This is a genomic window from Amycolatopsis jiangsuensis (genome assembly GCF_014204865.1).
GTDB classification, from domain to species: domain Bacteria; phylum Actinomycetota; class Actinomycetes; order Mycobacteriales; family Pseudonocardiaceae; genus Amycolatopsis; species Amycolatopsis jiangsuensis.
Genome location: NZ_JACHMG010000001.1, coordinates 863,089 through 918,849, shown reverse-complemented (window position 1 = coordinate 918,849; position 55,761 = coordinate 863,089). Strand labels below are relative to the sequence as shown.

The 55,761-nt window shown below is 70.8% G+C and carries 58 protein-coding genes, 1 tRNA gene and 1 pseudogene (2 of these 60 cut by a window edge); 34 read left to right on the top strand and 26 right to left on the bottom strand.

Annotated elements, in window-relative coordinates:
- Positions 1-489: the 3' portion of a sigma factor-like helix-turn-helix DNA-binding protein gene (locus BJY18_RS04020; RefSeq protein ID WP_312873730.1), read on the top strand. Its footprint begins 15 nt before the window's first position; 489 of the gene's 504 nt are visible here — the last part of the coding sequence; its start codon lies beyond the left edge, outside the window; the stop codon is at positions 487-489.
- Here the strand turns inward: BJY18_RS04020 and BJY18_RS04015 are convergent.
- Positions 476-2,113: an ABC-F family ATP-binding cassette domain-containing protein gene (locus BJY18_RS04015; protein WP_184777753.1), complete on the bottom strand. Its 1,638-nt coding sequence runs from the start codon at positions 2,111-2,113 to the stop codon at positions 476-478. The genes BJY18_RS04020 and BJY18_RS04015 overlap by 14 nt on opposite strands.
- A gap of 141 nt (positions 2,114-2,254) precedes the next feature.
- Between BJY18_RS04015 and BJY18_RS04010 the strand changes: the two genes are divergently transcribed.
- The 4 genes from BJY18_RS04010 (at position 2,255) to BJY18_RS03995 (ending at position 4,693) form a co-directional block, all read left to right on the top strand.
- The gene (locus tag BJY18_RS04010; RefSeq protein ID WP_184777751.1) at positions 2,255-3,157 is read left to right on the top strand and encodes a PaaX family transcriptional regulator; all 903 of its coding nucleotides are present in this window, start codon (positions 2,255-2,257) and stop codon (positions 3,155-3,157) included.
- Positions 3,154-3,924: an enoyl-CoA hydratase/isomerase family protein gene (locus BJY18_RS04005; protein ID WP_184777749.1), complete on the top strand. Its 771-nt coding sequence runs from the start codon at positions 3,154-3,156 to the stop codon at positions 3,922-3,924. Before BJY18_RS04010 ends, BJY18_RS04005 begins: the two co-directional genes overlap by 4 nt.
- A gap of 117 nt (positions 3,925-4,041) precedes the next feature.
- Positions 4,042-4,115: transfer RNA gene (locus BJY18_RS04000), tRNA-Pro, on the top strand.
- Positions 4,116-4,417: 302 nt separating this feature from the next.
- Complete coding sequence (locus BJY18_RS03995) at positions 4,418-4,693, top strand: hypothetical protein (RefSeq protein ID WP_184777747.1); 276 nt, start codon at positions 4,418-4,420, stop codon at positions 4,691-4,693.
- A gap of 587 nt (positions 4,694-5,280) precedes the next feature.
- Here the strand turns inward: BJY18_RS03995 and BJY18_RS03990 are convergent.
- The 3 genes from BJY18_RS03990 to BJY18_RS37685 form a co-directional block, all read right to left on the bottom strand.
- Positions 5,281-6,483 carry a cytochrome P450 gene (locus BJY18_RS03990; protein WP_184777745.1) on the bottom strand — a complete coding sequence of 401 codons (1,203 nt, stop codon included), beginning with the start codon at positions 6,481-6,483 and terminating at the stop codon, positions 5,281-5,283.
- Between the two features lie 118 nt (positions 6,484-6,601).
- Positions 6,602-8,353, bottom strand: coding sequence for an AMP-binding protein (locus tag BJY18_RS03985; RefSeq protein WP_184777743.1), 1,752 nt, complete (start codon positions 8,351-8,353; stop codon positions 6,602-6,604).
- Between the two features lie 91 nt (positions 8,354-8,444).
- Positions 8,445-8,618, bottom strand: a complete 174-nt coding sequence (locus BJY18_RS37685) for an AMP-binding protein (RefSeq protein ID WP_184785066.1) — start codon at positions 8,616-8,618, stop codon at positions 8,445-8,447.
- 338 nt (positions 8,619-8,956) lie between these two features.
- Between BJY18_RS37685 and BJY18_RS03975 the strand changes: the two genes are divergently transcribed.
- The 4 genes and pseudogenes from BJY18_RS03975 to BJY18_RS36630 all read left to right on the top strand — a co-directional run bounded on the left by BJY18_RS03975 (position 8,957) and on the right by BJY18_RS36630 (position 12,617).
- Positions 8,957-9,661, top strand: a complete 705-nt coding sequence (locus BJY18_RS03975) for a FadR/GntR family transcriptional regulator (protein ID WP_221457545.1) — start codon at positions 8,957-8,959, stop codon at positions 9,659-9,661.
- 112 nt (positions 9,662-9,773) lie between these two features.
- The gene (locus BJY18_RS03970) at positions 9,774-10,289 is read left to right on the top strand and encodes a class I SAM-dependent methyltransferase (protein ID WP_184777740.1); all 516 of its coding nucleotides are present in this window, start codon (positions 9,774-9,776) and stop codon (positions 10,287-10,289) included.
- Positions 10,286-10,501 (top strand): hypothetical protein, encoded by a 216-nt coding sequence (locus BJY18_RS03965; RefSeq protein ID WP_184777738.1) that lies wholly within the window; start codon positions 10,286-10,288, stop codon positions 10,499-10,501. The genes BJY18_RS03970 and BJY18_RS03965 overlap by 4 nt, the downstream gene beginning before the upstream one ends.
- A 568-nt stretch (positions 10,502-11,069) precedes the next feature.
- Positions 11,070-12,617: pseudogene (locus tag BJY18_RS36630) on the top strand (carboxylesterase/lipase family protein).
- Here BJY18_RS36630 and BJY18_RS37950 read toward each other — a convergent pair.
- Both BJY18_RS37950 and BJY18_RS03945 read right to left on the bottom strand, forming a co-directional pair.
- On the bottom strand, positions 12,520-12,852 hold the full coding sequence (locus BJY18_RS37950; RefSeq protein WP_184777732.1) for a transposase: 333 nt from the start codon (positions 12,850-12,852) through the stop codon (positions 12,520-12,522). The pseudogene BJY18_RS36630 and the gene BJY18_RS37950 overlap by 98 nt on opposite strands.
- 127 nt (positions 12,853-12,979) lie before the next feature.
- The gene (locus tag BJY18_RS03945) at positions 12,980-13,693 is read right to left on the bottom strand and encodes a TetR/AcrR family transcriptional regulator (RefSeq protein WP_184777730.1); all 714 of its coding nucleotides are present in this window, start codon (positions 13,691-13,693) and stop codon (positions 12,980-12,982) included.
- Between the two features lie 208 nt (positions 13,694-13,901).
- Here BJY18_RS03945 and BJY18_RS03940 point away from each other — a divergent pair, with 208 nt between their 5' ends.
- The 3 genes from BJY18_RS03940 (at position 13,902) to BJY18_RS03930 (ending at position 17,322) form a co-directional block, all read left to right on the top strand.
- Positions 13,902-14,939 carry a VOC family protein gene (locus BJY18_RS03940; RefSeq protein ID WP_312873729.1) on the top strand — a complete coding sequence of 346 codons (1,038 nt, stop codon included), beginning with the start codon at positions 13,902-13,904 and terminating at the stop codon, positions 14,937-14,939.
- Positions 14,940-14,991: 52 nt separating this feature from the next.
- Positions 14,992-16,515 (top strand): bifunctional 3-(3-hydroxy-phenyl)propionate/3-hydroxycinnamic acid hydroxylase MhpA, encoded by a 1,524-nt coding sequence (gene mhpA, locus BJY18_RS03935; protein WP_184777726.1) that lies wholly within the window; start codon positions 14,992-14,994, stop codon positions 16,513-16,515.
- Between the two features lie 72 nt (positions 16,516-16,587).
- Positions 16,588-17,322: a DUF1990 family protein gene (locus BJY18_RS03930; RefSeq protein WP_312873728.1), complete on the top strand. Its 735-nt coding sequence runs from the start codon at positions 16,588-16,590 to the stop codon at positions 17,320-17,322.
- Here the strand turns inward: BJY18_RS03930 and BJY18_RS03925 are convergent.
- Positions 17,289-18,029: a DUF1990 family protein gene (locus BJY18_RS03925; protein ID WP_312873727.1), complete on the bottom strand. Its 741-nt coding sequence runs from the start codon at positions 18,027-18,029 to the stop codon at positions 17,289-17,291. The two genes, BJY18_RS03930 and BJY18_RS03925, sit on opposite strands and share 34 nt — an antisense overlap.
- A gap of 54 nt (positions 18,030-18,083) precedes the next feature.
- Here BJY18_RS03925 and BJY18_RS03920 point away from each other — a divergent pair, with 54 nt between their 5' ends.
- From BJY18_RS03920 to BJY18_RS36625, 3 genes are read left to right on the top strand one after another with little or no spacing between them, the layout of a single operon-like run.
- Positions 18,084-18,332, top strand: a complete 249-nt coding sequence (locus BJY18_RS03920) for a hypothetical protein (protein WP_184777724.1) — start codon at positions 18,084-18,086, stop codon at positions 18,330-18,332.
- Positions 18,316-19,413 (top strand): cryptochrome/photolyase family protein, encoded by a 1,098-nt coding sequence (locus tag BJY18_RS03915; protein ID WP_312873726.1) that lies wholly within the window; start codon positions 18,316-18,318, stop codon positions 19,411-19,413. Before BJY18_RS03920 ends, BJY18_RS03915 begins: the two co-directional genes overlap by 17 nt.
- Entirely contained in the window at positions 19,367-19,846 is a 480-nt protein-coding gene (locus BJY18_RS36625) for a cryptochrome/photolyase family protein (protein WP_246458764.1), read from the top strand. The genes BJY18_RS03915 and BJY18_RS36625 overlap by 47 nt, the downstream gene beginning before the upstream one ends.
- An 8-nt stretch (positions 19,847-19,854) precedes the next feature.
- On the opposite strand, the gene BJY18_RS03910 is transcribed toward BJY18_RS36625, so the two are convergent.
- Positions 19,855-20,757: a helix-turn-helix domain-containing protein gene (locus tag BJY18_RS03910; protein WP_184777723.1), complete on the bottom strand. Its 903-nt coding sequence runs from the start codon at positions 20,755-20,757 to the stop codon at positions 19,855-19,857.
- A gap of 157 nt (positions 20,758-20,914) precedes the next feature.
- On the opposite strand from BJY18_RS03910, the gene BJY18_RS03905 reads away from it, so the two are divergent.
- Both BJY18_RS03905 and BJY18_RS03900 read left to right on the top strand, forming a co-directional pair.
- A complete protein-coding gene (locus BJY18_RS03905) occupies positions 20,915-22,786 on the top strand; it encodes a S9 family peptidase (RefSeq protein WP_184777721.1) in 1,872 nt (623 codons plus the stop codon).
- A gap of 47 nt (positions 22,787-22,833) precedes the next feature.
- On the top strand, positions 22,834-23,553 hold the full coding sequence (locus BJY18_RS03900) for a hypothetical protein (RefSeq protein ID WP_184777719.1): 720 nt from the start codon (positions 22,834-22,836) through the stop codon (positions 23,551-23,553).
- Between the two features lie 41 nt (positions 23,554-23,594).
- On the opposite strand, the gene BJY18_RS03895 is transcribed toward BJY18_RS03900, so the two are convergent.
- Positions 23,595-24,485, bottom strand: a complete 891-nt coding sequence (locus BJY18_RS03895) for a LysR family transcriptional regulator (RefSeq protein WP_221458503.1) — start codon at positions 24,483-24,485, stop codon at positions 23,595-23,597.
- Between the two features lie 92 nt (positions 24,486-24,577).
- Here BJY18_RS03895 and BJY18_RS03890 point away from each other — a divergent pair, with 92 nt between their 5' ends.
- A complete protein-coding gene (locus tag BJY18_RS03890; protein ID WP_312873725.1) occupies positions 24,578-25,495 on the top strand; it encodes a DMT family transporter in 918 nt (305 codons plus the stop codon).
- Positions 25,496-25,588: 93 nt separating this feature from the next.
- Here BJY18_RS03890 and BJY18_RS03885 read toward each other — a convergent pair whose 3' ends face one another.
- From BJY18_RS03885 to BJY18_RS03875, 3 genes are all read right to left on the bottom strand, one after another.
- Positions 25,589-26,719 carry a hypothetical protein gene (locus BJY18_RS03885; protein ID WP_184777715.1) on the bottom strand — a complete coding sequence of 377 codons (1,131 nt, stop codon included), beginning with the start codon at positions 26,717-26,719 and terminating at the stop codon, positions 25,589-25,591.
- Positions 26,720-26,779: 60 nt separating this feature from the next.
- On the bottom strand, positions 26,780-27,898 hold the full coding sequence (locus tag BJY18_RS03880; protein WP_184777713.1) for a glycosyltransferase: 1,119 nt from the start codon (positions 27,896-27,898) through the stop codon (positions 26,780-26,782).
- A gap of 81 nt (positions 27,899-27,979) precedes the next feature.
- Entirely contained in the window at positions 27,980-28,876 is an 897-nt protein-coding gene (locus BJY18_RS03875) for an alpha/beta fold hydrolase (protein WP_184777711.1), read from the bottom strand.
- Positions 28,877-28,973: 97 nt separating this feature from the next.
- Between BJY18_RS03875 and BJY18_RS03870 the strand changes: the two genes are divergently transcribed.
- Positions 28,974-29,369, top strand: a complete 396-nt coding sequence (locus BJY18_RS03870) for a winged helix-turn-helix transcriptional regulator (protein ID WP_184777709.1) — start codon at positions 28,974-28,976, stop codon at positions 29,367-29,369.
- Between the two features lie 203 nt (positions 29,370-29,572).
- Positions 29,573-29,959: a hypothetical protein gene (locus BJY18_RS03865; RefSeq protein ID WP_184777707.1), complete on the top strand. Its 387-nt coding sequence runs from the start codon at positions 29,573-29,575 to the stop codon at positions 29,957-29,959.
- Positions 29,960-30,359: 400 nt separating this feature from the next.
- Here the strand turns inward: BJY18_RS03865 and BJY18_RS03860 are convergent, their stop codons facing one another.
- The 5 genes from BJY18_RS03860 to BJY18_RS03840 all read right to left on the bottom strand — a co-directional run bounded on the left by BJY18_RS03860 (position 30,360) and on the right by BJY18_RS03840 (position 33,658).
- Positions 30,360-31,004: a phosphate signaling complex PhoU family protein gene (locus BJY18_RS03860; RefSeq protein ID WP_184777706.1), complete on the bottom strand. Its 645-nt coding sequence runs from the start codon at positions 31,002-31,004 to the stop codon at positions 30,360-30,362.
- A 9-nt stretch (positions 31,005-31,013) separates the two neighbouring features.
- On the bottom strand, positions 31,014-31,331 hold the full coding sequence (locus BJY18_RS03855; RefSeq protein ID WP_184777704.1) for a hypothetical protein: 318 nt from the start codon (positions 31,329-31,331) through the stop codon (positions 31,014-31,016).
- Positions 31,332-31,401: 70 nt separating this feature from the next.
- On the bottom strand, positions 31,402-31,803 hold the full coding sequence (locus BJY18_RS03850; protein ID WP_221457543.1) for a TetR family transcriptional regulator C-terminal domain-containing protein: 402 nt from the start codon (positions 31,801-31,803) through the stop codon (positions 31,402-31,404).
- 355 nt (positions 31,804-32,158) lie between these two features.
- Entirely contained in the window at positions 32,159-32,908 is a 750-nt protein-coding gene (locus BJY18_RS03845; protein ID WP_184777702.1) for a dienelactone hydrolase family protein, read from the bottom strand.
- Between the two features lie 30 nt (positions 32,909-32,938).
- A complete protein-coding gene (locus tag BJY18_RS03840) occupies positions 32,939-33,658 on the bottom strand; it encodes an FMN-dependent NADH-azoreductase (protein ID WP_246458763.1) in 720 nt (239 codons plus the stop codon).
- Between the two features lie 72 nt (positions 33,659-33,730).
- Between BJY18_RS03840 and BJY18_RS03835 the strand changes: the two genes are divergently transcribed.
- The 3 genes from BJY18_RS03835 (at position 33,731) to BJY18_RS03825 (ending at position 36,237) form a co-directional block, all read left to right on the top strand.
- On the top strand, positions 33,731-34,603 hold the full coding sequence (locus BJY18_RS03835; protein ID WP_184777700.1) for a sigma-70 family RNA polymerase sigma factor: 873 nt from the start codon (positions 33,731-33,733) through the stop codon (positions 34,601-34,603).
- A gap of 75 nt (positions 34,604-34,678) precedes the next feature.
- Positions 34,679-35,566, top strand: a complete 888-nt coding sequence (locus BJY18_RS03830) for an XRE family transcriptional regulator (protein WP_184777698.1) — start codon at positions 34,679-34,681, stop codon at positions 35,564-35,566.
- Positions 35,567-35,709: 143 nt separating this feature from the next.
- The gene (locus tag BJY18_RS03825; RefSeq protein ID WP_184777696.1) at positions 35,710-36,237 is read left to right on the top strand and encodes a CHAP domain-containing protein; all 528 of its coding nucleotides are present in this window, start codon (positions 35,710-35,712) and stop codon (positions 36,235-36,237) included.
- Positions 36,238-36,285: 48 nt separating this feature from the next.
- Here BJY18_RS03825 and BJY18_RS03820 read toward each other — a convergent pair whose 3' ends face one another.
- Entirely contained in the window at positions 36,286-37,554 is a 1,269-nt protein-coding gene (locus BJY18_RS03820; RefSeq protein WP_184777694.1) for an MFS transporter, read from the bottom strand.
- A 168-nt stretch (positions 37,555-37,722) separates the two neighbouring features.
- Positions 37,723-38,490, bottom strand: coding sequence for a nucleotidyltransferase domain-containing protein (locus BJY18_RS03815; RefSeq protein WP_184777692.1), 768 nt, complete (start codon positions 38,488-38,490; stop codon positions 37,723-37,725).
- A gap of 73 nt (positions 38,491-38,563) precedes the next feature.
- Between BJY18_RS03815 and BJY18_RS03810 the strand changes: the two genes are divergently transcribed.
- Positions 38,564-39,973: a PI-PLC domain-containing protein gene (locus BJY18_RS03810; protein ID WP_221457542.1), complete on the top strand. Its 1,410-nt coding sequence runs from the start codon at positions 38,564-38,566 to the stop codon at positions 39,971-39,973.
- 151 nt (positions 39,974-40,124) lie between these two features.
- Here BJY18_RS03810 and BJY18_RS03805 read toward each other — a convergent pair whose 3' ends face one another.
- On the bottom strand, positions 40,125-40,295 hold the full coding sequence (locus tag BJY18_RS03805) for a hypothetical protein (RefSeq protein WP_184777690.1): 171 nt from the start codon (positions 40,293-40,295) through the stop codon (positions 40,125-40,127).
- A 96-nt stretch (positions 40,296-40,391) separates the two neighbouring features.
- Here BJY18_RS03805 and BJY18_RS03800 point away from each other — a divergent pair, with 96 nt between their 5' ends.
- From BJY18_RS03800 to BJY18_RS03785, 5 genes are all read left to right on the top strand, one after another.
- Positions 40,392-41,297: an NAD-dependent protein deacetylase gene (locus BJY18_RS03800; protein ID WP_184777688.1), complete on the top strand. Its 906-nt coding sequence runs from the start codon at positions 40,392-40,394 to the stop codon at positions 41,295-41,297.
- A 128-nt stretch (positions 41,298-41,425) separates the two neighbouring features.
- Positions 41,426-42,163, top strand: a complete 738-nt coding sequence (locus tag BJY18_RS03795; protein WP_184777686.1) for an LLM class flavin-dependent oxidoreductase — start codon at positions 41,426-41,428, stop codon at positions 42,161-42,163.
- A 143-nt stretch (positions 42,164-42,306) separates the two neighbouring features.
- Positions 42,307-43,659 (top strand): extracellular solute-binding protein, encoded by a 1,353-nt coding sequence (locus tag BJY18_RS03790; RefSeq protein ID WP_312873724.1) that lies wholly within the window; start codon positions 42,307-42,309, stop codon positions 43,657-43,659.
- Positions 43,660-43,798: 139 nt separating this feature from the next.
- Complete coding sequence (locus BJY18_RS36620; RefSeq protein ID WP_246458762.1) at positions 43,799-44,377, top strand: glycosyl hydrolase 2 galactose-binding domain-containing protein; 579 nt, start codon at positions 43,799-43,801, stop codon at positions 44,375-44,377.
- A complete protein-coding gene (locus tag BJY18_RS03785) occupies positions 44,368-46,179 on the top strand; it encodes a glycoside hydrolase family 2 protein (RefSeq protein WP_312873723.1) in 1,812 nt (603 codons plus the stop codon). Before BJY18_RS36620 ends, BJY18_RS03785 begins: the two co-directional genes overlap by 10 nt.
- Here BJY18_RS03785 and BJY18_RS03780 read toward each other — a convergent pair.
- The 4 genes from BJY18_RS03780 to BJY18_RS03765 form a co-directional block, all read right to left on the bottom strand.
- Entirely contained in the window at positions 46,166-48,331 is a 2,166-nt protein-coding gene (locus tag BJY18_RS03780) for a heavy metal translocating P-type ATPase (RefSeq protein ID WP_312873722.1), read from the bottom strand. The two genes, BJY18_RS03785 and BJY18_RS03780, sit on opposite strands and share 14 nt — an antisense overlap.
- A gap of 2 nt (positions 48,332-48,333) precedes the next feature.
- Entirely contained in the window at positions 48,334-48,612 is a 279-nt protein-coding gene (locus tag BJY18_RS03775; protein ID WP_184777684.1) for a DUF1490 family protein, read from the bottom strand.
- Between the two features lie 174 nt (positions 48,613-48,786).
- Positions 48,787-50,001, bottom strand: a complete 1,215-nt coding sequence (locus BJY18_RS03770; protein ID WP_184777681.1) for a cytochrome P450 — start codon at positions 49,999-50,001, stop codon at positions 48,787-48,789.
- The gene (locus tag BJY18_RS03765) at positions 49,998-50,561 is read right to left on the bottom strand and encodes a PadR family transcriptional regulator (RefSeq protein WP_184777679.1); all 564 of its coding nucleotides are present in this window, start codon (positions 50,559-50,561) and stop codon (positions 49,998-50,000) included. The genes BJY18_RS03770 and BJY18_RS03765 overlap by 4 nt, the downstream gene beginning before the upstream one ends.
- A 117-nt stretch (positions 50,562-50,678) precedes the next feature.
- On the opposite strand from BJY18_RS03765, the gene BJY18_RS03760 reads away from it, so the two are divergent.
- Entirely contained in the window at positions 50,679-51,359 is a 681-nt protein-coding gene (locus tag BJY18_RS03760) for an LLM class flavin-dependent oxidoreductase (protein WP_312873721.1), read from the top strand.
- Here the strand turns inward: BJY18_RS03760 and BJY18_RS03755 are convergent, their stop codons facing one another.
- Together BJY18_RS03755 and BJY18_RS03750 are read right to left on the bottom strand one after the other, a co-directional pair.
- The gene (locus BJY18_RS03755; RefSeq protein WP_184784400.1) at positions 51,360-51,878 is read right to left on the bottom strand and encodes a bifunctional nuclease family protein; all 519 of its coding nucleotides are present in this window, start codon (positions 51,876-51,878) and stop codon (positions 51,360-51,362) included.
- Positions 51,879-51,939: 61 nt separating this feature from the next.
- Complete coding sequence (locus BJY18_RS03750; protein WP_184777677.1) at positions 51,940-52,527, bottom strand: helix-turn-helix domain-containing protein; 588 nt, start codon at positions 52,525-52,527, stop codon at positions 51,940-51,942.
- 80 nt (positions 52,528-52,607) lie between these two features.
- Between BJY18_RS03750 and BJY18_RS03745 the strand changes: the two genes are divergently transcribed.
- The 4 genes in view from BJY18_RS03745 to BJY18_RS03730 are tightly spaced (at most 41 nt apart) and all read left to right on the top strand, a layout consistent with a single transcriptional unit that may run on beyond the window.
- Positions 52,608-53,318, top strand: coding sequence for a class I SAM-dependent methyltransferase (locus BJY18_RS03745; protein WP_184777675.1), 711 nt, complete (start codon positions 52,608-52,610; stop codon positions 53,316-53,318).
- Positions 53,245-55,197, top strand: coding sequence for an aconitate hydratase (locus BJY18_RS03740; RefSeq protein WP_184777673.1), 1,953 nt, complete (start codon positions 53,245-53,247; stop codon positions 55,195-55,197). The genes BJY18_RS03745 and BJY18_RS03740 overlap by 74 nt, the downstream gene beginning before the upstream one ends.
- 41 nt (positions 55,198-55,238) lie before the next feature.
- The gene (locus tag BJY18_RS03735) at positions 55,239-55,688 is read left to right on the top strand and encodes an ATP-binding protein (RefSeq protein WP_184777672.1); all 450 of its coding nucleotides are present in this window, start codon (positions 55,239-55,241) and stop codon (positions 55,686-55,688) included.
- A protein-coding gene (locus tag BJY18_RS03730; protein WP_184777670.1) for a SigB/SigF/SigG family RNA polymerase sigma factor crosses the window boundary here: on the top strand, positions 55,685-55,761 show its 5' portion. 709 nt of this gene lie beyond the right edge of the window; only the first 77 of its 786 coding nucleotides appear in the window; it begins with the start codon at positions 55,685-55,687; its stop codon lies beyond the right edge, outside the window. Before BJY18_RS03735 ends, BJY18_RS03730 begins: the two co-directional genes overlap by 4 nt.

The following is a 55,761-nucleotide window of genomic DNA, read 5'->3' as shown; positions in this document are numbered from 1 at the left end:
TGTCTCGACGCGATCCGCCGCCGTGGCCGCAAGGTGCCGACGCTGACCTCATTCGCCGAAGTGCCGTGGCGGCAGCCGTATCCGGACCGGCTGCTCGACGAGGCGCCAGAAGAAACCGCGGTCGCCCGCGAGACCATCGAACTCGGGTTTCTCGCCGTGCTGCAGTTCTTGCCACCGCAGCAGCGCGCCGTCTTCATCCTGCGTGAGGTGCTGGACTGGCCCGCCGCCGAAACCGCGGCACTGCTGGAAACCATCGTCCCGTCGGTGAACAGCGCCCTGCAGCGAGCACGGGCCACGATGCGGGGCCGGTCTGCCCGCGCGGCGTACCCGCGACCGTGCCGCCGAACCCGGATTGCCACGACGGCATCGCATCGATGGCGCCGTTGTTCGAAGCCGCCTCCGGCCCGGACCGGATGGGCGACTGGCGGCTGGTCGCCACCCACGCGGTCAGTGCTTGCGCGTCAGTGCTTACGGTTCAGCGTTCGGTGACCCGCCCGCCAGCCACGTCGAGGCGGCGGGTCACCGAGATCGCGTCCAGCATCCGGCGGTCATGGGTGACCAGCAGCAACGTGCCCGGGTAACTGTCCACAGCGGACTCGAGCTGTTCGATCGCGGGCAGGTCCAGATGGTTCGTCGGCTCGTCCAGCACGAGCAGGTTCACTCCGCGGGCCTGCAGCAGCGCGAGCGCCGCCCGGGTGCGTTCGCCGGGCGAAAGCGTGCCGGCCGGACGCAGCACGTGCGCCGCCTTGAGACCGAACTTCGCCAGCAGGGTGCGTACTTCCGCGTCGGCGAGCGAAGGCACCTCGCGGGCGAACGCCTCGGCGAGCGGCACGTCTCCCAGGAACAGCCGGCGAGCCTGGTCGACCTCGCCCACCACGACGCCCGGGCCGAGCGCGGCACTGCCCTCGTCCAGGGCCAGCCGGCCGAGCAACGCGGCCAGCAGCGTGGTCTTGCCCGCGCCGTTCGCGCCCGTGATGGCGACCTTGTCCGCCCAGTCCACCTGCAGGTCGACCGGTCCGAGCGTGAATCCGCCACGGCGTACCACGGCGCCGCGCAGGGTGGCGACCACCGCGCCCGCCCGCGGGGCCGCGGCGATCTCCATCCGCAGTTCCCACTCCTTGCGTGGCTCCTCGACGACCTCCAGCCGTTCGATCATCCGGTCGGTCTGACGGGCCTTCGACGCCTGCTTTTCGGTGGCCTCACTGCGGAACTTGCGGCCCACCTTGTCGTTGTCGGTGGCCTTGCGGCGGGCGTTCTTCACGCCCTTCTCCATCCACGCGCGCTGCGTGTTCGCCCGAGCCTCCAGTGCCGCACGGGTGTTCGCGTACTCCTCGAAGTCCTCCCGCGCGTGCCGCCGGGCCACCGCGCGTTCCTCCAAATAGGACTCGTACCCGCCGCCGTAGGCGCGCACCTGGCGCTGGGCCAGGTCCAGCTCCACGACGCGGTCCACGGTGCGGGCCAGGAACTCCCGGTCGTGGCTGACCAGCACGGTCCCGGACCGCAGCCCGGTGACGAACCGTTCGAGACGGGCCAGCCCGTCCAGATCGAGGTCGTTGGTGGGCTCGTCGAGCAGGAAGACGTCGTACCGGCTCAGCAGCAGCGAAGCGAGCCCGGCGCGGGCGGCCTGCCCGCCCGACAGCGCCGTCATGGGCTGGTCCAGGTCCACGGTCAGGCCGAGGTCCGCGGCCACCTCCGCGGCCCGGTCGTCGAGGTCGGCGCCGCCGAGCCCGAGCCAGCGGTCGAGCGCGGTGGCGTACGCGTCGTCGGCACCGTCCGCGCCCTCGGTGAGCGCCTCGGTGGCGGCGTCCAGCGCGGCCTGCGCGGCGGCCACCCCGGTACGCCGGGCGAGGAACGCGCGGACCGCTTCGCCCGGACGCCGCTCCGGTTCCTGCGGGAGGTGTCCGACCGTCGCGGTCGGCGGGTTCAGCCGGATCTCCCCGGTTTCCGGACGGGCCAGCCCGGCAAGAGTGCGCAGCAGGGTGGACTTGCCCGCCCCGTTGACCCCGACCAGCCCGATCACCTCGCCGGGAGGGACGACCAGGTCGAGACCGGTGAACAGGACGCGGTCACCGTGGCCCGCGGCCAGGTCCTTCGCGACGAGTGTGGCGCTCATGTCGGGAACGAGTCTACGGGCACCGCCCGGTTCGCCCTCCTCGCGTGCCGCGTGTCGTCTCGGTCACTCCGAGTGGGTACTCTGGGCGGGTTGTCGGGGTAGGACGAACAGTCGCAGGCAGCAGTGAGGTCGGTGAAAGTGATGGCGGAACCCGCCACTCCGGTCACCCTCGGCCACCGGGACGAGCCACACGGCACGGCACCCCGGCCGAAGGTCAGCAGACGCCGCGAGGTGAGCCACGCGAGCGCACGGTCGTTGCTGATGACCGTGCTGGGCGAGTACGTCCTGCCCCGTGACCGTCCGGTATGGACTTCGATCCTGGTCGAGACGCTGGGCATGCTGGACATCGAGGAGAAGTCGGCACGGCAGGCGCTGGCCCGGTCCTCGGCCGAGGGCTGGCTGGTCTCGGAGCGGGTGGGCCGCAGGGTGCGCTGGTCGCTGACCGAGCCGGGGCGCCGGCTGCTCACCGAGGGTGCCGAGCGGATCTACGCCTTCGGCCGCGACGCGCGGGGCTGGCAGGGCCGGTGGCTGATGCTGATCGTGTCGGTACCGGAGGCCAAACGGGATCTGCGGCACCGGCTGCGCACGCGGCTGACCTGGGCCGGTTTCGGCTCGCCGGTGGCCGGTGTGTGGGTCAGCCCGGATCCGCGCCGGGAGCCCGAGGCGCAGCAGATCGTCGCGGAACTGGGCCTGGACGCGCAGGCGATGTCGTTCACCGCCGCCTACGGCGAGGTCGGTGACCAGGAGAGCATGGTCGAGCGGTCGTGGGACCTGTCGGAGCTGACCGACCGGTACGAGGACTTCATCGACCAGTTCACCGGTGTGCGCCCGTCCGGCGGTCAGGCCGTGCTGCGCGCGCAGACCGAGCTGGTGCACGAATGGCGCCGCTTCCCGTTCCTCGATCCCCAGCTGCCCGGCGAACTGCTGCCGGCGGGCTGGAGCGGAACGAAGGCCGCCGAGTTGTTCCACCGCAAGCACGTCGAATGGCGCCCGCACGCCCAGTCGTACTGGGACGAGCTCACCGAGAACGAGGACCGCGCATGACCCGCCTTGACCGTGAGGACGGCCTCGCCGTGCTCACCATCGACTCCCCGCCGCTCAACCTGTACACGGCTGCGCTGCAGTCGGAACTGCACGTCTGCCTCGACGAGCTGGAGTCCACGCCCGCCAGGGCCCTGCTGATCCGCGCGGAGGGCCGGGTGGTCAGCGGCGGCGTGGACGTGGCCCTGTTCGATGCCCAGGATTCGGTGCCCGCGGCGAAAAACCTGTTCGACGACCTGCTCCGGCTGCCCGACCGGATCGCCGCGCTCCCCTACCCGACCGTGTTCGCGGCCCATGGCCTGTGTCTGACCTGGGCGTTCGAGGTGGCGCTGGCGTGCGACCTGCTGCTGGCAGCCCCGCGCGCGAAGTTCGGTCTGGTGGAGAAGGTCGTCGGCCTGACCCCGACCATGGGCGGAACCCAGCGCCTGGCCGCCCGCGCAGGCGTGGCCCGGGCGAAAGAGTTCGTCTACACCGGAGAGACCTACGACGCCGCGACCCTGGAACGCTGGAACGTCGTCAACCGAGTCCTCCCGGACGCCGATTTCGACACCGCCGCCCGCGAGTTCGCCGCGTCCCTGGCCGACGGCCCGACCCAGGCCCACGCCGCCACGAAACAGGTCGTGGCCCACTTCGAACACGGCGGCGTCCCGGAAGCCAACGCCCACGTGACCACCATCGCCGCCGCCCTCTTCGCCACGACCGATCTACGCAACGCCGTACGCTCATTCCTGACCGACGGCCCCGGCAAGGCCACCTTCGAAGGCCGTTGAGTTTCCGCAGCCCAGCCCGGAGAGGCCCCTGCCTGCAACCGGGCGGAAGCGACCCGCTAGAGTACTCCGTACGCACTCCACAGGAGCCTGGCAAGGGCGCCGCAGGAGTCTTGAGTCCGGGCTGTGGCGCAGTTTGGTAGCGCACTTGACTGGGGGTCAAGGGGTCGCAGGTTCAAATCCTGTCAGCCCGACCGGACGACGGGTTTCCGCAGCTCAACGGCTGCGGAGGCCCGTTTTTTCAAGTGGTCGCGGGTGTCCTTCCGGTCTAGCAACCCACAGCGCTCGGTGACACCTTGACTGGAGACTCTCCCCATGCCGACCAATGTGACCAAACAGGGTCTACCCCACCCGATCGACGACGTATGGCGCTCCTACGTAGAAGCGTGGGGCCGCAGCCTCCGCGCCGACAACAAAACCCACACCACCCGCTACAACTACGAGCTCGCCGTCACCCGGTTCGCCGACTTCCTCAACGGCATGGTTCATCGCCTGGATGATCCGCAGCCGCCCCGCCTCAACGGCCCTCAACACTTGCAAAGCACTCCAGCGGTTCTACAACCACCCGGTCGAGCCCACGGCGATGGACCGAGACCCGATGCGCAAGCAGAGCGAACCGGTCGCCACCGAAAAGCTGATCCCCAACGTTAGCGACGACCAACTCACCCGCCTGCACGACACCTGCCGCGACCGTCGATACACCGCCTATTTTCAGCTCTTCGTCGACACCGGCGCACGCCGCACAGAGGTCGCAAATCTCACGACCGCCTAGACCTCCCCCGGGACGGCATCATCGTCCCAGGCAAGGGCGGCCGCATCCGCTTCATCCCCTTCGACATACGGACCGGACAGGCCCTCAGCCGGTAGTTTGCCTGCGCGAACCCGCCACGCGGCCGCCGACGTCCCGTATCTCTTTCTCCGCTCGAGGCGGAAAGCGCCGCAAGCCGAACGGCATCAAGATCACCCTCCGCCGCCGCGGCAACATGGCCGGTGTTCCCCACACACACGCCCACCGCCTGCGCCGCTGCCGAAAACAGCGTGCAGCCCTGCGACACCGCCGGTCATCGACGAGTGATACGGCAATGATCCTGCGGGTTCGCCAACCCCTATGCGATAGCACAGAAACACAGTGTGCGACCAGCCCGTATCGCCAAGTCACTATGAGTCGGCAAAATTGCTCGGCCATCGCCATGGCAAACCGATTCCAGTCGCCTACTACAATCAGCTCCGGAACCGAATCGATCCGCTCAATCGGTCCGGCTGGTTCGACGGAATTGCTTCAGCGCGAGGTCCGAGGGCGCAGCATGCTACCGAGATGGCGGGGACGCCGCCGGCAGCGACGGCCTGGTGGTTGACACGTCAGGCGTTGGCCACAACGGTCTGGCGAGTGGGGTGAACGGTTACGGGCAGGCTGTCCCAGGCGCTGATCACGTTGTTCAGGGCACGTACCGGACGTCCGGGTTCGATGGCCTCGACCTGGTCGACCAAGGCCTGCAACACGGCATGTCCCTCAAGGCGAGCCAGTCCCTGCCCGGCGCAACCATGCGCGCCATAACCGAAACCGAGATGGGCAGCCGCGTTGTTCCGGGAAACGTCGAAGTCGTCGGGTCGATCGAAGACTTGCTCGTCCCGGTTGGCCGAGGCGTAGAGGACGATCAGGCGAGCTTCGGCCGGGACGCCGTAACCGTCCAGTTCCGTGTCAGTGGTCGCGACGCGGCTGAAAGCTCGAATCGGTGATTCGAGCCGAACGGTTTCGTTGAACGCGTTGGGGATCAGCGTGGGGTCGGTCTTCAGGGCGGCCCATTGATCGGGATTGGTGGCGAGCAGCCAGAGTGCGCTGCCGATCGCGCTGATCGTGGTGTCGAGGGAGGGCGCGAGATAGTCGATGATCAAGGGCGGAACCTGAGATGGCGGCAGCTCGCCGCGACGCGCCGCGTCCAGGATGGCGTCACCAAGACCGCCGGACTGGATATTGCCCTCGGCCGCGGTCCGTGCCGCGAATTCCATCATCTCCTGCGCCTGCGGGATGGCATGCTCGGCGCGCGAATTCAACGGGCCGAGCAAGTCGAAGGTGGCGCCAGCCCAGGCCAGCAGGTGCTCGCGACCGCCCGCAGGCCAGCCGACCAGGTCGGGCACCACCGTCAGCGGCAGCACCCGTGCCAGATCGGCCACGGCGTCGAAGCTGCCCTGCGCCACCAGCCGTCCGACGAGTTCGGTTGCCAGCTGCCGGACGCTGGTACGTATCGAGCGCAGGGCGCGCGGAGTCAGACCCGGGCCGATCACCGAACGGAGGTGGTCGTGCAACTTGCCGTCGCTCATCAGCGTGGTGCCGGCCCCGATACCGTTGATGACATCGTTGAGGCCAACGCCCTGCCCCGAGCAGAACGTGTCGCCGGCCCTCAGGACGGCGCGTGCTTCGGCATAACGCGGAACGGCGTACATCTGGTGTGCCTCGAGCCAGACTACCGGTCCGAGCTCACGCAGAGCGCGGTAGTGCGGATGCGGATCGAGCAGCACATCGTCGGTCCAGATGTCATGGGGGTACGCAGGAATCGCGGGCATCGTTGGCCTCCCGGCCGGTCAAGGCAGAACTGTCAACCATTCGCGGGCGAGACACGCAAGGTCAGCGCGGCAGCAGGAATTGCTCCACCGGCACGACGGTGTCTTCTGCTGCCGCCTTTCAGACGACAAGATCGCGGTGTATTTCGAGTAGTGGACGGATCGCTTCGGGTTCGATTCGTCCCATTCCGCAGTCCGTCGACACACCGAAACCCGTCAGGTGCCTCTTCGCCGTATCAACGCGTCGTTGACTTCCCGCCAGGCCGTCTTCGTCGTGCACGACGCCCAGATAGATCTCCGTGGCTGAGCCAACTCGCAAGTCCGCCAGCGGCGCGAAGTACGTATCTGTTCCCTGCCCGACGGGGACCGGCATACTGAACCAGTTCACATTCCGGCCGGCTTGCATACAGATGTCGTTGGCCATCGCCACGAGCATTTCCAGATCTTCTGGGAGCGTGAAGTGCCTGCCCCGTGAGGCGATATCCGTATCCGGTCGGGGGTCACCGTAGCAAAGGTGGTAGCCGAGCTCGATATTCGTAGGGACGAGCGACGCAAGCTCGGCAAGCTGCGTGTGGACCATCTCGGCCGGAAAGGTCGGCATCCCGGCAAGTGAGCGGAAAATCAAGGCCGGCTCGATGGCGACGTCCCACTGGAGCGCAAGGTTCTGCGGAGGAATGATGCGCGTCATCGCGGTAATCTCATGCGCCAGATGCCGTGTGAACGCGGGAACGAGACTCTCCAGCTGGTCAAGCTGAAAGAATACGCCCATCACTGCCGTAGGAGTCGGAAGAGCGACCATAAACCTCGTATCGGACGCCATCCTCTCTCGCATGGAAAGAAACGCGCTGTGACTCTGGATCGCGATAGAAGCGAAATCGACTGGTGAGAAATCCAGATCATCAGCAGCGACCCCGTCGGCGATGCTTAAAACGGGGTACTCTTGCTGCACCTCGGGGATGAAGCGGGTTCCACGGTTTTCCACCCCATCGACATTCAATAGTGCCGACCCCAGGTTCCGCACCCACTCCGGACGCGAGGTTTCGCCGTCTGGTACACGATGCACCTGTTTTCCCAGTATTTCAGCGACAACACTGAACACTTCGGACGCGGAACTCAGGCTCACGCTCCCATTCAAATGTGCACGTGCCATAATCATCCCTTCAACCAACCTGCATACTGCCACCCGAGCAATAGACGCGTTCAACATCCACTGCTGGACAGGGAACCTCCGGAATGCTCGTCGACGACGGGGCGTCCTCCCGAATCCCGGACCCGCAGGTCGACGCCGAGTAGCGGCGAGGTCTCCGCCGGCCCATACCGGCGTGGCAGGAGCACTGCCAGCGAATCCGCTCACGACGTCCGCGCCACCGGTTACAGAAACGACATGCACAGAAACTCCGACATGGTCGCGAACCCATACGCGATATCGGGCTGACAGCGGAGCACCCGTGAAATCGAGCACGCGCAGGTCGCCGAGGTCGAAGACCCGGTCGGGCTCGACGCCGGCTTTGGCGCAGGTGCGCAAATAGCCGTGAACGACGCCAAGTACCGCAACCGCCTGCTCGGAAGCGACTTCGAACAACCGCTTCGGATCGGGAAACGCAGGACTTCCGTCATAAGGCATACTCGTTGCCCCGATCAGCAGGCCGGAGACAAACAGGTTCCACACCATCCAGTCAGTCGTGGTGCACCGGAGGAACCGGTCCCCGTGCCTCAGAGCGAAGTACAGTCCCGACAGCTTGTAGCTGTCCGGCAGAAAACCACCGTGTTCGTGGACGAATCCTTTGAGTGCACCCGTTGCGCCCGACGAAAACGACACCCACAGCGGAGCCTCGAAGTCCACCCACGCGAACACCGGATCGTGCTCGCCCACGACCGCCTTCTCCCCATCGGTTCCGTCGTGCTTCCCGTCGGCAGGCAGCCCACCGGCAGGGACTTGCAATACCTCCCGTACGGTGAGTAGTTCACGACCGAGCGGCTCCGCCGGGCCCGTAGTCCTGGCCACAGACCGACCAGACCGCGCCGATCGACGCCGCGGCGAGGAAGGCCACGACGGCATGCCCACTGTCGGGCAGATAGCCCACGACGCGGTCACCCGCACCGACGCCTCGCTCCCGCAGCCAGTGCGAGTTCGACACGGCATGCCCGACCTCTTTCGCGTGATCCCGGTAGTCGAGCCCGATTCCGAAGACCTGCCTGGGTCGCGGAGCCGGAGGCCCGAGTTTCTCGAGGTCGAACGGACTCGCTGTGTCGGCATCGACAGCACCTGTCCCGGCCCGGAGCACAAGCTGACCTGCGAGATTGGCGACACGCATGCCCCTCCTTCGTGCCCGTTTAAACGAGCATGATGAATATGGTAGTGTCCTACCTCGAAGGCATCGCAGTGTCAAGAAACCATCATGACTGTTATATCCGTGGAGGGCTCCTGATGTCCGCTGGTGGCCGATCCGGTACCAGGGCGGCGCAGGCCGCTTCCTTGATCGAAGGCCTCGCTCGCAACACCGAACCCGGCACGCGCCTCGGCACCAAGACGGAACTACGCGAGACCTGCCAGGTTTCCGTCGGCACCTTCAACGAAGCGCTACGCCTGCTCCAGTCCCGCGGTCTCATCGAGGTACGCCCGGGCCCCGGCGGTGGACTCTTCGTCGCCGAACAGGCTCCCCTGGTCAGGCTCGGGCACTCCGTTCTGGCACTCGACTCCGACGAGACCTCCGTCGCCGACGCCATCCGAATCCGCGACGCCCTCGACCCGCTGCTGTTCCATGACGCGGCCTGGCACTCTTCGCCTGCACACATCGCCGGCTACAACAACGAGATCAACGCCATGGCCTCCGCGATGAGCACCGGAAGCGTGCCCGGCTTCATGGCGGCCAACTGGCGCCTCCACGAACTCCTCGCGCAAGTCAACCCCAGCCCGATGCTGCGTTCCCTCTACCTCGCCTTGCTGGCCCTCATCCGTGACCACACCCGCGAAATCCAGCTCATCGAGGGCGAATCCGCCTCCCAGGCCATGCAGGTGCGCTATCAGGTACACGCCGACCTCGTCGAGGCCATCACCAGGCAGGACGCCAACGCAATCACCGAAGCAGCACGAGCCCACAGCGTGACGCGCGACGTACCCGGAGCGCGACCTGGACCAGGCAACACGGCGCAACATGTCTCCCCGGACCCACGAACCTGAACTATCGGCGAGAAGGCCAATGACGATTCGCGGCCAGTGCTTGGACAACCGCACCATGGCATCGGCCACATTGTTCATCACGCATTCGGTTTTCGTCGCAAGAGGAGTGGCCATGCCACAACCGGAGTTCCGCACCGAGGAAGTCGACTTCGAGGCTTCCTACCAGGGCAAACCGCCCGTCGAGGGGATGGAATTCGCCCTCGAGGTACCGCCGTGGGACATAGGCGAGGCACAACCCGAGATAGCACGGCTGATCGAGAGCGGCGAGCTGCAAGACGAGGTCCTCGATGTCGGCTGCGGACTCGGTGACAACGCGATCCTGCTTGCCCAGCACGGCCATTGCGTCACCGCTGTCGATAGAGCGCCGACCGCACTCGCGACGGCACGCGAGCGAGCGCAGCAACACGGGGTCGACATCGAGTTCGTCCACGCCGACGTGACCGCCCTCGACGGCATCGAGCAGCGGTACCGCACCGTCCTCGACAGCGCGCTGTATCACTGCCTAGACGACCAGCAGCGGCACGACTACGCCGCGGCGTTGCACCGCGTCACACTGCCGGATGCCCACCTGCACGTGTATTGCTTGACGGACGCGGACCAGGGCGCCCCCCCCCGCCGATCAGCGTGAGCCAGGCGGATCTGCGCGAACACCTCAGCACGTACTGGGACATCCTCGGGATCGAACAAGCGGACTACATCACGGCGATAACACCCGAACAACTGCACCGCCTCAGCGGTCAGTTCGCCGGCACACGCACCCTCGACCCGACAGACATCCGCACCGACGAGCGCGGCCGCGTGCTCAGCCAGATGTGGTACCTGCATGCACAGCGCAAGTAGCGGAGCGTGGGCCACGACACCGGAAGCCTGCTCCGGGTGTGAAACGGAGGCGCCGACGCGCGCCGGCACTCCTGGTCGCGTGAGATGAGCTTGTGGAAGTTGCAGCTGCAAGTCGAGACAAGAAATATGTGGATATGACGTGCATTTCTTTCGCCTTCATCGTCGGCGGCAGCGTCGCCGGGACTCCCTGGGCGATTGCACTTGCCCGAGCTGGCGTTCAGTGTGACGTGGTAGACGTGGCCGAAGCAGCTGCTCAGCTCCGGGCCCCAGCGGCACAGCTGGCCTGGTGCGGTCGAGGGCATCACTGACGATTCTTGCCAACTATTGCCAGCACTTCGAGGCTGCCTTGACCTACCGGAACAGCAGTGCCCGCACGCCGTTGCCGCCGTTTTCACGAAATCAAGGATCCGGTCCTCGAGTACGTGGCCGATCTCGATTGCTCTTACTGATCCGAGCGTTGGCACTCGGCGCGATGGGATGAGGTGTCCGCAAGACCCGGCCCAGACCGGTCGGCGTTGACGATCCTGATGCGCTGCCAGGCTTGTAGTTGCTGTGCAGAACACCATTAATGGAAAGTGAGGAGCAGCACGTGGTGGATGTGGTGGTGCGGACGGCCTCGGGGCGCGTCCGTGGTTGTCTCGAAGGCGATGTGGCAGTGTTCCGGGGGATCCCCTACGCGGCCGCGCCCGCTGGTCGCCTCTTGTTCGCGGCTCCGCTTCCCGCCGCTGGGTGGGACGGGGTGTGGGAGGCCACCGCCGCCGGGCCACCGGTACCGCAAGCCGAGCAGTTGGGCTCCCTGCGGCCGCTGGCGGCCTCCTTGGACCCCGCTGGTGAGTGTTTGAACGTGAACGTGACGACACCGGATCCGGGCAGGTCCGGACTGCCGGTCATGGTGTGGATCCACGGCAGCGCCTTCCAGGTCGGCTCGAACACCTTGGCGACGTTCGACGGAGCGGCGTGCCTCGCGCGGCGCGGCGTGGTCGTCGTCGCCATCAACTACCGGCTCGGGGCTCCCGGGTTCGCCGAAATTGACGGCGCCCCCAGCAACCGCGGGATCCGTGACCAGATCGCCGCCCTGGAGTGGGTGCACGAGAACATCCACGCCTTCGGCGGGGACCCCGCCAACGTCACCGTCTTCGGCACATCTGCGGGCGGGGTGAGCGCGGCGCTGCTTTTCGCCAGTCCGCGCGCAGAAGGGCTGTTCCACCGGGTGATAGTCCAAAGTGGCGGCGGGGGCACGATGGTCGCGGAGCCCGAGGACGCGCGCCGCGTGTCGCGGGACTGGAGCAGGCGGCTCGGTGTCGAGCCGGACGCTGCCACGCTCGGGGGTACCGCACGAGAAGATCTCATCGCCGCGCAACTCGCGACGATCCACGACTTCGAGAACGACCCCGCCCCCACCCGGTGGGGCAGCAGCACGGTCGCCCGTTCTTGAGGACAGCTCGCGTTCTTCCCGGTCCGAGACGACGATGTGATCCCCCGGCTGCCGGTCGAAGCCGTTTCGTCCGGCGGCGGGCGGCGCGAGGTGCCTCTGCTGATCGGCGCGACCACCGACGAGATGCGAACGTTCCGGCGATACGCGATCTCAAGCCACATCGAGACCGCCGCCGACTCGCAGGCCGCACTGCACGAAAGCCTGGGCCTGTTGGAAATCGACCCCGCGGTGCTCGAGACGTTCAGCCGCAACCGGCCCAAGGCCACGGCCCAGGACTTGTACTGCGCTGTGGCAACCGAACACGCGTTCCGTGTGCCCGCCCACGCTCTCGCCGAAGCGCATGCCGCCAGAGGCGGGGCAGCGTGGCTCTACGAGTTCGCCTGGTGTTTCCCCGTGGGGGACTTGGGCGCGTCGCATTCCGGCGAAGCCCCGTTCCTTTTCGAGACATACGCGGCGTGGCAGCCGTCCATTGGCGACTCTCCCCCGGCCGGACTCGCCGAAACCCTGCAGCGTGATTGGACATCGTTCGCAGCCACCGGTGACCCGGGATGGACGAGTGTCGACACTGCCAGGCCCAACTCCGTCAAACTTTTCGACGGCGAAACCAACCCCATATTGCCCGCCCTCCGACAGGACGAGCTCGAAGTCGTCCGCACACCAGTTCCCTACCGCGCCGGCTGATGGGCGTGTACGGGCCTTGTTCGTGATCTCGTGCGGTCTCGGCCTGCTTCACCCACGTCCGCAACGCCTCCGGGTGCACACCGAGCTGGTCGGCGACCCGTTTGATCGCCCCGGCCGCCGACACAAGATCCCGCCTGGCCTCCACTACCAGACGCGCCGCCCGCTCCCGAACTCGTCCGGGCACTTCCGTCGTGCCGCCATGACTGTGAATCCTCCGGGTGTTCGATGTCTCCATCGAACAATGAAGATGTTGGTGGTGCTGGCACCAGAGGTAGACCAGGCCGGAGTTCGCCCGCGCACTGAGCGTCCGCAGCGACAGCTGGTTCGGCCCAACCTCGCCGCCCGGCCGGCTGCCGCCGAGGTCACTCGCCGGGCGAGCGCTCCGGTGGTGCCGCGCGGGCGCGGGAACGGGCTGACCGGCGCGGCATGCCGAACGCTCGCAGGAGTTGTTCGGCGAACTCCTCGGGGGCGTCGTCGTCGAGCAGCTCCGGGTGTTCGAGTCGCATGTGGACCAGTCCCAGCAGCGAACCGCCGGTGGTGGCCAGTGCCAGGTGCGGGTTGGCGACCTCGAACTGGCCGCTCTCGATCGCCCGGGTGATGTCCCGAAGCGCACGCGGCGCCAGGCCGCGGTCGAGGTATCGCAGGCCGGTGCTGACGAGGATCCTGGCGATCTCCGGGTGACTTTCGGCCAGGCGGACGGTCGCCCGCAGGCTCGCCGCGAAGACGGCGGCCGGATCCTCGAGATGCGCGGTCTGCGCGTCGAGCATCCGGCCGTGCTCTTCGAGGGTGTCCTCGATCGCCGCGCGCACCAGCTCGTCCTTGCCGGAGAAGTGGTTGTAGAAGGAGCCGAAACCGACGTCGGCCGCTTCGGTGATGTCCTGGATGCTCACGTCCAGATGGCCTTGCCGCGCAAGGAATCCGCGGGCCGCGGTGATCAGCGCCCGTCGGGTCCTGGCCTTGCGCCGGTCGCGGCGGGTCGGCTCGGACGGCGCCGTCGACCCAGACGGCTCGGTCGACCCGGACAACTCGGCCGGCGTGCTCTGCGCCGGCTCGCCCGCGTTTCCCGGCTTGGTCATGTCCGCAGTGTAACCGGCGTCAACTCTGACGCCTTGATCACTCTCGTCGGACGACGTTGCCCTTCTTTATACTGTATGTAATCATAATTGAGGAAAGCATCAGTTATGAGACCTTCGGGAGGCAGTGATGGCTGACCACGCTCATGCGGACCTCCACAGCGACCGAGGGGCACTCCCGCACGAGCACGCGGGTCGCAGTGTCCGGCCGGTGATCAAGGTGACCGACCTCGCGTGGCTCGAGTTCGAGAAACCGGATCTGGCCAGGGCCGAGGTCTTCGCCAGGGACTTCGGTTTCCAGGTCGCCTCCCGCGAGGGCGACACGCTCCGCCTGCGGGGAACGTTCGCGGGCCCGCCGTGCCTGGTGATCCGGCGAGGGCCGACGTCCCGGTTCGTCGGGCCCGCGTTCTTCGCGGCCGAGCGGGCCGACCTGGTTCGGCTCGCCTCGGCCACCGGGACCGCCGTGCGCCGGTTCGGCCGGGACGAACCCGGCGAGGTGGTCGACCTGCGTGATCCGAGCGGTTTCGCGGTCCGGGTGGTGCACGGGGTGCCCGATCTTCCGGAGCTGCCGGACCAGCGGGCGCTGACGCTGAACTTCGGCAGCGAGGGCAGGCGGGTCAACAGCCCGCAGCGACCCCCGCGCGCGCCTTCCCGCGTGCAGCGACTCGGCCACGTCGTGCTGGAGACGCGGGTGTTCCGCCGTGCCCTGGACTGGTACCTGGACACCCTCGGCATGATCGCCAGCGACTTCCTGTTCCTGCCCGGGCAGCGGGACCGGGGTCCGACCATGGCGTTTCTGCGGTGCGACCGCGGCAGCGTGCCCGCCGACCACCACACCGTCGCGATGCACCTGGGGCCGTCCGCGCAATACGTGCACTCCGCCTACCAGGTCACCGACCTCGACGCGATCGCCGCGGGCGGCGAATACCTGAAGCAGCGGGGCTACCACCGGACCTGGGGCATCGGGAGACACATCCAGGGCAGCCAGCTGTTCGACTACTGGCACGACCCGGACCGGCTGATGGTGGAGCACTTCGCCGACGGGGACCTGTTCGACAGTTCGGTCGAGCCGGGGTGGGCGCCGATGTCGGCCAGCGGCCTGGCGCAGTGGGGTCCGCCGGTGACCAAGGAATTCCTCGGCGCCCAGCCCTCCCCGAAAATGCTCCGCGAGGTGTTCCACGCGCTGCGCGACGACAGCGAGCTCGACGCCGGCCGGTTGCTGAGCTTGATGAAAGCGATGAGTTCATGAGTGTCGACCGTGTGCCGGCCACGCCCGGGCGAACCCCCGGCGGTGTGCTCCGATGACCCACCAGGTTCTCGTCACCGGCGCCGGCCCGGTCGGGCTGACGGCCGCGATCCTGCTGGCGCAGCAGGGAGTAAGCACCCTCGTCCTCGAACGGCACCACGACAGCTACCCGCTCCCCCGCGCCCTGCACACCGATGACGAGATCGTGCGGATCCTGCAGCAGGCCGGGATAGCCGAGGAGTACCAGCGTCGCAGCCGCGCGGCTTCGGGGTTGCGGCTCGTGGACGGATCGCTGAAGACCGTGGCGGAGTTCCGCCGTGACCGGCTGGTCGGCACGCACGGCTGGCCCGAAGCCAATCTCCTCGACCAGCCCGAACTCGAACGTCTTCTCCGCGAGGCGGTCGCCGGCCACCCGGAGATCGAGCTTCGTGGCGGTCAGGAGGTGGAGCGGTTCGAGTTCCCTGCGGACGGGCGCACCGCGGTCCGGGCGCGGGTGCGTGACGTGGACACCGGCGAAGCCAGCCACATCGACGCACACGTGCTGCTGGGCTGCGACGGCGCGAACAGCCTGACCAGGACCTTCCTCGGCGCCGGAATGCGCGACCTGCGGCCCGGGGAACGCTGGCTGGTCATCGACGTCGTCTGCGAAAAACAGCTCGACGTGTGGAACGGCGTGTACCAGATTTGCGATCCGCACCGGGCCGGAACGTTCATGCAGGCCGGAGAGACCCGCTACCGCTGGGAATTCCAGCTGCGGGAGGGCGAAACCCCCGACGACGTCGACCTGGAATCCCTGCTGTGGCCCTGGACCCACGGCGCGCCGTTCGAGCTGATCCGCCGCGCCGAGTACGTCTTCCGCGCGCAAGTGGCCGACCGCTGGCGCAAGGGCCGCGTCTTCCTGCTCGGTGACGCGGCCCACCTGACGCCGCCGTTCATCGGCCAGGGCATGGGCTCTGGCCTGCGGGACGCGATGAACCTGGCCTGGAAGCTGGCTCTCGTCCTCAACGAGGGCGCGGACGAACGTCTCCTCGACACCTACGAGCGCGAGCGGAAACCGCACGTCACCAGGATGATCCGCAACGCCGTCGCGGTGGGCTGGGCGATGACGGGCAGCACCGCTTTCGGCGCCGCGCTGCGCCGTCGGGCGATCACGTCGGCGAGCAAGCTGCCCGGATTCTCCGAACGCGTCGTGCATTCCTCGTCCCCGCGCGTGGGCCGGAGTCCGCTGGTGCGCCGCCGGCCCGGGGACGGGCTGACGGGAACGTCGTGCCCGCAGCCGTGGATCTCCACCCCGGCCGGGCGGAAACGCCTCGACGACCTGCTGGGCACGGCGTTCGGTGTCGTGCACCGCGGCGAGCTGGATGCCGAGGCGGCGCTGGCCGCGCGCCGGCTCGACGCCGTCGTGGTCGACGCCCGCGACTGCGCCGAACTTCTCGACTGGCTCGGCACCGCCCGCGCCGCGGTGATCCGTCCCGACCGGATCGTGGCGACGACCTATCCGCGGCGGAACTCCTCCGCCTGGCTGGAGTTGCTGCCGTCCCGCCGCACCCAGCGCGTCGACGCCCGAGCCGCGCCGTAGCAGGCGGCTGATCGCGGGAGGGTGGAGTCGGCGCCGTCCGAGTGGGTACTCCTCGCCGTGATGGTGCCTTTCGTGTTGCCTCGACTCGGGCCCGCGGATCCCGGCGCGGCGTTGGCCGCGTTGCGGGGACGCGCGGTCAACTACGACCCGGCCGAGGTACGCCGTCCCGGTTGGAACATCGACGTGCACCGCTGTTTCATCGCGGACGAGCCACCCGGGCCCGCTGTGCCGGGTGGGCCGTGGTCGATCGCGCGCGCACTCGTCCGCGACTACGAGTTCACGCCGCCCGGGCTCGTGCGAGCCGTTTACGACCCGGCAGTGCCGCTGCTGGGTCGCGAGCTGCTGCTGGAAGGCCGGTTCAGCGCGCTGCGCTTCCAGATGGGCGTGCGGATCACTTCGCTCCACCTCGGAGCCGACGAAGAGCACGACGTGTTCGGCTGGGGTTACCAGACGCTCGACGGTCATCTCGAACGCGGCGAGGTCGTCTACCGGGTCATCAAGCACCGGGCTACGGGCCGGGTCGAGTTCCGGGCGAGCTCGCATTCCCAGGCCGATCCCCGGCTCGGTTCCGTACTGCGGCTCGGCTGGCTCGTTTTCGGGCGACGGACCCAGCTGCGGTTCTACCGCGACATCCAGCGTCGCCTGCGGGGGCTGGTACGGCAGCGGCTGCGCCCGGCGGCGGCGGTGACGCGTGCGGCGCGGGTGGGAGAGGGTCTGGCTTCCGTTCCGTCCGGAGCAGGACCGAGCCCTTGGGACCGCTTCGCGCTCTACAGCTACGACCCGGCGCGTTCTCGGCTTCCCGGCTGACGTAGGCCGGCTCCGTCGAGCCGCCGGGTGGTGATACGCACCCCGCCGTGCAGTTGCCCGCCCGCGACCCGGGCCGCGCCGACGCAGTAACGCACCCACATGTTCAGCTGGATCTCCTTGGCCAGCCGGAGCCGCGTGTAGAGCAGGTCGACGAGCCGGCTCGCGCAGCGATGCCAGGTTTCGACGGTGAACACCAGCCCGTGCCCGGCACTGCGTGCCCGGAACTCGACCTGGCCGGCTTCGAGGTGCCCGGCCAGGGTCGCCAGGCGGAACGAGCTGCCGGTCACCTCCACCACCCGCACCGGCCCGTCCCAGGGCGCGGCCATGCGCACGACGTACTCGGCGCCGACCCGCAGCGGCGGCCCGGGACCGGCCAGCTGGTCGAACACCGCCGCCTCCGTCGGGGCGGCCGCGTTCAGATCGGACGACATCCTCGCGATCAGGTCCTCGGGGCCGAGCGCGCTGTCCACGACGCACACTTCGAAGACGCGGTGCCACAGCGCACCCGTTCCCGCGGTGGCCGGCAGGCTCCGGTGGTCGACCAGCGAATCCGGCAGCGACGGCGGCAGGTCGCCGGCATCCCCGCACTGCTCGCTCCGGTGCAGCGGGGTGGTCATCCACAGGTACCGCCAGGACACCAGCAGCAACCCGGCCGGCCACCGCACCAGCGTCCGCAGCGGCGGGGAAAGCATGAAACCTGCCGACACGGGCATCCTCCGTTCACCAGCGACCACCGCACCACCGGATGAGGAGTTCCCCCGATGCGCGTGCCTACTCGCCGGCGTCACTCGCCGATCCCGCGTCTTCTGCTGCGCGCCGGGCTGCGCGGCACCCACCTGCACACGATGTCCGGCGCCGCGGTCGGCCTCTGCGTCACGCTGTGGCTGCGCGCGAAGACCGTCGACCAGGACGAACGGGGGAATGCCGAGCGCCGCGCCTTGTTCGTCGGGCTCTGGCCACCCACGCTCTGGCTGCTCGGCGACAGCCTCGAACGTGCCCACGGCCGCTGACATGGCCCGCGCCCGCGGCACCGGCCGGGACCGCACCCCGCTGTGGTTGTTCGCCGACCAGCTCGGCCCGCATTTCCATCACGCACCCGAGCACCGCGAACGTGAGATCGTGGTGATCCGCTCGGACGCCGCGTTCGCCGGGAAGGCCTATCACCGGCAGAAGCTGCACCTCGTACTCGCCGCGCTGTACCGGTTCGCCGACGAGCACGGGGACCGCGTCCACCTGATCCACGCACCCACCTACCGAGAGGGACTGCGGCGCTTCGGACGCACGGTCGTGGTGCACGAGCCGAACTCGCACGCCGCGGACCGGTTCGTCCGCCGTCTGCACGAGGAAGGTCTGGTCGAGCGGATTTTTCCGACCCCGGGTTTCGCCCTGCCGAAGGCAGAGTTCGCGGCGTGGGCACGGGGCCGGAAGCGGTTCCTGATGGAGGACTTCTACCACGCGCAACGCCGCCGTTTCGAGGTACTGGTCGAGGGCGCGGATCCGGTGGGCGGGCAGTGGAACTTCGACCACGAGAACCGGCATCCGCCGCCGCACACCGAGCGGCTGGGCGTGCCCGCACCGTGGCAGCCGCGGGAGAACGACGTCGACGACCAGGTACGCGACGAGCTCGACCGGGCGGCCGCTGCCGGGGCGATCCATCCGGTGGGCGTCGACGGGCCTCGCCGGTTCGCGGTCACCCACGACGAGGCGCGACGTGCGCTGCGCCGGTTCCTCGACGCCCGGCTGCCCACTTTCGGGCCACAGCAGGACGCGATGCTGTCGCAGGACTGGGCGATGTCGCATGCGCTGCTGTCCGTCCCGCTCAACCTCGGCCTGCTGGACCCGCTGGGCGTGGTACGGCAGGCCGAACGCAGGTGGCGCGAAGGCCGGGCGCCGCTGGCCGGCACCGAAGGGTTCATCCGGCAGGTGCTGCGTTGGCGAGTGGATCTGGCACCTGTACTGGCACTTCGGGCCGGATTACCTGCGCCGAAACCATCTGCGGGCGCACACGCCGCTGCCGCAGTGGTGGCGGGAACTCGACGCGGACGTGCTCACCGCGAACTGCCTGCGCACCGCGCTCGCCGGCGTCCGTGACCGCGGGTACGCCCACCACATCCAGCGGCTGATGGTGCTGGGCAACCACGCGTTGCAACGAGGGTACGACCCCGCCGAGCTGACCTCGTGGTTCGCCACCGCGTTCGTCGACGGCTTTCCCTGGGTGATGCCGGCGAACGTGATCGGCATGAGCCAGTACGCCGACGGCGGCGTCGTGGCCACCAAGCCCTACGCGGCCGGCGGGGCCTACATCAACCGGATGAGTGACCACTGCCGTTCGTGTGCTTTCGACCCGCGGGTGCGCCTGGGCGAGCACGCGTGCCCGTTCACCGCCGGTTACTGGTCGTTTCTCGACCGCAACGCCGGCCGGCTCCGGGACAACCGCCGGCTGCGCCAGCCACTCACCGGCCTGCAGCGGCTCGGTGACCTGGATGCGGTGACCGAGCAGGAACGGCACCGCCGGACGTACTGACCTTCCCTTCAAGTCCGGTCGCCGCGCTCCAGGATCTCGGTGAGAGCGGCGTCGTCGGCACTGCGCCGGGTCTCGAGCACTCGCGACAGCCGGTCGGCCTCCGTGGTGAGCCGATGGTGTGAATCCCGCGGGGACAGCGCCGTTTCGCGGAGCCGGCCGGCGAGTTCGCTGTACGGCACGGCCTGGTCGTCGACGAGGAAGACCGCCGCGCCGTGATGCGGGCAGTAGACGACCGGTACGGAATCGGCCATCCGGAACACGGTGAACGCCCCGCCGTGCGCGGCACCGCCCGCGACGATGCGGACGTCGATGGTGCGGGACATGACCAGCACGTCCGCGAGGAACCGCAGCTGCCGAAGCATGACGTCGTCATCTCCGAAGTGGTCGCGCAGGGCTTCCGCACCGATGAACATCTCCGCTGGGACCGCCCGGCAGCCGAACAGCACGTCCCTGCGCCCCATCCGCTGGTCCACCTCCCACTCCAGCTCGCCGGCCCGCAGCGGGGCCACACCCCCCGCGAACCTCGTGTAGTCGCGGATCTGGAGCAAATCCGGGACGAGAACCGGCGCCCAGACCGTGATCGACCGGGCGGCCCGTTCGTGCGCCACCAGGGTGGTGAAGTGCACCGGGTCCGCCTGTGGGCCCGGCACCAGCCAACCGGGCCCGGCCGCGCCCTTCGCCAGCGACAGGATCCACGCCTTGTCCGCACCCGTGACCCCCAGTGCACCCAGCAGTCCCGCGACGTGCTCGATGCCCGGCACCCGGCGTCCCGACTCCCAGTCCGCCAGCTGTCGCGGCTCCACGTCGATCCGCCGCGCAAGCTCCGGCAGGCCGAGCCGTGCCTCGAGCCGGGCACCCCGCAGCGCGGCTCCCAGCGCCCGGGCGCGGGACGGTGGGTCCGTACTCGGCATCAGCCACTGACCCCCGTCCGGGAACTTCCACGTGCGCACCGGCCACCACGGCGGCAGCCGTCCCCGGCCGATCCTGCCTGTCTGCAGCCGAAACCGTCGCGAGAACGCAGCGCGGCAACCCTCCCGGGTGAGGGCGGCGTGCGGGCAGACTGGCCGGATGCCGGAGCTGACAGCCGAACTCATCACCGACGGCCGCGTACCGCAATCCCCGGCGCTCTCGCCGGACGGCGGCCGGGTTTGCTACGTTCTCGCCCCGCTCAGTCGAAGCGGGCCGCGGCTGGACACCGAAGTGTGGCTCGCCGGGGACGCTGGGCCGCGTCGGCTGACCGACGGTACCGCGACGGAATCCCGGCCCCGCTGGTCGGCGGAACCGGACACGCTGTTCTTCCTTTCCGACCGCGCGACCCGCGGCGTACCGCAACTGCAGCGCGCGTCTGTCTCCGACGGAGTGGTGACTACGCTGACCGCCCGGCCCGAGGGCATCGTCGACTACTACCCGCTCGCCGACCCGCACTCGGTCGTCCTGCTCAGCGAGCACTCCCCCGCGCGCGACCCGATCGTGGCCGGCGAGGACGAACCGCACGCCCGGCTGCAGTTGCTCGACGTGCGCACCGGGCAGATCACCACCCCGGAGGTGTTCGAGGGGCGCCACGTCGCCGAAGTTCGGCCACGGCCCGGCGGCGGGCCACTCGCCGTCCTCACCCAGGCCTCGGCAGACCAGGACTACGGGCCACGGACTGTCCACTTGCACCTGTTCGATCCGGAAACCGGGGCGGTGCGGGACATCGGCCCGCTCGAAGCGGAGGCACGCGAGCCGGTCTGGTGGCGTGGACGCGATGGCTGGCACATCAGCTACCTCGCACTCACGCCGCCCTTGTTGCACGGCGGCACCGCGGTGTTCGACCTGGCGCTGCGCACCGGTATCCGGACCAACCGCACGGCTGGGCTCCCGCTCTGTCCGACCGAATTGCGGCAGACCGGCGGCGCCCCGCTGGTCTTGCTCGCCGAAGGACTGCACACCGCGGTCGCGCGGGTCGAGCCCACGCGGCTGGCCACAGTGGCCGAACACCCCGGTGATCTCTGGGACGCCGACACGGCCGGCGGGAATCTCGCCGTCGTCGCCAGTACGCGGTACGCGCCCGCGGATGTCCACATCGGACCCATCGGCGGCCGGCTGCGGCGGGTCACGGACACCCGTCCGGAGGTGGGCACGCTCACATGGGGAAAGCAGGAACCACTGACTTACCAGGCCGCGGACGGCCTCGTACTGGGCGGGCTTGTCGTCCTGCCGCCGGGAAAGACGGCATCCGGCGGGCCGTATCCGATGATCACGATCGGGCACGGCGGTCCGTACGGGCGTTACGCCGACAGCTGCCAGCTTTCTTGGTTCGCTTGGGCACAATGGCTCGCGGCGGCCGGTTACGCGGTCTTCCTCCCGAACCCACGCGGCGGGCAGGGGCGCGGCCACGAGTTCGCCGCGCGGGTCGCCGGGCGGGTCGGGCGGGAGGAATGGGCCGACGTCCTCGCCGGGGTCGACCGGCTCGTCGCGGACGGGATCGCCGATCCGGACCGGCTCGGCATCGCCGGCTGGAGCCACGGCGGATTCCTGGCGGCTTGGGCCGTCGGGCAGACCCACCGGTTCCGCGCCGCAGTGGTGGGCGCCGGCATCACGGACTGGGGCATGCTCGCGGCCACCGGGGAGAACGGCGCGTTCGAGGCCGCCCTCGGCGGCAGCACCGGCTGGTCCGGCGCCGGTCCGCATCCGCACGACGCGCTCAGCCCGATCTCCTTCGCGGACCGCATCCGCACGCCGGTGCTGCTGCTCCACGGTGCCGAGGACACCAATGTGCCGCCCGGACAGGCCGAGTACCTGCACCGCGCGCTGCGGCACTTCGGCGTGCCGCACGAATACGTGCGGTACCCGCGGGAAGGACACTCGATCCGCGAACGCGGCCACCAGCTCGACGTGCTGCACCGGACCCGGGCGTGGTTCGACCGATGGCTGAAATCGCGCGGCGAAGCAACCTGAACGCCCCCGGCCGCGTGTTCCCCGGCAACCGAGAGGGAGGAACAGGCATGCGCAGGACAATCACGACAGCCATGGCCACGATGGCACTCGGGCTGGGTTTCGCGCCGGTGGCCCGAGCCGAGGAATCCCCGGCGCTGAGGGTCTACCCGGACTCACTACGGCCGGGTGCGGTATTCGGAACGGGCATCTCCGGTGGCTGCGACACGTACTCCGACGTCACCTCACCCGGGTTCGCCGCGCCGGTGTCCCTCGTCGCGGTCGGCGGCGACCGGAACAACCTCTGGGGAAACGGCGCCGCGTCGTCCACACCGGGCGAATACATGGCGACGGCGACCTGTGACGGCACGACGCTGAGAACCACGTTCACCGTGCAGCCCCACCCGGCTCCGGCGTGGTGGCTGAATCCCGTCGAGGTCGAGCCGGGCGGCGAGATCTCCGCGGGCTCGGACACCATCACCGGCTGCCCCGGCGGGCCGACCGGACCGGTCACCTCCCCCGGTTTCGCGGCACCACTGCAGTTCACCGAGGGCGGCAACTTCGGCAGATTCAGCGGCCACACCACGGCCGGCAGCGTCCCGGGGACCTACACCGCGACCCTGCGGTGCGCCAGCACCCCGGTCGTGGGCACGATCGAGTTCACGATTCTCGGTACCCCACCCGGCAACGGCACTCTCCCGGCGAAACACCCGTCCCCCACACACCAGCGAACCAGTGTGGTGCCGGTCGGCGCTCCGGAAACCGGAGGAGGCAGCACGGCGGGCCGGTGACTTGCTTGGCATCCGGGCACCGTTCCGTTCCGTTCCGCGGATCAGCGCGCCGTGAACAGCGCCGACGCCTCCCGCAACGCGTCGAGTGCGGCCCGGACGCCACCAAGCGACTCCTCGCCCGCACGGCACACCGCGATGATCGTGCGGTTCAGCGCCGGGCGGGTGGCGGCGATGTGCACACCCTCGGGGACCGGGCCGCGGGCCAGCCGTGGCACGAGCGCGGCTCCGGCGTTGCCCGCCACGAGCGCCAGCTGGGTCGCATAGCCCCCGACGGTGCAGCTGATCCTGGGCTCGACCTCCTGCGCACGCAGGACATGCACGAGCCACTCGTGGCATCCGGTCCCGGCGGTCCAGGCGATCCACGGGATGTCGTCCACCTCGGCGAGGTCGACGACCCGGCGGTGCGCGAGCCGGTGCCCGGCCGGCAGCGCCAGGTCCGCGACATCGGAGAACAGCGTGACGTGCGCGGCCGACGGCGGCACCGTGGCCGGCAGGTCGGCCCAGCTCTCCACCACGGCCACGTCGAGGTCTCCACTCAGCACCTGCGGCAGCGTCACCTCGGCTTCGCCCTCCCGCAGCGTCACCTCCAGCCGCGGGTGCTGCTCCCCGAGCGCGGCCAGCGCGGGCGGCAACAGCGCGTGCACGCACGTCGGGATCGCGCCGATCCGCAACGGGCCCAGCACGTCCTCGCGCAGCAGCTCCAGATCCGTGCGGGCCTGCGCGAGCTGCGCGAGCACCCGTTCGGCATGCGCGGCGAGCACCTGCCCGGCGCGGGTCAGCCGCACGCCCCGCCCGCGCGGCTCGAGCAGTTCCTGGCCCGCCTCGCGTTCGAGCTTCGCGAGCTGCTGCGACACGCCCGACGGCGTGACGTGCAGCGCCGCCGCCGCGGCAGCCACCGAGCCATGCTGCGCCAGCGCATGCAGCGCCCGCATCCGGTCGACATTGAACACAGTAGTGATGCTACCGAATTCTACGCACGAACATTTGCTTGTCGTTGACAGTCGTGGCCCCCAAGCTGGACGGTGTGACGACCACCGAACTTCATTCCACCCCTCCGGCCGGGCCGATCGCGGCGTTCACCGCCCAGTTCGACCCGCGGCTCCTCGCCGCGGCCGGCAGCCTGTGTGTCGCGTTGTCCTCGGTGTTCATCAAGATTTCCGGGGCGAGCGGGGCGACCAGTTCGTTCTGGCGCTGCCTTTTCGCGCTTCCGGTGCTGGCGCTGCTGGCCCGGACCGAGGCGCGGCGCACCGGCGTGCGGACGAAACTCGTGCCGCCACTGCTCGCCGGACTCGGCCTCGGACTGGACTTCGTGCTGTGGGGCGAGGCGATTCCGCGAGTCGGTGCGGGCATCGCGACCGTGCTGCTGGCGGTGCAGGTGGTGATCGTGCCGGTGTTGGCGTTCGCGTTCCTGGCCGACCGGCCGGACCGCCGGTTCCTGGTCACCGCACCGGTGCTGATCGGCGGCATCGTGCTGGCCGGCGGGTTCATCGGCACCACGGTGACCGGGCCCGACCCGGTGCTGGGCGCGTTGTCCGCGCTGGCCGCCGGCGCCGGGTACTCGGTCTACCTGCTGCTGATCCGCTTCAGCAGCGGCCCCTCGACGCAGGTCCGGTCGCTGCTGCTGGCGACGGTGTCCGCGGGCGCCGTGGCGGTGCTACTGGGCGTGCCGTTCCACCGGCTCGACTTCACCCCGGGCTGGCCCGCCTTCGGCTGGTTCGTCGCACTCAGCCTGATCGGCCAGGTCGCCGGGTGGCTGCTGATCGCGGGCGCGCTGCCACGGATGTCGTCGGCCACCGGCGCGACGCTGATGCTGTTGCAGCCGGTCGGCGCGGTGGTCTTCGGAATCGTCCTGCTCGGCGAGGAACCGAGTGTGCTGCAACTGACCGGATGCGCGGTGGTCCTCGCCGCCGTCTGCTTCGCCGGGCGGGGCGCACGGCGCTGACGGTGGTCGCCTCGCCGGACGGGCCGTACGGGAGAATCGGTTTCCCCGCTTTGGCGGTCGGCTTTTCTTGCCGCAGCCGGCTTTCCGGCGGGGTCAGCTTTCCGGCAGGCTCAGGCCTACCCGGTCCAGGATCGTACGGGCCAGTACGCGGAACTCGTCCCGGCGGTGCTCCACCACCGCTTCACTGCCCAGCAGTTCCCCGGCCAGTTCGTCGACCGGCCAGCACACCAGGTTGCCGTGCCGGGCCAGCAGCAGGCCGACCTCCCGGATCCGGTACAGGTCGCCGGTGTCGAGCCACGCGTAGAGCAGGATCTGCCACAGCCACCGCGTGACCCGTGCCGGATCGCGCACGGTGACGACGGTTTTCACGTCGATCAAGGTGGCCGTGCCGTCGCCGATCCCGTTCTCCGGGTCGATGCGGCCCAGCAGCAGGTCGCCGTCGGCCCAGCCGGGGACGATGGTGGGGCCGGCGATGCCCAGCTGCGTGCCCTCCGGCGGGACCTCGGCGCGCCGGCGCAGTTCCCACAGCACGCCGCGCTCGTGCAGCAGCCGGGCCAGGCCGGTCAGTTCGGTCACCACTTCTTCGCCGGGCAGCGCGCGCAGCTGCTCGACCGTGCCGCCTCCGTCGACGATCCGGGCCAGCCGCGGCTCGATGCGGCCGGAGCGGTAGATGTCCTCGCACGCGGACAGAACCCAAGCGGTACGGGCGGTCCCGGCCTCGGCACCGGGTTCGCCGAGCATCCCGGGCGGTACGTGCCGGGCCTGGTAACGGCGAGCCCGGGTGAGGAAGTCGGCCCACAGCCCGGGTGCGCCGGGGATCGGCTCGATGTCGGGGAATCCGTCTCCGAGGTCCAGCCAGGTCGTGGCGGCCGGCCGGACGTTCAGCGCTCGCGCCCGGTAGTCCGCGGGGAGCCCGGCGTGCGTCGGGTAGGTGGCTGCTTGCGCGTGCGCCCAGGCGCCGCTGCCCCACTGCGCCCGCAGCATGCCGAGCAACGCGTAATACGGCGGCGCGGCCTGGACCAGATCCGCGACCCGCTGCCCGAACGCACCACCCACCTCGGCCCAGTGCTGCCGCGGCGGCCGCGCGAGCGCTGGGCGGACCGGCTGCAGGCCGTGGACGGCCTCCTCCACCCGGCGTGCGACGGAGCCCGAGCCGGTGAAAACCCGCGCGCACCACCGCGAGAGCTGCCCGGCCGGGTCGGCCAGCTCGGACGTCAGTGACACGCTCGCTCCCGCTTCACCAGCCCAGTATCGCCGATCTCGCCTGCACGGACGAAGGCACCGTCACCCCAGCAGCACCCTCGCCGCCACCTCCGCGCCGTCGCGCCGGATCGTGGTGGCCACGGTGGCGGCGCGGTCCCGGGTTTCGGGAGCCATCGCGGATTCCAGGGCCGCCGACAGGGACTCGGCAGTCGGCACCGGACCGTCGTGCGCCACGCCGATGCCCAGCTCCGCCACCCGGCCGGCCCAGCGCGGTTGATCGGCGGCCTGCGGAACGACCACCTGTGGCACTCCCGCCAGAGCCGCGGTCGCCGTGGTTCCCGCACCGCCGTGGTGCACCACGGCGGCCACCCGGCGGAACAGCTTCTGCTGGTTGACTTCGCCGACAGCGAAACAGTCTTCACGGTCGTCGATCAGGGACAGCTCCGCCCAGCCGCGGGCGACGACGGTTCGCCGGCCCTGCGCACGGGCAGCCTCGATCGCGGTCCGCGCGATCTCCGCCGGCATCCGCATGCTGCCGAAGCCGACGTACACCGGCGGCGGGCCGGCGGCGAGGAACGCTGCCAGCCCGGGAGGCAGCGGCCGCTCGTCCGGCAGGATCCACGCGGTGGTCCGCACGACGTCGAGATCCGCCGGCGCCTCCCACTGGTCCAGCACCGGATCCGCGGCCACCCAGGGGTGCGCGGTGAACAGGTAGCGACGTACGTCCCGCGCGGGAGGCAGGCCGAGCGCGCTGCGGTGCGCGTTGATGAGCGGCCCGACCCGCTCGTCCCGCTGCGGAACCTCGCCCAGCACGGGCGCGAAGACCACGAACCGGTGCGGTACCCCTGCGCGCTCGGCGACCGTCTGCGCCACGAAGTGCAGCATCCCGCTCGCCACCAGCAGATCCGCACCTGCCACGGCGTTGGCCAACGGCTCGTAGGTGGCCTCGATGTGCCCACGCACGTATTCGTCGGCGTCGAACACCCGCTCCTCGGCCGTGGACGGCGCGGCCATCCACGAACGCCACGTCCTCCGGAACGGCACCATCGGCACGCCTGCCCGCGCCAGCAGTTCGACGAATTCCTCGTCCGGTGGCGCGCACAGCGCCACCTCCGCGCCGAGCGCCTGCAGCTGTACCGCCAGCGCCACCATCGGTTCGACGTCCCCTCGCGACCCGTACGTCGCCACCACCACTCGCACTTCGCGACCTTCCGCAGAGTTCCGGTTCCGGCGAACGATTCTGCGGTAACGACCGGGTCTTGCGGCAAGCCCCGGGGTGCGCTATACGTTGGATACGATGGGGAGCGGAAGCTCCCCTTTTTCGTGCCCCGAAGCCAGAAACGGCAGCAGCAGGCCGGCCAGCTCGCGCGGGCGTTCCAGGGGGATCAGGTGCCCGCACTCGGCCAGCAGGTGACCGGTGAGGTCGTCGGCGAAGGGACGCAGCTGCCGTTCCAGCGCCTCGCCCACCGGATGCGCGCCGACGGTCATCACCGGCACGGTGAGCCGGGTCCGCGCGACGGCTTCGGTGAGCTGCCGGCCGCTTTCCGCAAGCGCGCGGTAGTACCCGAACGCACACCGGAGGGCTTCCACACCGGTGTAGGCCTCCGCAAACGCGGTGCTCAGCCGCGGCGCGATCCCGCGGCCGAGCGTGCCCTGATCCAGGAACCAGCCGACGTACTCCGCCTCGTGTCCGAAAAGGACGGTCTCGGCGAGCCCGGGAACGGCGTGGAACCCGAACCACCACGGTGGGCCTCCGGCAAGAAAATCCTCGGCGCCGGGCAGCGGACCGGCGAGCGACTCCATCAGCACGAGCCGGCGGATCCGCTCCGGCTGCCGCAGTGCGAACAGCAGCGCGCCCGGAACGGCCAGGTCGATCGCCACCACCGCCGCGTCGGGTTCGGACAGTGCGTCCAGCAGTCCCCCGAGGTCGGTGGCGATCGTGCCCGCGTCGAATCCGGCCTCTCCAGGGCTGCTCGCGCCCAGGCCGCGCAGGTCCGGCGCGAGTACGCGGTACCGCGCGGCCAGCGGGCCCAGCACCGCACTCCAGAGCTGCCAGGTGTGCGGGAATCCGTGCAGCAGCACGACGGCCGGGCCGGTGCCGGCGATCGCCACGTTCAGCCGGGCGTCGCCCACCGTGACCTTCCGCAGCTCGACCGGCGGCGGGACAGGTGCGCCCATGACTTCCTCCAGCGGTTACGATTGGTTACCAGAACACGGTAGGTAACTCAGATCGTGCCGCCAAGAAGGCACTTTCCCGTCAGGTGGTGAGCTCGAGGTGACCTCGTCCGGAAGCCGCGCGCGTGGGGTTCGCGGCGACCTGTTCGATCCGACCTGCCCGACGCGTGCGCTGCTCGACCGGATCGGTACCAAGTGGACCTCGATGGCGGTCAAGGTGCTCGCCGAAGCCGCCCCGGCCGAGGTCCGGTTCGCCGACCTGCGACGCCGGATGCCCGGCGTGTCCCAGAAAATGCTCTCCGTCACGCTGCAGAGCCTGGCCCGCGACGGCCTCGTCGCCCGCCGGGTCGAGGATTCCGTGCCACCCCGCGTGCACTACCGGCTGACCGCGCTCGGCACGTCACTGGACGCGGCGCTGGCCGTGCTGCGCACCTGGGCGGAGGACCACATGCCCGAGGTCGACCGGGCCCACCACGCGGCGGACCGTACCGGCTGATCCCGCGGCCCCGGGACACGCACGCGTCCGGCGAGTGCCGCGACAACCCGGCCGGCAACCCGGGCAGCGCTCACGCCGGGCACTACAGCCACCGCGTGCGCCACCGGCTTGGTTCGGCACCTCCGGGAAGGATCCACTGTGGACTCGTGCAGGGCCGCCGGTGCTGTGCGGCGACGCGCGGGCTTACCCGGTACAGTCCGGTCGTGATCAAGAAGACACTCTCCGCGACCGTCGCGGTCGCCGCCGTGGCCGGGCTCGCGGCCTGTTCCAACCCGACCGGGAAATCGTGGGCGATCACCTACGAGGTGACCGCGGACAGCACCGCCAGTGTCACCGAGATCAGCTACGGGCAATCGCCGGACCGCTACCAGGACAAGGTGTCCCAGCACAAGATGGACGGCCCGCTCGGGCTGCCGTGGAAGCAGGACGTGATCGTCAGCGCCGGCAAGGACGCCTCGGTGACGGCGACCCCGTCCGGCGCGGTCACGCTCAGCTGCCGCATCCTGCTGGACAAGACGAAGGAACTCGCCAAAGCCAGCTCCCCCGCTCCTGGCAAGCCGGTGACCTGTAAGCACACCACGGATTCCTGACCCGACAAGGCACTCGGCCGCCGAGGCGGGGTGCCCGCCGGACTCGGCCGGCTGGGTTGGGCAGCCCGCTCGGGGTCGGGCTTCCCGCTCGACTGGGTTTCCCTGCTCGGCTGGGCTTGCCTGCTCGGCTGGGCTTGCCTGCTCGGCTGGGCTTGCCTGCTCGGCTGGGCTTGCCGCCCGAGGCCGGGCGCGCGCAGCTTCGGCAACGACGGTCCCGGCAGGCAGTTCACGTCCGGCGCCGACGTACCCGGGATCGGCTCCGCCTACGCCACCCACCGGATGATCGGCCACGGCGATCCCCGAGCGGCACGGCACATGTCACCCCGGCGGACCATGCCAGAGCGGCCACCCACCACCTCGACGCCCGCCGTGGCTCCGGCCGGCGACGATCGTCGTGCCGCTAGCCCGGCAGGTCGCCGGTCGCGGCGAAGTCCAGGCGTTTCGACACCGAGACGGCCTGGTCGGCGAAGCGCTCGTAGAACCGGGTGACCAGGGTCAGCGCCACCGCGATCCGCTGGTCGTGCGGCCACGAGGGCGCGGTGATCGTGGCCAGCACCCGGGCGTGCAGAGCGTCGATCGTCTCGTCGGTGCGGCTCAGCTCGGCGTAGCCGCCCTGGCCGCCGGCCCGGATGAGGCCGGCCACCCGATCGGCCATCCCGGCGGTTTCCCGCCCCAGCTCGGCGAACACGGCCTCCAGCTCGGCCGGCACGGTCGGGTCCGGATGCCGGCGGCGGACGGTTCCGGCGATGTGCGCGGCGAGGTCGCCCATCCGCTCGACCTTCTCCGCGCAGTACACCACGGCCAGCACACCACGCAGGTCACGCGCGACCGGAGCCTGCAGGGCGAGCAGCGCGTACGCGTCCTCCTCGCACGCCGCACGCAGCTGGTCGAGCTCGTCGTCGGCACTGAGGACCTGTTCGGCCAGCGGAAGATCCGCGGTGAGCAGGGCCTGGGTCGCGCGGCGCATCGCCTCGGCCGCGGCATCGGCCATCGTGGCCAGCTTGCCGTCCAGCCGGTCGAGATCGTCCTGGAAGCCCTCGCGCATGGGGTGAGGTTACCGGCGCTCGCCGGGCCATCCGGCGTCGGCCGGGCCGAACCGGTGCCCGCCTTCGTGCCCGCCCGGCGCGAGGCAGGCCACCCCTTCCTCGGACTCGGCGCCGCAGTCGGCGACGGACTCCAGCACCCGGCGGCCGGGCCACCACCGCAACCACCATTCGCCCCGCACCAGCGGCGCCGCGTGCTCGTGGCCGTGGCCGGCCTCGAGTTCGCAGTACAGCTCGGCGGCCGTCCCGCGGACCGCCATGCTCCGCAGCACCGACCGCTCCCGCCCGGAAAGCTCCACCGAATCCCGGCACAGCACAGCTTCGGCCATGCCGTCAGCCTAAGCGAACTGCGCCGTCCGGGCGCACCGAGCTTGCGCCACGGGCGCGTCGCCGGGACGCTCAGCCGGCCACGAGCAGTTCGATCGCGGTGCCCACGGACGCGAGCGAGGAATCGTCCCGCGAAGCCAACGCGACCACGGACGCCCGCTGCACCAGCGCGAGCACCGCGTCGGCCAGCGGCCCGGCGGGCTGGTCCGCCCGGACCTCCCCACGGTCCTGGCCGGTCCGCACCAGCTCGGCGATCCGCTCGCGCCAGCCCGCCAGGTCTTCGGCCAGCTGGTCGCGGAAGCCCTCGTGCCCCGCGGCCAGCTCGGTGGCCAGCTTCCCGGCGAGACAGGCCCGCCGGTGCCCGGAGCCGGTGAACCGGCCGGCCATCGCGCGGAAGTACCCGGCCAGCAACGCCGGTACCGGCAGGTCGGCCCGCGCGCCCCATTCCGTCAGCTGGTCCAGCTGGAACTGCATGTACCCGCGCGAGCACCTGGCGCGCGAACGTCTCTTCCGAGCCGAAGTGGTGGTAGAAGGACCCCTTCGGCACGCCGGCCCCTCGAGGATCCCGTCGATCGTGGTGCCGTGGAACCCGTGCGCGTACAGCTGGTGCAGGCCCACGCAGCAGTTTCTCCCGGTGCGGAACGGTGGTCGGAGTGCTCATCGGCGGTCTCCCGGTCTCCGGCTCGGGGCACGGCCGGTGCCTGGCTCTCGGATCGGACTGCTGCTCGCCGCGCAGGACGGCTGCTCGCCGCGCTCCGGACGAGGACCGGGCGACAGGGCGGATCTCCGCCCGGTCCGTCCCCGGCGAAACAGCCGGGAGCAGCCGTGCTCAGCCGTTGACGCGCTCCAGCAGCGCGAACAGGTTCGCCCAGTGCCGCTTCTCGCCTTCCTCGTGGTAGGCGGCGGTGTCGGTCATCGTGAACCCGTGCCCGGCGCCCTCGTAGATCTCGGAACGGTAGGTCACCCCGGCCTCGTCCAGCGCCCGCTCGAGGGTCTTGATCTGCTCGGCGTCCATCGAGTGGTCCTGGTCGGCGTGCCCGAAGTAGACCTCCCCGGTGATGGCGCCGACCCGCAGGTGCGGGCTGTCCGGGTCGTCGGTGGCCAGCCGGCCGCCGTGGAAGCTCGCGATCGCCTTCACCCGGTCCGGCAGGGCCTCGATCACCTTCAGCGCGTTCAACCCGCCCATGCAGTATCCGGTGATCACCACCGGACCCTCGGCGACGCCCTCCTGGGCGTGGAAGAAGTCGAGGTACATCTGCGCGTCGCGGGTGATCGCCGCGGTGTCCAGCTGCGAGATCAGCGGGAAGATCTTGCCGAAGATCGCCTCGCGCTTGCTCTCGTCGGCCAGCGCGGCCATGTCCTCCACCATCGGCGAGCGGCCGCCGCGGTAGAGCAGGTTCGGCGCGAGCACCGCGTAGCCCGCCGCGGCGATTCGCTCCGCCATCTCCTCGATCCGCGGACGGAGCCCGAAAGCGTCCACGAACAACACCACTCCGGGGTGCGGTCCGCCGTCCGGGACGACCAGGTACGCGTCGGCGACCCCGTCACCGGCCGGAATGTCCACGTATTCCTTGCGCATGCGCTGTCACTCCTGTTCTCGGGTACGCCCTCAATCTATCCCCGCGGCCTCCGGTGCCCCGGCGGGCTCGCTCCCGGCCAGCTCCCGCACCCGGTCCCGGGCCGCGGCCAGCGAGGCGGCGGCGAGGTCCGCCAGCCCGTCCAGCGCGGGAACGTCGCCGACCCGGGTGAGTTCGGCGGACACGACCTCCAGCCGTCGCGGATCCACCCCCAGGTTGGTCAGGTAGGCACGCAGATACGGCTCCTGGTGGTCGAAGCCTTCCCGCGGCGTACCCGGACCGTAGGCTCCGCCGCGGGCGCAGATGACGACGAAGTCCTTGTCCCCCAGCAACTTCCGGCCGGTCTCGGGATCGATGAACACGCCGGGGAACGAAACCCGGTCGATCCACGCCTTCAGCGCGGCTGGCACGCCGAAGTTGTACATCGGCACGCCCAGCAGCACCGAACCGGCCGCACGCAGTTCGGCGACCAGCGGCCGGGTCAGCTCCCATTCGCGCCGTTCCGCCTCGCCCGCGACCAGCCGGCCGATATCGGACAGGGACAGCGCCCCGCGGCGTTCGACCCTGCGGCCGAGCCGGGCATAAGCCTCGCCGATCAGCGGCACCGGATCCGCCGACACGTCGCGGTAGCGCACCGCGGCCCCGCGCCGCCGCCATTCCCGGGTGAACTCCGCGGTCAGCCGCCTGCTCACGGACTCGCCGCGGTCCGCGCTCGAATCCAGGCACAGCAAGGGGGCTAGCATGTCCGACATCCGGTTCCTCTCGTCGTCCTCTTCCGTCTCTCTCCCGCCAGCACGACGGATCAGCACGGGGAAAGGTGACCGATGACCGAGCACGACCCGCTCGCCCGCCGGTTCGAGGCGGAGCGGCCGCGGCTGCACGCCCTGGCGTACCGGATGCTGGGTTCCGCGGCCGAAGCCGAGGACGCGGTGCAGGAAGCGTGGCTGCGGCTCGGTCGCGCATCCGTACCGGGCAACCTCGCCGCGTGGCTCACCACCGTGGTTTCCCGGCTGTGCCTCGACGTGCTGCGCGCACGCCGGGAGACGCCGGTGGCGGAGATTCCGGAGACGCCGGACATCGCCGGTTCCGGCTCGCCCGAGGACGAGATCGTCCTCGCCGGCGAGGTCGGCCGGGCGCTGCTGGTGGTGCTCGACCGGCTCGGTCCGGCCGAACGGGCGGCGTTCGTGCTGCACGATCTCTTCGCGATGCCGTTCGACGAGGTCGGCCCGATCCTCGACCGCAGTCCCGCAACCGCGAAGAAGCTCGCCAGCCGCGCGCGGCTGCGGGTCCGCGGCACTCCGTCGGTGCCGGACGCGGACCTGACCGAGCACCGGGCGGTCGTCACGGCGTTCCTCGCCGCCGCCCGCGGCGGAGACCTCGCCGCGCTGCTGGAAGTCCTGGCACCGGACGTCGTCCGGTACGCCGACCCGGCCACACTCCCGCCTGGTGTCCCGGCGGTCCTGCGCGGCCGTGCCGAGGTTGCCCGTGGGACCACGCTGTTCGCCGGCCGGGCGCAGCTCGCCGAGCCGGCACTGGTGAACGGTGACGCGGGCCTGGTCCTCGCTCCGGGTGGCCGGCTCGCCGGAGTGCTGAAGATTCAGGTGCGGGTGGGGCTCGTCGCTGCGTATGAAGTGGTGGTGGACCCACGGGCGCTGGCTGAGATGGATATCGCGCTGCTCTCCAGCCCCGCCGTATAGGCCGTTATACAGCACTGTGGACGGACAGGACTTTCGTCGGTTCCCCGGCGCGGTCGTGCTGATCATGCTGTGCGGGTGTCCCCGCAGCCCGCCGGATCGTTCGCGGTCACGCTGGACGCCGCGATCGAGGATTCCGGGCTTTCGCTGGAACGGCTCCAGCACCACCTCGCCGAACGCGGCGTCCGGTTGTCGCGTTCGGCGCTGTCCTACTGGCGGCGCGGGCGGTCGCGTCCGGAGCGGGAGGCCTCGCTGCACGCGGTGCTGCAGCTGGAACAGGTGCTCGGCCTCTCCCCCGGCGACCTGACCTCGCGGCTCGGACCGCGGGCAGCGCGCGGGCGCTGGCTGGGCCGGCCACCGGAATGCGTGGAACGGCGCCGGCTGTGGCCGCAGTTGCGGCCGCTTTCGGCCGAGCTGAGGCCGCCACCGGACGGGCAGGTGGTCTTCTGGTCGGTGCACGAGCGCGTACTGATCGACGACGACAGCCGCGAGCGGTCGCTGTGGACACGTCTGGTCGCGGAGGCCGTCTTCGACGGCGTCGACCGGCTGATGACGTATCACCAGTCCGACGGGCAGCTCACCGGCACACCGCGTTACCAGGGCGTTCGCTCTGCGCGGGTCGGCCGGGTGCGAGTGGACCGGGAGACCGGGATGACCGCCGGGGAACTGCTGCTGGACCGGGTGCTCGCGGCCGGCGAGGTGACCGCGGTCGACTACGAGGTCGTGCTGCCGCCGGGAGCGCCGACCACGGAGTACGGACGGCGGTTCACCCGGCCCGTGCCCGAGTACGTCTGCCAGGTCCAGTTCGGGCTGCGTCCGCCGCGCCGCGTGCGGGCCTTCGAACGACGCGCGCCGGGTGGGCCGCGGCACCCGGGTGCGAGCCTGCGCGTCGGCTCCGGGCATCAGGTCACTTTCGCCGCCCGCGACGTGCGCCCCGGCATCAGCGGGGTGTGCTGGACGTGGTGACGCAATTCTGTGAACGCCACCTGCCCACCTGCGGATCCTCCGCTCCGCACGCCGTCCGTCCACAGGTACCTGGCACTGCGCGTCACCCGCTGGTTACCTTCCGCCGCACCGTTTCCCCTCTCCCCTACCGGAAAGGCACTCCCATGCGCCGTCTCACCAGAGCCCTCACCGCGGCCGTCGCGGCAACCGCGTTCGCGGTCACCGGCGCCGCGACCGCGTCCGCCACCCCGCAGGCCCACCCGGGGTCGATGGCCGCGGAGTTCGGAACCGCCGCGCCCAGCTCCTCGGTACGCCTCATCGGCGACACCTACCCGTCGAAGTGGCGGGACATCCCGCAGGACTCGGTCGTCGACGACTGGAACATGTACAACCGCGAATGCGTCTCGTGGGCCGCGTTCAACATCGCCGAGCACGGCGAGAGCGCCAACAACTACGGCGACGCGAAGTACTGGGACGACAACGCGGGCCAGAACGGGTACCAGGTGGACAGCAACCCGACCCCGGGTTCGATCGCGCAGACCGACGCCGGCACCTACGGCCACGTCGCCATCGTGGACAGCGTGCACGGCGACACCGCGACGGTCGAGGACTACAACTGGGCCGGCGACGGGCACTACCTCGTCCACGACATCCCCGTCGGCGACTTCCGCTACATCCACTTCTACGCATGAGGCCGGCCGGGCACGGGGCGGCGCTGGGCGGCACGGCCCCGTGCCCGGTCAGCCGGACACCCGGCGTTCGTCCCGCAGCGGGGTGGCCACCGGCGCGTCCGGCGCCGGACCCCGGTCCACCGCCGCGATCGCGACCGCGCCGATGGCCGCCACCACGGCGAACAAGTAGAAGCCCCAGGGATAGGCCAGTCCGGCGGTGAGCAGGACGCCGGTCACCATCGGGCCGGAGATTCCGCCGAACCGGCCGATCCCGCTCGCCGCACCCAGTCCGGTGGCGCGCGCCGCGGCCGGGTACACCTGGGCCGCATGCGCGTAGACGAGCACCTGCGCACTGAACGTGAACACGCCCGCCAGCAGCACTCCGGCGTAGATGCTCAACCCCGGCAGTTTGATGCTCAGCAACGCCAGGGACACCGCGGCCGCGGAGAACCACACGACCGCGGCACGCCGCTGGCCGATCCGGTCGGCCACGCGCCCGCCGATCAGCAGGCCGAGCACCGCGCCGACGTTGAGCACCAGCAGCAGCGCGAGCGCCGTACCCAGCTCGTAGCCCGCGGCACGCATGATCTCCGGCAACCAGGTGTTCAGCCCGTAGACGAGCAGCAGGCCCATGAACGAGGTCATCCAGAACGCGATCGTGGCCCGTGCGTAGCCGTGCCGGAACAGGACGGCCGCCGGGTTGCGGGGCCGCACCGCGCGGGTGGCCGAAGCGCCCCGGATGCGCAGGAAAGCGGCCGATTCGGGCAGGAACTTCACCATCAGCGGGACCAGCACCAGCGCGGGTGCGGCCCCCAGCACGAACATCCACGGCCAGCCGAACCGCTCGAGCACGAAAATGCCCAACAGCGCGGTGAGGACCGCCCCGGCGTGATAGCCGGTCATCAGCACGGTGGTCGCGCTGCCGCCGCGGCCTGTCCGGGCGTATTCGGTGCTCAACGCGAGCGCGATGGGCAGCACGCCACCGAGACCGAGGCCGGCGAGGAACCGCAGGACCCCGAACAGCCACGGCCCGTCCGCGAACGCGCACAGCAGCGTGCACAGCGAGAACCCGCTGACCGTCACCAGCATCGCCCCGCGCCGGCCGAACAGGTCGCTGACCGGCCCGACCGACAGTGCCCCTGCCGCGACGCCGAGCAACCCGACCACGGAGATCAGCGAGGCGGAGTTGGGATCCAGGCCCCAGGCGGGTTCTTTCAGCAACGACGGCAGCACCACGCCGAGCACCACCAGGTCGAACCCTTCCAGGGCCACCGCGGCCCAGCAGAGCGGCGCGACCCAGCGCACGTGCCGAGTGCGGGCATCGGCGGGGACGGTCATGGCATCACCTGCGTCATCGGAGGGGACCGGGCCAGGATGACCGGCGGCGGCCGGTGCCCGGTACCGCCGTTGAGCGGGAAAGTTCCCGCCCGGGCCGGGCCGGGCCGAACACCGCCATGGCGGGTGACGCACCGACCTCCGGTACACCGCGGCGGCCCGGGTGCCCGGTTAGGTCTCTTGTGGACTGTCGACGGCCGCGCGCAGCCGGGCGGCGGCGGTGGCGAACGCGCCCGGCAGGTCGTGCGCGAGCCCGGCCACGATGTCGTCCAGATCGCGCAGCCCCGCACGGTCGAGCAAGGTCTTCTCGTTGGTCACCCATTCCCCGCGAGCGGCCAGCACCGTGTGCGCGGCCTGCAACGCCGCGACACCCAGCGACGCTGCGGTCTCGGTGACCCGCCCGTGGGCGACGTAAGCCGGTTTCGTGTAGCCGAGTGTGCGATCCATCGCGGCACGCCAGAACTCGGGTGCGCTCTTGCGCAATGGTTCCGGATACTGCGGACGCGGCAGCTGCCCGCGCAGCACCCGGTTGCCCGCCAGCTCCCCCACCACCAGATAGCTCGGGATCCCGGCGAGGTGGAACGCCAGCGGTTCCCAGCGGAACCGGCCCGCGCGGGCTTCGGCGAGCTCGTGCTCGACCGAATCGAGATCGCGGTAGTGCACGTCCACCGGCTGGTCCCGCACGGTGAGCCAGGCACCGCCGTTGAACACGCCGCCGCCCCATTCGCCGAGTTCCGACACCTCACCCGGCAGGTTCAGCGCACGCAGCTGTCCGGGGTCGAATGCGCCCCGGTAATAGAGCGCGAAGTCCCAGTCGCTGTCCGGGCGGTGCGTTCCGCTCGCCCGCGAACCACCGAGTGCCACCGCGCGCACACCGGGCAGCGCGGCCAGCAGCTCGGCGACGTACTCGGCGAAAGTTTCCCTGGAGTTGTCCGGCATCTGGAGAAGATGCCACGAAAGACGGGCAGGATCGCTACGATTTCCCGGATTTCCGTCCCGAACTGGGGGTTTCATGCCTCGCATCGACCGCATCCGCCGCGTCGGTACTGCCGCGCTCGCCGTGCTGACCGGCACCGCGGTGCTCGGGGCGGCCCCGGCCGTCGGGCAACCGTTCACCTCGGACACCTTCCTGGCCACGCACAACAGCTACTCCGGCGACGTCGACGGGGCCAAGGGGTCCATTGCCCAGCAGCTCGACCGCGGTGTGCGCTTCGTCGAATTCGACGTGCACGACAACGGCTACGCCACCACTCACGACTACGGCATCGGCCACGGTGCGCCGGGGGACCTCGTGGACCACACCGGCAATCCGGCCTCGGACAACCTCCGCGACTGGCTGGCGGTGGTGAACGCCTGGTCCGCCGCACATCCCACGGCGGCTCCGATCGTGGTGATGCTCGACCTCAAGGACGATCTCACCGACAACCAGTCGTACGCCGCCGGCAACCTCGCGGCGGTCAACGCCGAGCTGTGGGAAGCGTTCGGCCCGCGGCTGCTCACCGCGCCGGACTACCGCGCAGGCGCGACCACGGATTCGTTACGCGGCAAGGTCCTGACCCTGCTCTCCGGGGACCGCGGCACGCGTGCGTCGTACCGGCGGGACGTCGGTGAGCACCCGGCGGTCGCACTCAACGGGCACGGCCAGGTGGTCGAGGTGCACGACTCCGGCGCCGGAGCGCTCTGGTACTGGACCGGGAGCTACGGTGCGGACGGCCGGATCACCTGGCATCGCCACGGCCGCTACGACAGTGGCCGGACGCCCGCGGTCGCACTGGACGACTCCGGCCGGATCGTCGAGGTCCACCAGTCGCAGAACGCGGCCACGCTCTGGTACCGCACCGGACAGCTCGGTACGGACGGCGAGATCAGCTGGTCGGCGAGCCATCAGTACGACAACGGGATGCTGCCCACCGTCGCGGTGACCGGCGACGGGGTACGGGAGATCCACCGCAGCGCGGCGAACGACCAGAACTGGCAATGGCGCGGCAGCTTCGACGCTTCGGGAACCACGATCGACTGGACGGACAACGCCGCGACCGGCGACCCGCGTTACGACGCGGCTTCGGCGGCGTCCGGCACGCGCCGGGTGCGGGTGACGACCGGCGCGGAGGGACCGACGCCGGCCCGGACACTGCGCTACTCGACCGACCGCGTCGACGGCGGACGGGTGCGGTACCCGCAGGTGGCCTTCGACGAATACCAGCACGGTGATCCGGCGGAACTGCAGCAGGATGCGCTCTTCTACGGTGCACCGGCAACGGAATCGACGTTCATCGAGGCCGGTCGCGACAGCGGGCACCTGGTTCGCGGCTGGGACTTCGACTCGGCCGCACTGGCCACCGACCCGCCGGCCACCTACGCGGCAACGAACCATCCGTACGACGCGTGGTACCAGGATCTGACCAGGGACGCCGTGCGCTGAGCCCGGCAGGAGCCCGGGCTCTCCCACCCCGACGGGGAGAGCCCGGGCCCGCGACGCCGGTGTTCCTCCCAAGAACACCGGACACCGCCTGCCCTGCCGAGCGTCCGTGCCCGGTTCGCGCCGTGCCCGCAGCCGGTCCCGATACCGGCTCTCAGTGCCGCAGCACCACTGCCCCGAACGAGGCCGGACGGGCCTGTTCGGTGCGCGGCCGTGGCACCTTCACGCGGGCCTGCGCCGGTTCCTGGCCGCAATATCGCTCGAACCGTTCCATCAGAACGGCGGCGATCATCACGACCAACGGCGTAGCCAACGCGAACCACATGGCAGGTTTGGTACCCAGCCGTCGCGCCGGCCAATCCCGGCTGCCCCACCCGGGTGATCACCGCGGCCACGCGGCCGGCACCCGTAAGCTGGCAAGGTGCGTACCCGACCGACGCTGACCTGGTCCGCCCCGGGTGAGGCGCTACCGCGCGCGGGCAGCCTCGCCGATGTGGCCGAGGTCCTTTCCCGCAGGCGGGTCCTGGTGCTCACCGGTGCCGGGATCTCCACCGAGTCCGGCATTCCGGACTACCGCGGCGAGTCGGGCAGCCTGCGCCGGCACACGCCGATGACCTACGACGAGTTCACCGGCAGCGCGGACGGACGCCGCCGGTACTGGGCCCGCAGCCACCTCGGCTGGCGGACCATCGCCAGGGCCTCCCCCAATTCGGGGCACCACGCGGTCGCCGCGTTGCGCGCCGCCGGCCGCGTCTCGGCAGTGATCACACAGAACGTCGACGGCCTGCACCGGGCCGCCGGCACCCCGGGTGTGGTGGAACTGCACGGCAACCTCGACCGCGTGGTCTGTCTCGGCTGCCGGCGGACCAGCGGCCGCGAGGAACTCGACGCCCGCCTGCGCGCGGCCAACCCGGATTTCGGCGGCACGGCCACGCGGATCAACCCCGACGGTGACGTCGAGCTGGCCGAAGACGTCGTCCGCGCGTTCACCACCGTCGAGTGCCTGGGCTGTGGTGGCGTGCTGAAACCCGACGTCGTGTTCTTCGGCGAGAATGTGCCGCGTCCCCGGGTGCAGCGGTGCTACCGGCTCGTCGACGAGGCCGCCGCGCTGCTCGTGCTGGGCTCTTCGCTGACGGTCATGTCCGGCCTGCGCTTCGTCCGGCACGCGGCGAAGTCGGGCACCCCGGTCCTGATCGTCAACCGGGGCCGAACCCGCGGCGACGAGTACGCGGGAGTGCGGGTCGACCGGCCGCTGGGCGCCGCTCTCGGTGAACTGCTCGCGTTGCTGGCGGAAAACCCGTTGCCCACCACCGCGGCCGGGTCCTAGCCTGACCGCGCTCTCCGAACGCCGGACTCCTGGGAAGCATGCCGCAGAGCGGGTTCGCGTCACCTCGGCCGAGGTGCGGGAGGGGCGGCGCCAGTGTTCGCCGACCCCGTCTTTCCCGGAGGTTTCTCATGTTCGTCGGCCTCGGCCTGCCCATTGCCGACCCCGCCGCCCTGCTCACCTGGGCGCGACGGGCGGACGGCGGCCCCTTCCGCACGCTCGGGCTGCTTGACCGGCTCGTCTACGACAACCCCGAGCCACTCACCGCACTCGCCGTACTGGCCGGCGCGACCAGCCGGATCCGGCTGCAGACCGAAGTGCTGCTCGCGCCACTGCGCGGAACGGCGCTGCTGGCCAAGCAGGTGGCCACGCTCGACCGGATGAGCAGCGGACGGCTCGTGCTCAGCCTTGGAGTCGGGGGCCGCGAGGACGACCACCACGTCGCCGGCACGCCGCTGCGCGAGCGCGGCCGGTCTCTCGACCGGCAGCTGGAGACCATGCGCCGCGTGTGGACTGGCGCACCGTACAGCGACGAAGCAGGTCCGATCGGCCCCGCACCGGCCCGGCCGGGAGGGCCCGAGCTGCTGTTCGGCGGGTTCCGGCCGGCCGCGCTCGATCGGGTCGCCCGCTGGGGAGACGGGTTTCTCGCGGCGGCCCCTCCATCGTGGGCCGGCGGCCTGTTCGACACTGTCCGCCGCGCCTGGCACGACCACGGCCGGGAAGGCGAGCCCCGGCTCCTGGCTCAGGTCAACGTCGCCCTCGGGCCGCCGCAGCTGCGCGCGTACGGCGACCTCGGCGCGGACGAAGTGATGCTCTACTGCTACGGCACGGACCCCGATCAGGTCCACCGGCTCGCCGAGCTCTGCTGACCGAAACGGGCAACCGTGGACCGGCAGTGCAGGACAAGTGCCCGAAAACGCCGGATCGCGATACCCACCTCCGGGCGTTAGGCCGAATGCTCTACCTTGCAGACGTGAGTCAGCTCACATCCACAACGTCGTGAGGAGCCGGGGTGCGGGAACAGCGGGCGGGCAGAGCGCACCGGTCCGGGCGGCTGCCGGCGCTGGCGGCGGCGTTGCTGGTCCTGGCGGCTTCGGCGTGCGGCACCGAACCGGACGTCACGATCGACGTCCTCATGGTGGACAACCCGCAGATGGTGGAGCTGCAGCAGCTCACCGCGAGTGAGTTCACCGCGAAGACCGGCATCAAGGTGCACTTCACCCTGCTGTCGGAGAACGAACTGCGGGACGAGGTCGACCGCGAGTTCACCGCGCAGGCCGGCAAGTACGACGTCGCGTCCGTGAGCAACTTCGAGGCGCCGATCTTCGCCGACCGGCACCTGCTGAAACCGCTGACCCCGTACGCACGGGACGACGACCAGTTCGACGAGGACGACCTCATCGAGCCGATCGCCGATTCCCTGCGCGGCTCCGACGGGCAGTTGTACGCGGCTCCGTTCTACGGCGAGTCGTCGATGCTGATGTACCGGACCGACGTGCTCGGCAACCTCGGCATCCGGCTGCCGGCCACCCCCACCTGGCAGCAGGTCGCCGACGCCGCGTCCGCGGTGGAGCACTCGGGCACCGGGATGCACGGGATCTGCCTGCGCGGGCTGCCCGGCTGGGGCGAGATGATCGCGCCGCTGACCACCGTGGTGAACACCTTCGGCGGCACCTGGTTCGACGACAAGTGGGGCGTCGGCACCGGCTCGCCCGAGTTCCGGCAGGCCGTCAAGTTCTACCTGGACACCCTGCGCAAGAGCGGCGAAGACGACCCCACGCACACCGGCTACCAGGAATGCCTGAAAGCGGTGGAGGACGGCAAAGTCGCGATGTGGTACGACGCGACCGCGGGTGCCGCGCAGCTCGAAGCCGCCTCGAGCGCGGTGCGCAGCAAGATGGGCTACCTGTCCGCGCCCGTGGTCAAGACCTCCACCTCGGGCTGGCTCTACACCTGGGCCTGGGGGCTGGAGCAGAGCAGCGACCATCCGGACGAGGCGTGGAAGTTCATGTCCTGGGCCTCGAGCCGGGACTACGAGCGGCTGGCCGGGCGCATGGTCGGCTGGTCGAAGGCCCCGGCCGGCAAGCGGTACTCGACCTACGACGACGCCGAGTACCTGTCCGAGGCCGGCGCGTTCGCGATGCCGACTTACCTGTCCATCACCTCGGTCGATCCCCGAAAGGCCGGGGTGCAGCCGCGGCCGGCCACCGGCATCCAGTTCGTCGGCGTCCCGGAGTTCCGTGAACTCGGCACCAAGGCATCGGAAACCCTGGCTTCGGTCATCGACGGCAGCACCTCCCTGGACGACGCGCTCGCCGAGATCCACGCAATGGCGGAGAAAGTCGCGGTGCAGTACCGGAAATGACTTCACCTCCGGGACCGGGCGGCCGCAGTAAGCTCGGCGGCATGCGACCACCGGCACCGTCGGCGAACCGGGCCGAAACCGGCGGATCCGGCGTAGTCCACCCGGTCCGCACCGGAATCGGCCGCCGACCCGGCTAGCGATGTTCGGCTCTCGTGCGGCGCACCCACGGCGCCGTTTCCTGCTCGGTGCCGGAGCGGTGCTCGCCGGTTCCGGCGCGGTGTCGGCCGCAGTGCAGCACTCCGCTGCCCCGGTGGCCCGCGCCGAGTTCGGTCCCGGCTGGCTGTTCGGGCCGTTCGCGCCCGGATGCACCGATCCGGACTTCGACGAGCGCGAGCTGTCGCCGGTGTCCGTGCCGCACTGCGTGGTTCCGCTGTCCTGGCAGGACTGGCACCCGGGTGACTGGCAGCGGGTCTGGGTGTACCGGCAGCATTTCCTCGCGCCCCCGCGACTGCGCGCCAACCGCGCGTTCCTGCGGTTCGACGGGGTGCTCAGCGCCGCCACCGTGTACCTCAACGGCCGCCGGATCGCCCGGCGCAGCGGTGGGTACCTGCCGCTGCGCTGCGAGGTCACCGGACTGCTGACGGACCGGGACAACGTGCTCGCGGTGGTCGTGGACGGCCGCTGGCAGCAGGACACCCCGCCCGACCTTCCGGAGTATCCGAGCCCACCGCAATCGACTTCTACCAGCCCGCCGGGATCTACCGCGGGGTGCAGCTGACCGCGGCTCCGCAGGCGTACCTGTCCGACGTGCACGCCCAGCAGGTCGCCGTGCTCACCGCGGATCGCGCGGTGCTGGTGCACTGCACGGTCGATTCGGCGAAGCAGCTCAACGGACGTGTGCGGGTCACCGCCACCCTCAGCCAGGACGGCACACCGTTCGCGACGTCCTCCATCGACCGCACCGGGCTGCGGAAAGGTGAAACCACCGTCACCGTGCCACTGCGGGGCCTCGACGGGGTGCGGCTGTGGGAGGTGGACGACCCGGCGTTGTGCGAAATCGTCGTGACACTCTCCGTCGGCGGACGGAAAGTGCACACTCATCCGGTGCGCACCGGATTGCGGGAAGCGCAGTTCACCCCGGACGGTTTCCTGCTGAACGGCAGGCCGCTCAAGCTGTTCGGGCTCAACCGGCACCAGTGGTATCCCTTCGCCGGCGGCGCGATGCCCGACCGCGTGCAGCGCCGCGACGCGCAGATCCTCAAGGAAGAGCTGAACTGCACGATGGTGCGCTGCTCGCACTACCCGCAGGCGAGCGCGTTCCTCGACGCCTGCGACGAACTCGGCATCCTGGTGTGGGAGGAGCTTCCCGGCTGGGACCACGTGGGCGACACCGCGTGGCAGGGGCTGGCGGTGCGCGACGTGCACGACATGATCGTGCGGGACCGCAACCACCCGTCGATCATCGTGTGGGGCACCCGCGTGAACGAGACGCTGGGCCAGTACGCGCTGTACGGCAAGACCGACCAGCTGGCCGCGCGGCTCGACCCGACGCGACCCTGCACCGGCGCCGTCGCCGGGCAGCGCGGCTACGAATCCGCGCTGTACCCGGTGCAAGCGGCCGGCGGCGTGTTTTCGTTCAACGACTACAGCCGGCCGCGTCCACCGGGCACGCCACCGACGTTGCGCCCGCCGCGCCGAGGCGTGCCCTACCTGGTCAGCGAAGCTGTCGGCACGCTGGTCGGCGCACCGTCCTTCCGCCGCACCGACTCCCCCGCGGTCCAGCGGCAGCAAGGATTGCTCCACGCCTGGGTGCATGAGCACGCCGCCGCGGACCCGCGGTACTGCGGCCTCATCGCGTGGTGCGGTTTCGACTACCCGTCCGGCTGGTTCCACTCCCACCGCGGCGTGAAGTACCCCGGTGTGGTGGACTTCTTCCGGATTCCGAAGCTGGGTGCGGGGTTCTACCGGGCGCAGCGCGATCCGGCCCGCGGCGCGGTGATCGAACCGGCGTTCCACTGGGATTTCGGCCCCGGCTCGCCCCACAGCGGACCGGGCCGCGACGCGATCGTCTGGTCCAATTGCGACACCCTGGTGGTGACCGTCGCAGGCCGGCGGCCGGTCACCGTGCGCCCGGAGCACGCGGCATTCGGGCACCTCGCCCATCCGCCGTTCCGGGTGGACCTGCGGGTGGACGGGCACGGCCTGCCCGAGCTGACGATCGAGGGACGGGTCGGCGGGCACACCGTGCTCCGCCGCCGGTTCAGCGCGGACCCGGCTTTCGACACGCTCGCGGTGAGCGCGGACGACGCGGAGATCGTCGCGGACGGCCAGGACGCCACCCGGGTGACGCTGCGTTCGGTCGACCGCTACGGCGCGCCCCGGCCGCACGCACACGGGACGCTGGCCGTCGCAGTGGACGGGCCCGGTGTGCTCGTCGGCGAGCCTTACCTGGACTTCGGCGCGCTGGGCGGCGCGGCGGCGGTGTGGATCCGGTCCCTGCGAAACGCTCCCGGCACGATCACCGTGACCGCCACGCATCCGTTCCTGGACACCGGAACCGCCACGATCACCGCGGTGTGACGCCGGCCGGCAACCGATGCCGGATCAACCGGGAACTGTTGCCGACCACCGCCACCGACGACGCGTTGTGCAGCACCGCCGCCACCACCGGGGACAGCGCGCCCGCGGCCGACACGACGAGACCGAGCGCGTTCACCGCGATGGACAGGCCGTAGTTCTGCCGGATCAACGTCACGCTGCGCCGGCTCAGGTCGCGCAGCGCGAGCAGAGCCCGCAGATCGTCACCGGCCAAAGCGACCTCGGCCGTCTCCACGGCCACGTCCGTACCGCGCACGCCCATCGCGATGCCGATGTCGGCCAACGCCAGCGCAGGAGCGTCGTTCGTCCCGTCGCCGACCACAGCGACGACGTGTCCCTCGTCCCGCAGGCGCCGCACCACGTCCTGTTTGTCCTCGGGCAGCACCTGCGCCTGGAACTCGGTCACGCCCAGTTCCGCGGCCACCGCCGCGGCGGTGCCGGGGTGGTCGCCGGTGAGCAGCACGATGCGGCGCACGCCGTCCGCGCGCAACGCCTCGAGCACCTCGCGCGCCTCCGGCCGCACGGTGTCCCGCAACGAGACCAAGCCGGTGAGCCGGCCGTCGACCGCCAGCAGCAGCGGGGTTTCCGCGGCTTCACGCAGTTTCGCGACCCAGCGGCCGGCCTCGTCCGGCAGCTCCACGCCTTCGCCTCGCAGGAGTTCGGCGCTGCCGATGAGGAGCACCCTGCCGTCACTGGCCACGCGCATTCCTTGTCCCAGCAGGACTTCGCATTCCTCGTGTGGCGGGATCCGGATCCGCCGCTCCTCGGTGGACCGGATCACCGCCTGCGCCAGCGGATGCCTCGAATGGATCTCCGAGCTGGCGGCGTGGGCCAGCACGCGCTCCGGCGTCCAGTCCTCGGCGAACGAGATCACGTTCGTGACCACCGGACGGCCGAGGGTGAGCGTGCCGGTCTTGTCGAACACCATCGCGTCGACCCGACCTGCTGCCTCCAGGTGCGCGCCTCCCTTGACCAGGATGCCGCGGCGCGCGCCGTTGCCGATCGCCGCGCTGATCGCGGTCGGCGTGGCCAGGCCGACCGCGCACGGGCACGCCACGAGCAGCATCGTCATCGCCCGCCGCACGTCCCGCGTGGCCAGCAGGGTCAACCCGGCCAGCGCGAACGACGCCGGCACGAACCGCCGCGAGAAGACCTCGGCCACGGTCTGGATGGGCGCGCGATCCTCCTGGGCCTGCTCGACCCTCCGGATGATCCGGCCGATCGCGGTGTCCGCGCCGACCGCGGTCGCGCGCACCACGAGCCGTCCCCGCAGCAGCACCGAACCGGCGTGCAGTGCGGTCCCGGCGGCCACGCTGACCGGCAGCTGCTCTCCGGTGACCGCGGACTGGTCGACGATCCCCGCCCCCTCTGCGACGACCCCGTCGACCGGGAGCACCACGTGTTCGTGCAGGACGACCTCGTCGCCCACCACCAGGTCGGCGATGTCCACTTCGGACTCCACAGCGCCGGTGCGCACCCAGATCCGGGTCCGGGTGCCGGTCAGGAGCTCGGACACCGCGCGCCGGCTCCGGCGGAGTGTGAGGTCCTGCAGGTACTCGCCGATGTTCAGCAACCACAGCACGGTGAGCGCCACGACGTTCTCGCGCAGCACCAGGCTCGCCACGGTCGCCGCGGACACGAGGGCATCGGTGCCCGCCCCGCGGCCGCCGCCGAGGGAGCGAAGGGCGCCGCGCAGGAAGGGATAGCCGGTGAAAATCGTGACGCCCGTGGCCGCCGTCCGGCCCGCCGTACCGAGCATCGGCGCCCGGCGCAGGCCGTACCGGCGAACACCGAGCGCCACGAGCGCGAGCCCGCCCACGACCATGCGGACGAGATCGGCGTTGCGCACGTCCGCCGACCGCGGCGAGCGGGTGGCGGGGACGGCCGGCCGCGCGACCGCGGTGCGAATGGCCGCGATCAGCTCGTCCCGGTCACAGCGTTTCCGGTCGTACCACACCACCACACTCGCGGTCCGCGGATACGCGTGCACCTGGCGGACGCCGGTCACCTGGTCCACGGCGTCCTCCACCGCGACCGCGAGGGATACCGCGCCCAGCACCGGCGGGACGTGAAAACGCACGCGCCCCGCCGCGTCGGACAGGACCGGCAGGTTCCGCGGTTCGACCGGGGCCACGGTCAGTGCTCGTGGCCGTGGCCCGCCGCGGTGCCGGGCGGCGGTGCCTGCTCGCCGATCCGGTCCCGGGCCTCGCTCACGATGTCCGCGGTGGCGAGGCGGACCTTCTCCGCACCGGTCTCCGCCGCCCGCGCCCCGCGCAGCCCCCACGCGGTGACCGAGACCGTGGCCGCCCGCGCGACCCTCGAACGGGCGAACCGTTTCACCCCGTCGTACGCCGCCGCCCCGGCCATGCCGGTGACCACCAGTCCGACCGCTCGCCCGGCGATGTCGCTCTTCATGCCAACCTCCGCAGCTCCGGGCCGGAGTCCCGGCCCTCGCGCCGCGGGTCCCGGTGGACCACGCGGCGCCGATGTCGAGCCGCGCAGCCTAGCCCTTCGCCGGGCGGACGGCCTGGGCACGGCACGCTGCCACCGAGCCTAGCCGATACTGGTTGTCATTTTCGACAGGCTTCGTCACCAGACGACCGGCACCTGGTCGACGCCACCGGTGAACCGGTTCGTGCGCACCTCCAGCTCGGCCGCGGGCACCGCGAGCCGCATCCCGGGGAACCGCCGGAACAGCGAGCCGAAGACGACCCGCAGCTCGGTGCGGGCCAGGCTGGCGCCGATGCAGAAGAACCCGCCGTGACCGAAGGCCAGGTGCGAGTTGGGTTTGCGGGCGGCGTCGAACTCCCCTGGACCGTCGAACACCGACTCGTCGCGGTTGGCCGAGTTGATCGAAATGATCAGCGCGTCGCCGCGCGCGATCCGCACACCGCCGACCTCCACGTCCTCGCGCGCGTACCGCAGCAGCCCCAGCCCACCCGGTGCGGACATCCGCAGGATCTCCTCGACGGTGGCGTGCAGCCTGCCCTCCGGGTCCGCGGCGAGCGCGTCCCGGCGGGCGAGATCGGTGAGCAGGTACAGCACGCCCAGATCGATCCGGTTGGACGTGGTCTCGTGCCCGGCGAACAACAGGCCCGCGGCCAGCCGGGAGAGGTCCTCGTCGGTGAACGTCGGATCCTCGGCCTGCGCGGCGACCAGGTCCGACATCACGTCCTGCCCCGGCTCGGCCCGCTTCACCGCGGCGAGTTCCGCGGTGTAGGCCATGAACTCGTCCATCGCGACCCGCGCGTCGCCGCGGCTGTCGAGTGCGCCGATCCGGTCGGACAGCGCGCGGAACTTCTCGCGGTCGCCGTAGGGCACGCCGAGCAGTTCGCAGATCACCAGTACCGGCAACGGGAACGACAGGTATTCGTGCAGGTTCACCGGCGCGCCACCGGCCGCGTCGTGAGCTGCTTCGAGGTCGTCGAGGCAGCGGTCGGCCAGCTCCTGGACGTGGCCGGAAAGCCGGCGCATCCGGTTCGCCGAGAACGCGGGCACGAGCACGCGGCGCAACCTGGCGTGTGACGCCTCCTCGGAGTCGTAGTCGCCCTGCGGTCCGCTCAGCAGTGCCGCGTCGGAGACCGTGGTGGCTTCCTCCGGCGCCGGGTGCGAACGGCCGAACCGCTTGTCGCCGAACACTTCCCTGGCTTGCTCGTAGGCCGTGACCAGCCAGGCCGGGTCACCGGCGGGCGTGGTGACCGGCACGATCGGGCCCTGGCGGCGCAGCACCTCGTACAGCGGTGCGATGTCCAGCACGTTCGGCCGGGCGAACGGCAGCTGCGGGGCGCGTTCGGTGGTCGTCATCGGGAGTCCTCCTCAGGAAAATGCTCGGGAAAGTGCTCAGGGGAAAGCTCGGGGGAAACCTGTTCCGCCCGCGTCCGGAGCGACGCGAGCCAGTCCTGTTCGTGCTCGGCCCGGCGGCGCACCTCGGCCAGCACGAGCCGGCTCCACGGGCCGACCTGCCCGGTGCCGAGCTTGGCCAGCCGCTCGCGTTGCGCCGCGACGGCCTTCTCGCGCGCGTCGAGCACGCGCAGCCGCTCGGCCGGCTCGAGCCGGCCGAAACCGGCGAGCCGGGCGAGGAACTCCGCCGGATCGCCGGCGAGCTCGGCCGGCAGCTCGGCGAGCAGGTCGTGCAGCAGTTCCCGGCCGACGTCGGTGATCGTGTAGACGTGCCGCGGCGGCCTGCCCTCCTGCTGCTGCGCCGTGCGAGTGACCGCACCGGCCTCGGCGAACCGGCGCAACGCCGGGTACAGCGAGTTGTTCGACAGCGCGCGACCGCTGGACTCCTCCACCTGCTTGCGCAGCTCGTACCCGTGCCGCGGGCGCTCGGCGAGCTTGGCGAGCAGGAGCACGTCGATCCACACCTAAGTCACCGTAACCTAGGTTCCGATGACCGGGCAACGCCTCGCAGCGGATCACTCACGCACCGAAGCCCGCTATCGCGACTCCATCCTGGCACCCGGACAGCCGAATGAGCCGGAGTGAGCGAAGTCCGCTATGGGCTCTGCCTGCCCCCGTTCGGCGATCCGGCGGTGGTCGTCGACCCGGCTGTCCGCGCCGAGGCCGCGGGCTGGGACGGGGTGTTCCTGTGGGATCACGTCGTGCCGGCACAGCCGCCGATCGCCGATCCGTGGACCACGCTGGCCGCGATCGCCCAGGCCACGACGAAGCTGCGGCTCAGCCCGATGGTCACGCCGTCGGCGCGGCGCGAGAGCGTTCCGCCCGGACCGACGAGGCACCCGGTCTCATGCGCGCGATGTGGGCCGGGCGGCAGCTGCGGCACAGCGGGTACGCACTACCGCCTCGACCTCGACGCCACCGAGCCCGAGCCGTACCCGATTCCGGTGTGGGCCGGGTGCGGCGTCGCCCATCCCCGGGTGCTCGAACGCGCGGCGGCCGGCGACGGCGTCTTTCCGTTTCCGGGGTCATGCCCGACTCGCCCGAGGTGCTGGGCCGGATCGTGCGCCGGGTACGTCCGCGGACGGCCGTACGACGTGGCTGTAGCCGGCAACGCGAGCCCCGCCTGGGACGAACCCGTCACCGCCGACCTCACCGCGCTCACGCAGGCGGGAATGACCTGGTGGATGGGGTCGCTGATCCACTTCGATCCACTGGAGCTGTCGCTGGCCGTGGTCGACGCCGGCCCGCCGCGCGCGGGCTGATCACTCCGTTCCGGGGTCTCGGAAGTCTTCCGGGCTCACCTCGTCGAGCAAATCCCGGAACCGGCGGATCTCGTCCTCACTCGGCTCTCCGGACTCACCGCCGGGCATTTCCTCGCCCGCGGCCACCGTCACGTCCACCGCCGCCTCGTCCAGCACCGCTTCGGCGACCTCGAGCGGGACCTGGGTCCGCAGCCCGATCGCGATCGCGTCACTGGGCCGCGCCGACACCCGCACCCCGTCGCCCAGCACCAGGTCGGCGTGGAAGATGCTGTCCTCCAGCTGAGTGATCTCGACCCGCTCGACCTGCTGCCCGAGCGCGCCGAGCACGTCGATGATCAGCTCGACCGTGCCCGGCCGCGCCGAGACGACGTGCTCCTGCGCCGCGGCCAGCTCCTGCGCCTCCGGCGCGCCGATGGTGATCGCGAGCCAGCGGCGCGATCCGGTCTCCTCGCGCAGCAGCACGACCGGCGCCACCTCCTGCGCGACCACGGCCAGTCCCTGTACGCGCACCGCCACCATGGGGATCACCCCACCCTCCAGGTCGTTCTCGAGGAGGAACTACCCAGCCGAGGCCGGTTTCTCACCTCTCCGGCCGGTACCGCGCGCGGATGTGGAACCGTTCACCCTGCGGGCCGAGGATGCTCAGGAACTCCACCGGATGCTCGTCGGCGTTGCCGAACCAGTGCGGCAGGTGGGTGTCGAACTCCGCGACCTCGCCCGCGGCGAGCACCAGGTCCTGGTCGCCGAGCAGCACCCGCAGCCGCCCGTTGAGCACGTACAGCCAGTGGTATCCCTCATGCGAACGGGGCTCGGGCTCGCCGCCCGCCCGGCCCGCCGGGAGAATCTGCTTGAACGCCTGCAGCCCGCCGGGCTTGCGGGTGAGCGGCACCACGGTCATCTCGCCGCGCTTGAACGGCCGCGGATACACCCGCGGGTCACCGGTGGCCGGCGCGGCGACCAGGTCGTCGAGCGGCACCCGGTAGGCCTTGGCGAGCGGGAGCAGCAGTTCCAGCCCGGGCTTGCGCTGGCCGGACTCCAGCCGCGACAGCGTGCTGATCGGGATCCCGGTCGTCTCCGACAGAGCGGCCAGCGTGGTCCCGCTGCGCCGGCGCAGCTCCCGCAACCGCGGGCCCACGGCGGTCAGCACGGCGTCGAACTCGTCGGTCATGCTCCCCACTGTGCGCCAGGCTTTGCGATTTCCGCAAACGACGTTGTCATTTTGTCCGCATACTCGGCAGGCTGGCCGGCATGGACGAGCAACACTGGGAGAAGCGGTATCGCAGCCGTGCCCGGCTGTTCAGCGGTGCGCCCAACGAGGTCCTGATGACCGAGGTGCGCGGCCTGCCGCCCGGCCAGGCACTCGACGTGGGGTGCGGTGAAGGCGCCGACGCCCGCTGGCTGGCAGCACAGGGCTGGCAGGTCACCGCGGTCGATCTTTCCCGGACCGCGCTGCGGCAGGCCGCCACGGCCGGTGCCGGCTCCGCCGGGCAGGTGGCCTGGACCCACGGCGACCCGACCGTGCACCCGCCTCCGGCAGGGGCGTTCGATCTCGTTTCACTCCAGTACTTTCCGCTCCGCCGCGTTCCCGGCCACCGCGCACTGTGCGGGCTGCTTCACGCGGTCGCGCCCGGGGGCACCCTGCTGTTCGTCAGCCACTCCCCCGCCGAAGTCGGTCCGCAGTACGACGGGTACTACCAGCCCGCCGAGGTCGCCACACTGCTCGGCAACGGCTGGCGAGTGCTGACCGACGAAAGCAGGCCGCGGTCCGGCCCGCCTCCGGAGGGCACGCACCACACCCGCGACACCGTGCTGCGCGCCGTCCGGGGTCACCGACAACGCGCCGGCGGACCGGTTATCCGGCCGGCACGGCGGGTACTCGACAGCGATGAGCGGCGCACGGACGTTGGCGGCGAAACTGATCGACGAGCACCTGGAGTCCGGGAATCCGGTACCGGGTGAGGAAATCGCCCTGCGGATCGACCAGACCCTCACGCAGGACGCGACGGGCACCCTCGTGATGCAGGAGCTCGAAGCCCTCGGGATCGACCGCGCGAAAACCCGGCTCAGCGCGCAGTACGTCGACCACAACCTGCTGCAGGCGGACGATAAGAACGCCGAGGACCACGCCTACCTCCGTTCCGCCTGCCGCCGGTTCGGGCTGTGGTTCTCGCGGGCAGGCAACGGGGTTTCCCATCCCACGCACATGCAGCGCTTCGGCGTACCGGGCAGCACGCTCGCCGGTTCGGACTCGCACACCTGCGCCGCCGGTTCACTGGGCATGCTCGCCATCGGCGTCGGCGGGCTGGAGGTGGCGCTCGCCATCGCCGGTCAACCACTGTACCTGCGCATGCCGGAGATCTGGGGCGTCCGGCTCACCGGTGAGCTGCCGGAATGGGTGTCGGCCAAGGACGTGGTGCTGGAAATGCTGCGCCGGCACGGGGTTCGTGGCGGGGTGCACCGGATCGTCGAGTACCACGGCCCCGGCCTGCGCTGGCTCTCCGCGATGGACCGGCACGTGATCGCCAACATGGGGGCGGAGCTCGGTGCCACCACGACCGTGTTCCCCGCCGACGACGCGGTGGCGGCCTTCCTGCGCGCGCAGAACCGCGAGGACGACTTCCGCGAACTCGCCGCCGATCCCGGCGCGGACTACGACGTGACCGACGAGATCGATCTGGGCACGCTGGAACCGCTGGTCGCCCGGCCGTCGTCGCCCGGCGACGTGGTGCCGGTGCGCGAAGCCGCCGGAACTCCGATCGACCAGGTGGTCCTCGGATCCTCGGCGAACCCCGGCTTCCGCGACTTCGCGATCGCCGCCTCCCTCGTGCACGGCCGGCGGGTGGCCGGCACGACCAGTTTCGACGTGAATCCGACGTCGCGGCAGACGCTCGTCGATCTCACCCACACCGGAGCCGTCACCGACCTGCTGCAGGCCGGCGCACGCATCCACCAGGCGGGCTGCCTCGGCTGCATCGGCATGGGCCAGGCGCCGGCTCCCGGCCGCAACTCGCTGCGCACGTTCCCGCGCAACTTCCCCGGGCGTTCCGGAACCCCGGACGACGCGGTGTGGCTGTGCTCGCCGGAGACCGCCGCCGCGTCCGCGATCGAAGGCCGGCTGAGTGATCCCCGCGAGTTCGCCCGGGACCGGGGGATCAGCTGGCAGGCTCCCGCGGAGCCGGACCGTCCGGCGGTGCTCGACGACGTCGTCGAGGCGCCGTTGCCGCCGGAGGAAGCCGCCCACGCGGAGCTGGACAAGGGCCCGAACATCTCCGGACTGCCGGACTTCGCCGGGCTGCCGGCCGACCTGACCGCGCCGGTGCTGCTGAAACTCGGCGACGACGTGTCCACCGACGAGATCTCCCCGGCCGGGGCGCGTGCCCTGCCGCTGCGCTCGAACCTGCCGAAACTCGCCGAGTTCACGCTGACCCGCGTCGACGAGGACTACCCGCGCCGGGCCGGGGAGACCGGGGACCACCTCCTGGTCGCCGGCGGCAACTACGGGCAGGGCTCGTCGCGGGAACACGCCGCGATCACCCCTCGCTACCTCGGGCTGCGGGCGGTGCTGGCCAAGTCGTTCGCCCGGATCCACTGGCAGAACCTGGCCAACTTCGGCGTCCTCCCCCTCGAATTCACCGACGAGCAGGACTACGACGACATCGGCAGCGGCGACGTCCTGGAATTCACCGGCCTGCCCGAGCAGCTCACCGCCGGATCCGAGGTCCGCGTGCGCAACACCACCCGGGACCGGGAGTACCGGCTCCGCCACCGGCTCTCCCCGCGGCAGGCCGAGGCGGTCGTGGCCGGCGGCCGGATACCGCAGCTGGCCCGCTCCGGGTGAACCGATGTGTCAGCCGCCGCGCGAACGGGTAAGCCGACGGCATGGACGACGAGGGACCCGGCGGCTCGCCGCTGAGCGAGCTGCCCGCGGCACGCCGGCCGCTCGATGAAGTCATCGAGCTGCGGCTGCCCGCGGACACCGATCAAATACCGCTGGTGCGGATGCTGGCGCAGGCCGTCGCGGCCAGGTCCGACTACGGGCTGGACGCGATCGCCGACGTGCAGATGGCGGTCGACGAGGCCTGTGCCCAGCTCGTCGGCGCCGCCGAGCCCGGCGCCACGATGGCCTGCCGGTTCCGGACCGGGGTGGCGGGTGTCCACCTCACCGTCGAAACCCGGACCCGGCATGCGCAGCCACCCGGTGAGCACACCTTCGGCTGGCACGTGCTGAGCACGCTCGCCCGGTCGGTCGCCGCGCAGTGCCTGCCGGAAGCCGGCGGGGGCTATCTGCTGTGCCTCGATCTCGATCTGAGCCCGGAGACCACCTGGTGACGCCGCCCCCGATCGTCCGCCGCCGGGACGAGTACGCGCACACGGCGCCGCTGTTCGAGCAGCTCGCCGCGAT

Coding starts and splice junctions, on each gene's coding strand:
- BJY18_RS03770 (WP_184777681.1), bottom strand. CDS start 50,001: ATGACGACCACCGAACGCGCCCCGCAGCTGCCGTTCGCCCGGCCGAAC.
- BJY18_RS37950 (WP_184777732.1), bottom strand. CDS start 12,852: ATGGAGACATCGAACACCCGGAGGATTCACAGTCATGGCGGCACGACG.
- BJY18_RS03845 (WP_184777702.1), bottom strand. CDS start 32,908: ATGCGCAAGGAATACGTGGACATTCCGGCCGGTGACGGGGTCGCCGAC.
- BJY18_RS03920 (WP_184777724.1), top strand. CDS start 18,084: ATGCGCGTGCCTACTCGCCGGCGTCACTCGCCGATCCCGCGTCTTCTG.
- BJY18_RS03860 (WP_184777706.1), bottom strand. CDS start 31,004: ATGCGCGAGGGCTTCCAGGACGATCTCGACCGGCTGGACGGCAAGCTG.
- BJY18_RS03775 (WP_184777684.1), bottom strand. CDS start 48,612: ATGAAGAGCGACATCGCCGGGCGAGCGGTCGGACTGGTGGTCACCGGC.
- BJY18_RS03970 (WP_184777740.1), top strand. CDS start 9,774: ATGCCACAACCGGAGTTCCGCACCGAGGAAGTCGACTTCGAGGCTTCC.
- BJY18_RS03820 (WP_184777694.1), bottom strand. CDS start 37,554: ATGACCGTCCCCGCCGATGCCCGCACTCGGCACGTGCGCTGGGTCGCG.
- BJY18_RS03810 (WP_221457542.1), top strand. CDS start 38,564: ATGCCTCGCATCGACCGCATCCGCCGCGTCGGTACTGCCGCGCTCGCC.
- BJY18_RS03855 (WP_184777704.1), bottom strand. CDS start 31,331: ATGGCCGAAGCTGTGCTGTGCCGGGATTCGGTGGAGCTTTCCGGGCGG.
- BJY18_RS03900 (WP_184777719.1), top strand. CDS start 22,834: ATGCGCAGGACAATCACGACAGCCATGGCCACGATGGCACTCGGGCTG.
- BJY18_RS03850 (WP_221457543.1), bottom strand. CDS start 31,803: ATGCAGTTCCAGCTGGACCAGCTGACGGAATGGGGCGCGCGGGCCGAC.
- BJY18_RS03825 (WP_184777696.1), top strand. CDS start 35,710: ATGCGCCGTCTCACCAGAGCCCTCACCGCGGCCGTCGCGGCAACCGCG.
- BJY18_RS03895 (WP_221458503.1), bottom strand. CDS start 24,485: ATGCGGGCGCTGCATGCGCTGGCGCAGCATGGCTCGGTGGCTGCCGCG.
- BJY18_RS03905 (WP_184777721.1), top strand. CDS start 20,915: ATGCCGGAGCTGACAGCCGAACTCATCACCGACGGCCGCGTACCGCAA.
- BJY18_RS03740 (WP_184777673.1), top strand. CDS start 53,245: ATGAGCGGCGCACGGACGTTGGCGGCGAAACTGATCGACGAGCACCTG.
- BJY18_RS04005 (WP_184777749.1), top strand. CDS start 3,154: ATGACCCGCCTTGACCGTGAGGACGGCCTCGCCGTGCTCACCATCGAC.
- BJY18_RS03750 (WP_184777677.1), bottom strand. CDS start 52,527: ATGACCGACGAGTTCGACGCCGTGCTGACCGCCGTGGGCCCGCGGTTG.
- BJY18_RS03945 (WP_184777730.1), bottom strand. CDS start 13,693: ATGACCAAGCCGGGAAACGCGGGCGAGCCGGCGCAGAGCACGCCGGCC.
- BJY18_RS03875 (WP_184777711.1), bottom strand. CDS start 28,876: ATGGGCGCACCTGTCCCGCCGCCGGTCGAGCTGCGGAAGGTCACGGTG.
- BJY18_RS03835 (WP_184777700.1), top strand. CDS start 33,731: ATGACCGAGCACGACCCGCTCGCCCGCCGGTTCGAGGCGGAGCGGCCG.
- BJY18_RS03805 (WP_184777690.1), bottom strand. CDS start 40,295: ATGTGGTTCGCGTTGGCTACGCCGTTGGTCGTGATGATCGCCGCCGTT.
- BJY18_RS03745 (WP_184777675.1), top strand. CDS start 52,608: ATGGACGAGCAACACTGGGAGAAGCGGTATCGCAGCCGTGCCCGGCTG.
- BJY18_RS36620 (WP_246458762.1), top strand. CDS start 43,799: ATGTTCGGCTCTCGTGCGGCGCACCCACGGCGCCGTTTCCTGCTCGGT.
- BJY18_RS03815 (WP_184777692.1), bottom strand. CDS start 38,490: ATGCCGGACAACTCCAGGGAAACTTTCGCCGAGTACGTCGCCGAGCTG.
- BJY18_RS04015 (WP_184777753.1), bottom strand. CDS start 2,113: ATGAGCGCCACACTCGTCGCGAAGGACCTGGCCGCGGGCCACGGTGAC.
- BJY18_RS03840 (WP_246458763.1), bottom strand. CDS start 33,658: ATGTCGGACATGCTAGCCCCCTTGCTGTGCCTGGATTCGAGCGCGGAC.
- BJY18_RS03735 (WP_184777672.1), top strand. CDS start 55,239: ATGGACGACGAGGGACCCGGCGGCTCGCCGCTGAGCGAGCTGCCCGCG.
- BJY18_RS03795 (WP_184777686.1), top strand. CDS start 41,426: ATGTTCGTCGGCCTCGGCCTGCCCATTGCCGACCCCGCCGCCCTGCTC.
- BJY18_RS03995 (WP_184777747.1), top strand. CDS start 4,418: ATGATCCGCAGCCGCCCCGCCTCAACGGCCCTCAACACTTGCAAAGCA.
- BJY18_RS03910 (WP_184777723.1), bottom strand. CDS start 20,757: ATGCCGAGTACGGACCCACCGTCCCGCGCCCGGGCGCTGGGAGCCGCG.
- BJY18_RS04010 (WP_184777751.1), top strand. CDS start 2,255: ATGGCGGAACCCGCCACTCCGGTCACCCTCGGCCACCGGGACGAGCCA.
- BJY18_RS03990 (WP_184777745.1), bottom strand. CDS start 6,483: ATGCCCGCGATTCCTGCGTACCCCCATGACATCTGGACCGACGATGTG.
- mhpA (WP_184777726.1), top strand. CDS start 14,992: ATGACCCACCAGGTTCTCGTCACCGGCGCCGGCCCGGTCGGGCTGACG.
- BJY18_RS03755 (WP_184784400.1), bottom strand. CDS start 51,878: ATGGTGGCGGTGCGCGTACAGGGACTGGCCGTGGTCGCGCAGGAGGTG.